Annotated in this window: 51 protein-coding genes and 1 riboswitch (1 of these 52 running past the window's edge); of the genes, 10 read left to right on the top strand and 41 right to left on the bottom strand. The window is 52.6% G+C overall.

Features of this window, described 5'->3' with window-relative positions; translation table 11 throughout:
- The 4 genes from PKO01S_RS15335 to PKO01S_RS15350 all read right to left on the bottom strand — a co-directional run.
- A partial coding sequence (locus tag PKO01S_RS15335; protein WP_218031485.1) for a hypothetical protein occupies positions 1-271 on the bottom strand: 271 nt, incomplete at its 3' end.
- Positions 272-744: 473 nt separating this feature from the next.
- Positions 745-2,085 (bottom strand): ABC transporter substrate-binding protein, encoded by a 1,341-nt coding sequence (locus PKO01S_RS15340; protein ID WP_127532321.1) that lies wholly within the window; start codon positions 2,083-2,085, stop codon positions 745-747.
- Between the two features lie 151 nt (positions 2,086-2,236).
- The gene (locus PKO01S_RS15345; protein WP_127532322.1) at positions 2,237-3,070 is read right to left on the bottom strand and encodes a carbohydrate ABC transporter permease; all 834 of its coding nucleotides are present in this window, start codon (positions 3,068-3,070) and stop codon (positions 2,237-2,239) included.
- A gap of 1 nt (position 3,071) precedes the next feature.
- Positions 3,072-3,953, bottom strand: a complete 882-nt coding sequence (locus tag PKO01S_RS15350; RefSeq protein WP_127532323.1) for a carbohydrate ABC transporter permease — start codon at positions 3,951-3,953, stop codon at positions 3,072-3,074.
- A gap of 184 nt (positions 3,954-4,137) precedes the next feature.
- Here PKO01S_RS15350 and PKO01S_RS15355 point away from each other — a divergent pair, with 184 nt between their 5' ends.
- Both PKO01S_RS15355 and PKO01S_RS15360 read left to right on the top strand, forming a co-directional pair.
- Positions 4,138-5,961, top strand: a complete 1,824-nt coding sequence (locus PKO01S_RS15355) for a cache domain-containing sensor histidine kinase (protein ID WP_127532324.1) — start codon at positions 4,138-4,140, stop codon at positions 5,959-5,961.
- Complete coding sequence (locus PKO01S_RS15360) at positions 5,958-7,586, top strand: response regulator (protein ID WP_127532325.1); 1,629 nt, start codon at positions 5,958-5,960, stop codon at positions 7,584-7,586. The genes PKO01S_RS15355 and PKO01S_RS15360 overlap by 4 nt, the downstream gene beginning before the upstream one ends.
- A gap of 274 nt (positions 7,587-7,860) precedes the next feature.
- On the opposite strand, the gene PKO01S_RS15365 is transcribed toward PKO01S_RS15360, so the two are convergent.
- Together PKO01S_RS15365 and trmL are read right to left on the bottom strand one after the other, a co-directional pair.
- Positions 7,861-8,109 (bottom strand): AbrB/MazE/SpoVT family DNA-binding domain-containing protein, encoded by a 249-nt coding sequence (locus PKO01S_RS15365; RefSeq protein ID WP_127532326.1) that lies wholly within the window; start codon positions 8,107-8,109, stop codon positions 7,861-7,863.
- A 123-nt stretch (positions 8,110-8,232) separates the two neighbouring features.
- A complete protein-coding gene (gene trmL, locus PKO01S_RS15370; RefSeq protein ID WP_127532327.1) occupies positions 8,233-8,700 on the bottom strand; it encodes a tRNA (uridine(34)/cytosine(34)/5-carboxymethylaminomethyluridine(34)-2'-O)-methyltransferase TrmL in 468 nt (155 codons plus the stop codon).
- 196 nt (positions 8,701-8,896) lie between these two features.
- Between trmL and PKO01S_RS15375 the strand changes: the two genes are divergently transcribed.
- Positions 8,897-9,625: a response regulator transcription factor gene (locus tag PKO01S_RS15375; protein WP_127532328.1), complete on the top strand. Its 729-nt coding sequence runs from the start codon at positions 8,897-8,899 to the stop codon at positions 9,623-9,625.
- 109 nt (positions 9,626-9,734) lie between these two features.
- Here the strand turns inward: PKO01S_RS15375 and serC are convergent, their stop codons facing one another.
- The 12 genes from serC to liaF form a co-directional block, all read right to left on the bottom strand.
- On the bottom strand, positions 9,735-10,823 hold the full coding sequence (serC, locus tag PKO01S_RS15380; protein ID WP_127532329.1) for a 3-phosphoserine/phosphohydroxythreonine transaminase: 1,089 nt from the start codon (positions 10,821-10,823) through the stop codon (positions 9,735-9,737).
- Positions 10,824-11,347: 524 nt separating this feature from the next.
- Complete coding sequence (gene glnA / locus PKO01S_RS15385; RefSeq protein ID WP_127532330.1) at positions 11,348-12,772, bottom strand: type I glutamate--ammonia ligase; 1,425 nt, start codon at positions 12,770-12,772, stop codon at positions 11,348-11,350.
- A 257-nt stretch (positions 12,773-13,029) separates the two neighbouring features.
- A complete protein-coding gene (aroF, locus tag PKO01S_RS15390) occupies positions 13,030-14,091 on the bottom strand; it encodes a 3-deoxy-7-phosphoheptulonate synthase (RefSeq protein WP_127532331.1) in 1,062 nt (353 codons plus the stop codon).
- Between the two features lie 393 nt (positions 14,092-14,484).
- Positions 14,485-15,039 carry a DUF2062 domain-containing protein gene (locus PKO01S_RS15395; protein WP_127532332.1) on the bottom strand — a complete coding sequence of 185 codons (555 nt, stop codon included), beginning with the start codon at positions 15,037-15,039 and terminating at the stop codon, positions 14,485-14,487.
- Positions 15,040-15,041: 2 nt separating this feature from the next.
- On the bottom strand, positions 15,042-15,995 hold the full coding sequence (locus PKO01S_RS15400) for a 4-hydroxy-3-methylbut-2-enyl diphosphate reductase (RefSeq protein ID WP_127532333.1): 954 nt from the start codon (positions 15,993-15,995) through the stop codon (positions 15,042-15,044).
- Positions 15,996-16,047: 52 nt separating this feature from the next.
- Positions 16,048-17,535 (bottom strand): sensor histidine kinase, encoded by a 1,488-nt coding sequence (locus PKO01S_RS15405; protein ID WP_127532334.1) that lies wholly within the window; start codon positions 17,533-17,535, stop codon positions 16,048-16,050.
- A 4-nt stretch (positions 17,536-17,539) separates the two neighbouring features.
- On the bottom strand, positions 17,540-18,226 hold the full coding sequence (locus PKO01S_RS15410; RefSeq protein ID WP_127532335.1) for a response regulator transcription factor: 687 nt from the start codon (positions 18,224-18,226) through the stop codon (positions 17,540-17,542).
- Positions 18,227-18,292: 66 nt separating this feature from the next.
- Entirely contained in the window at positions 18,293-20,023 is a 1,731-nt protein-coding gene (locus PKO01S_RS15415; protein WP_127532336.1) for a S1C family serine protease, read from the bottom strand.
- A 205-nt stretch (positions 20,024-20,228) separates the two neighbouring features.
- Complete coding sequence (locus PKO01S_RS15420) at positions 20,229-20,642, bottom strand: YugN family protein (RefSeq protein WP_127532337.1); 414 nt, start codon at positions 20,640-20,642, stop codon at positions 20,229-20,231.
- Positions 20,643-20,746: 104 nt separating this feature from the next.
- Positions 20,747-21,412: a response regulator gene (locus tag PKO01S_RS15425; protein ID WP_127532338.1), complete on the bottom strand. Its 666-nt coding sequence runs from the start codon at positions 21,410-21,412 to the stop codon at positions 20,747-20,749.
- A gap of 9 nt (positions 21,413-21,421) precedes the next feature.
- Complete coding sequence (locus PKO01S_RS15430) at positions 21,422-22,456, bottom strand: sensor histidine kinase (RefSeq protein WP_127532339.1); 1,035 nt, start codon at positions 22,454-22,456, stop codon at positions 21,422-21,424.
- Between the two features lie 7 nt (positions 22,457-22,463).
- The gene (liaF, locus tag PKO01S_RS15435) at positions 22,464-23,513 is read right to left on the bottom strand and encodes a cell wall-active antibiotics response protein LiaF (RefSeq protein WP_246070588.1); all 1,050 of its coding nucleotides are present in this window, start codon (positions 23,511-23,513) and stop codon (positions 22,464-22,466) included.
- A 251-nt stretch (positions 23,514-23,764) separates the two neighbouring features.
- Here liaF and PKO01S_RS15440 point away from each other — a divergent pair, with 251 nt between their 5' ends.
- On the top strand, positions 23,765-25,054 hold the full coding sequence (locus PKO01S_RS15440; protein WP_127532340.1) for an ammonium transporter: 1,290 nt from the start codon (positions 23,765-23,767) through the stop codon (positions 25,052-25,054).
- A gap of 202 nt (positions 25,055-25,256) precedes the next feature.
- Here the strand turns inward: PKO01S_RS15440 and PKO01S_RS15445 are convergent, their stop codons facing one another.
- From PKO01S_RS15445 to uraD, 3 genes are all read right to left on the bottom strand, one after another.
- Positions 25,257-25,631: a hypothetical protein gene (locus tag PKO01S_RS15445; RefSeq protein WP_246070589.1), complete on the bottom strand. Its 375-nt coding sequence runs from the start codon at positions 25,629-25,631 to the stop codon at positions 25,257-25,259.
- 118 nt (positions 25,632-25,749) lie between these two features.
- The gene (locus tag PKO01S_RS15450) at positions 25,750-27,162 is read right to left on the bottom strand and encodes a methyl-accepting chemotaxis protein (protein WP_127532341.1); all 1,413 of its coding nucleotides are present in this window, start codon (positions 27,160-27,162) and stop codon (positions 25,750-25,752) included.
- 57 nt (positions 27,163-27,219) lie between these two features.
- Positions 27,220-27,720 (bottom strand): 2-oxo-4-hydroxy-4-carboxy-5-ureidoimidazoline decarboxylase, encoded by a 501-nt coding sequence (gene uraD / locus PKO01S_RS15455; RefSeq protein ID WP_127532342.1) that lies wholly within the window; start codon positions 27,718-27,720, stop codon positions 27,220-27,222.
- Between the two features lie 303 nt (positions 27,721-28,023).
- On the opposite strand from uraD, the gene PKO01S_RS15460 reads away from it, so the two are divergent.
- Complete coding sequence (locus PKO01S_RS15460) at positions 28,024-28,464, top strand: Lrp/AsnC family transcriptional regulator (RefSeq protein WP_127532343.1); 441 nt, start codon at positions 28,024-28,026, stop codon at positions 28,462-28,464.
- 113 nt (positions 28,465-28,577) lie between these two features.
- Here PKO01S_RS15460 and PKO01S_RS15465 read toward each other — a convergent pair whose 3' ends face one another.
- The 3 genes from PKO01S_RS15465 to ytxC form a co-directional block, all read right to left on the bottom strand.
- A complete protein-coding gene (locus tag PKO01S_RS15465; RefSeq protein ID WP_127532344.1) occupies positions 28,578-29,132 on the bottom strand; it encodes a 3D domain-containing protein in 555 nt (184 codons plus the stop codon).
- 157 nt (positions 29,133-29,289) lie between these two features.
- On the bottom strand, positions 29,290-31,227 hold the full coding sequence (gene thrS / locus PKO01S_RS15470; RefSeq protein WP_127532345.1) for a threonine--tRNA ligase: 1,938 nt from the start codon (positions 31,225-31,227) through the stop codon (positions 29,290-29,292).
- 491 nt (positions 31,228-31,718) lie between these two features.
- Entirely contained in the window at positions 31,719-32,633 is a 915-nt protein-coding gene (ytxC, locus tag PKO01S_RS15475) for a putative sporulation protein YtxC (protein ID WP_127532346.1), read from the bottom strand.
- A gap of 155 nt (positions 32,634-32,788) precedes the next feature.
- On the opposite strand from ytxC, the gene PKO01S_RS15480 reads away from it, so the two are divergent.
- Positions 32,789-33,895, top strand: coding sequence for a GGDEF domain-containing protein (locus PKO01S_RS15480; RefSeq protein ID WP_164779626.1), 1,107 nt, complete (start codon positions 32,789-32,791; stop codon positions 33,893-33,895).
- Positions 33,896-34,030: 135 nt separating this feature from the next.
- Here PKO01S_RS15480 and PKO01S_RS15485 read toward each other — a convergent pair whose 3' ends face one another.
- The 6 genes from PKO01S_RS15485 to metA all read right to left on the bottom strand — a co-directional run bounded on the left by PKO01S_RS15485 (position 34,031) and on the right by metA (position 39,573).
- Positions 34,031-34,366, bottom strand: coding sequence for a VOC family protein (locus PKO01S_RS15485; RefSeq protein WP_307719833.1), 336 nt, complete (start codon positions 34,364-34,366; stop codon positions 34,031-34,033).
- A gap of 3 nt (positions 34,367-34,369) precedes the next feature.
- Positions 34,370-34,726, bottom strand: a complete 357-nt coding sequence (locus PKO01S_RS15490) for a hypothetical protein (RefSeq protein WP_127532348.1) — start codon at positions 34,724-34,726, stop codon at positions 34,370-34,372.
- A 220-nt stretch (positions 34,727-34,946) separates the two neighbouring features.
- Positions 34,947-36,083, bottom strand: a complete 1,137-nt coding sequence (gene mqnC / locus PKO01S_RS15495; protein WP_127532349.1) for a cyclic dehypoxanthinyl futalosine synthase — start codon at positions 36,081-36,083, stop codon at positions 34,947-34,949.
- Positions 36,084-36,255: 172 nt separating this feature from the next.
- Positions 36,256-37,446 carry a MalY/PatB family protein gene (locus PKO01S_RS15500; protein ID WP_127532350.1) on the bottom strand — a complete coding sequence of 397 codons (1,191 nt, stop codon included), beginning with the start codon at positions 37,444-37,446 and terminating at the stop codon, positions 36,256-36,258.
- Between the two features lie 4 nt (positions 37,447-37,450).
- On the bottom strand, positions 37,451-38,611 hold the full coding sequence (locus PKO01S_RS15505) for a PLP-dependent transferase (protein ID WP_127532351.1): 1,161 nt from the start codon (positions 38,609-38,611) through the stop codon (positions 37,451-37,453).
- Between the two features lie 44 nt (positions 38,612-38,655).
- Positions 38,656-39,573: a homoserine O-acetyltransferase MetA gene (gene metA, locus PKO01S_RS15510; protein ID WP_127532352.1), complete on the bottom strand. Its 918-nt coding sequence runs from the start codon at positions 39,571-39,573 to the stop codon at positions 38,656-38,658.
- Positions 39,574-39,709: 136 nt separating this feature from the next.
- Positions 39,710-39,823: riboswitch (SAM riboswitch) on the bottom strand.
- Positions 39,824-40,380: 557 nt separating this feature from the next.
- Between metA and corA the strand changes: the two genes are divergently transcribed.
- A complete protein-coding gene (gene corA / locus PKO01S_RS15515) occupies positions 40,381-41,316 on the top strand; it encodes a magnesium/cobalt transporter CorA (protein WP_127532353.1) in 936 nt (311 codons plus the stop codon).
- A gap of 67 nt (positions 41,317-41,383) precedes the next feature.
- On the opposite strand, the gene PKO01S_RS15520 is transcribed toward corA, so the two are convergent.
- Positions 41,384-42,664, bottom strand: a complete 1,281-nt coding sequence (locus PKO01S_RS15520; protein ID WP_127532354.1) for an MFS transporter — start codon at positions 42,662-42,664, stop codon at positions 41,384-41,386.
- 182 nt (positions 42,665-42,846) lie between these two features.
- On the opposite strand from PKO01S_RS15520, the gene PKO01S_RS15525 reads away from it, so the two are divergent.
- From PKO01S_RS15525 to PKO01S_RS15535, 3 genes are all read left to right on the top strand, one after another.
- Positions 42,847-43,749: a LysR family transcriptional regulator gene (locus PKO01S_RS15525; RefSeq protein ID WP_127532355.1), complete on the top strand. Its 903-nt coding sequence runs from the start codon at positions 42,847-42,849 to the stop codon at positions 43,747-43,749.
- 33 nt (positions 43,750-43,782) lie between these two features.
- Entirely contained in the window at positions 43,783-44,592 is an 810-nt protein-coding gene (locus tag PKO01S_RS15530; RefSeq protein ID WP_127532356.1) for a histidinol-phosphatase, read from the top strand.
- 172 nt (positions 44,593-44,764) lie between these two features.
- A complete protein-coding gene (locus tag PKO01S_RS15535; RefSeq protein ID WP_127532357.1) occupies positions 44,765-45,640 on the top strand; it encodes a DMT family transporter in 876 nt (291 codons plus the stop codon).
- 23 nt (positions 45,641-45,663) lie between these two features.
- Here the strand turns inward: PKO01S_RS15535 and PKO01S_RS15540 are convergent, their stop codons facing one another.
- The 10 genes from PKO01S_RS15540 to PKO01S_RS15585 form a co-directional block, all read right to left on the bottom strand.
- Complete coding sequence (locus PKO01S_RS15540; protein WP_164779627.1) at positions 45,664-46,614, bottom strand: ABC transporter permease; 951 nt, start codon at positions 46,612-46,614, stop codon at positions 45,664-45,666.
- Between the two features lie 7 nt (positions 46,615-46,621).
- Entirely contained in the window at positions 46,622-47,548 is a 927-nt protein-coding gene (locus PKO01S_RS15545; RefSeq protein ID WP_164779628.1) for an ABC transporter ATP-binding protein, read from the bottom strand.
- Positions 47,549-47,557: 9 nt separating this feature from the next.
- Positions 47,558-47,851 (bottom strand): hypothetical protein, encoded by a 294-nt coding sequence (locus tag PKO01S_RS15550; protein ID WP_127532360.1) that lies wholly within the window; start codon positions 47,849-47,851, stop codon positions 47,558-47,560.
- Between the two features lies 1 nt (position 47,852).
- Positions 47,853-48,083 carry a helix-turn-helix transcriptional regulator gene (locus PKO01S_RS15555; RefSeq protein WP_127532361.1) on the bottom strand — a complete coding sequence of 77 codons (231 nt, stop codon included), beginning with the start codon at positions 48,081-48,083 and terminating at the stop codon, positions 47,853-47,855.
- Between the two features lie 129 nt (positions 48,084-48,212).
- Complete coding sequence (locus PKO01S_RS15560; RefSeq protein WP_127532362.1) at positions 48,213-51,350, bottom strand: type 2 lanthipeptide synthetase LanM family protein; 3,138 nt, start codon at positions 51,348-51,350, stop codon at positions 48,213-48,215.
- Between the two features lie 74 nt (positions 51,351-51,424).
- A complete protein-coding gene (locus tag PKO01S_RS15565; protein ID WP_127532363.1) occupies positions 51,425-51,670 on the bottom strand; it encodes a plantaricin C family lantibiotic in 246 nt (81 codons plus the stop codon).
- Positions 51,630-53,816 carry a peptidase domain-containing ABC transporter gene (locus PKO01S_RS15570; protein WP_127532364.1) on the bottom strand — a complete coding sequence of 729 codons (2,187 nt, stop codon included), beginning with the start codon at positions 53,814-53,816 and terminating at the stop codon, positions 51,630-51,632. Before PKO01S_RS15570 ends, PKO01S_RS15565 begins: the two co-directional genes overlap by 41 nt.
- Positions 53,809-56,940: a type 2 lanthipeptide synthetase LanM gene (gene lanM, locus PKO01S_RS15575; protein WP_127532365.1), complete on the bottom strand. Its 3,132-nt coding sequence runs from the start codon at positions 56,938-56,940 to the stop codon at positions 53,809-53,811. The genes PKO01S_RS15570 and lanM overlap by 8 nt, the downstream gene beginning before the upstream one ends.
- Before the next feature lie 26 nt (positions 56,941-56,966).
- Entirely contained in the window at positions 56,967-57,149 is a 183-nt protein-coding gene (locus PKO01S_RS15580; RefSeq protein ID WP_127532366.1) for a class II lanthipeptide, LchA2/BrtA2 family, read from the bottom strand.
- A gap of 207 nt (positions 57,150-57,356) precedes the next feature.
- A protein-coding gene (locus PKO01S_RS15585; RefSeq protein ID WP_127532367.1) for a response regulator transcription factor crosses the window boundary here: on the bottom strand, positions 57,357-57,671 show its 3' portion. It continues 306 nt past the right edge of the window; the window shows 315 of its 621 coding nt (coding positions 307-621); its start codon lies off the right edge, out of view — the gene reads right to left on this strand; the stop codon is at positions 57,357-57,359.

Raw genomic sequence — 57,671 nt, forward strand, 5'->3', positions numbered from 1 at the left:
ACAGAGAAACGGATGGAGTGATGTTTAACACTTTATCTTTGGCAAAAGTCAATGATGATTTGGGACTTAAGTTTACTTTCTGCCTTTTAGTCGTATTCCCGTTCGCATCGTATGTGTACTTCATATATGTTCCGTCGGGATTCTTCATGTACTGCAGTTTTCCGTCATCTGTGTAGATGTATGTAAAACTAGCTGCATTAACTACACTTGATAAAAGAAGCATGAAACAAGATAAAATAGTTGCAAAAAAAGCTATACGTTTTGTAATCACTTGAGTATTCCTTTCTTTATTCATTTAGTAATATGATTTATTGATATAATACTCGAAACCCGAACCAACCACCCCTGACTTTTCCTATATTGGAAGACCAATCACAATTATATGATGATAGAGTGGATATTTCTAGATGATCATTAACTTTTTTACAATTTTACTTAACTCATTCAGAAACGTTGTCGGAACCAAACAAAAGAAAGGGTATCCCGCAACAAAAAACAGCCTATGCCGAGACTGCTGCAAAAGTCGTGAGCACTTTTGCAGCAACCTCTAAGCCGGCTGCTTAATGTAATCTATTGAAACGTGACCAGAGAGAAAAGATTTCATGACGAAGAAAGTCGTTTTCATGTAGTGATCCATAGCGATGGCTATACGAGCAGCTTCGTGCGTGCCAACAAAAACGCGGCCGGCTCGATTGTTCTTCACAATCAAGCCGGCCGCGCTATGTCTATCCGTCAGATATTCGCTTATTTCTTCGCAAGATCTTTCCAGCTCTTATCGACTTGCTCGAATAAGCCCTTCTGATCCAGCTTCTTCGCAATGTAGGCTTGCATCGCCGAGCCGAGCTCCTGTGTCACGCCTTCCGGATACATGAACCAGTTCCAGCTCTTCGTCTTGCCTTCCTTGCTGTAAGCAATAACGTCGTTCGCGATGTCTCCAAGAATGGCAGGATCACTGACTTCAACCGATTTGAACGCCGGGATGAACTTGAACTCCTCAACCATATACTTTTTGCCGATATCGGACGTTGCCATCCAGTTCAGGAATTCCTTCGCTTCCGCTTTTACTTTCGAGTTCTTGTTCACGACCCAGTTGTTCGGTACGCCGACATACAGGTTGTCGTTCGCCGCCGCATCGTCGCTGATCGGCATAGGCAGTACGCCGAGGTTCAAATCTGGGTTAACGCCGTCGATTTGCACTTGCGTCCAGTTGCCCTGCTGCATCATTGCCGCTTGGCCGCTTGCGAACATCGTCACTTGCGTGTTGTAGTCCGTCGTCAACGGATTGTCGTTGCTGTACTGAAGCGTCAGATCAAGCAGCTTCGTCCAGTTCTCGAACGTTTTGTTGCCTACGAGCGTGCCCGTTCCTGCATTCATCGCCTCGACGAACGCTTTCGGATCGTCTTGGTTCGCTACAGCGACGTTGAAATTATGAATGCCGAGAATCCACCATTCCTGATAGCCGTTCGCGAACGGCGTAATGCCTGCGTCCTTCAGCTTCTTCGCCGCATCAGCCAGCTCCGTGTACGTCTTCGGCAGCGTCGTAATGCCCGCCTTCGCGAACAAATCTTTGTTATAGACGAAGCCGTAGCCTTCGATGTTCATCGGCATGCCATAAATCTTGCCGTCCTTCGTCATCGGCACTTTCGCCACATCAAGCGCATCGGCTACCCACGGCTGGTCGGACAAGTCCTCCAGACGATTAAGCCACGTTTCCATCTCATTGAATCCGCCGTTGTTGAAAATATCCGGTTCTTCGCCGGAAGCGAATTTAGCCTTCAAAGCTGCGCCGTAGTCCGCGCCTCCGCCGACCGTCTCGATCTCGAGCTTCACGTTCGGATGCGATTTCTCGTATTCCGCTTTCAGCTTGTCAAGCGCTTCTGCAATCTCAACTTTGAACTGGAACATGCGGATCGTAACCGGCGCGCCCGTCTTCGCCGTGTCGTCCGTCTTCTGCTCCGTCTGCGTGTCCGTCCCGTTGGACGTATCTGTGCTGGTGTTGTTATTATCGGACTTCTTGTCGCTGCCGCATGCGGCCAGCATTGCAACCATAACGATCGACATCAGGATCAATAACGATTTTTTCATAGTATGGACCCTCCCAAGTGTTGGTCAACCAGCGCCTTGCCTGAACAACTTCAGTATATCGGAACGATTTAACCGCTTACACCGACCACATTGAACAAAAAGGTGGAGTTTGTTGACATCCGTTCAAACGATTGCACGAATCTCCTCTTCCTTACCCTTTCACAGAGCCTGCCGTAATTCCTTCAATAATATGCTTCTGCAGGAACAGGAAGAAAACGACGATCGGCAGTACGCCCATCACGAGCGCAGCCAGCGCAAGATCCCATTGCTTCGTATATTGGCCGAAGAACGAGAACGTCGACAGCGGAATCGTGCGCAGTCCCGGACGGCCGAGCATAAGCTGCGGCAGCAGGAAGTCATTCCATATCCAGAGACTGTTCAAAATAACTATCGTCATCGTCATCGGCTTCAGAAGCGGGAACACGATGCGCCAGAACACGCCGTACGGCGAGCAGCCGTCGACGACCGCCGCTTCCTCGACCTCAGCCGGGATCGACTTCACGAACCCATGGTACAAGAAGATCGTCAGCGATGAGCCGAAGCCGATATAGCACAGCCATAGGCCCGGCATGTTGTTCACGAGATGGAACCAGCTTCCGACCTTCATGAGCGGAATCATGATCGATTGGAACGGAATGACCATCGCCGCTACGAACAGCGTGAACAGCAAGTTGTTGTACATACTAGGCTTGCGCACCATCCGGTAGGCAGCCATTGAACCGAACAACGTCAGTCCCGCGATGCTCGTGACCGTAATGAGCAGCGAGTTGCGGAAAGCATGCAAGAAATTCATCACATCGAACGCCTTCGTATAATTATGCCATCGAAGCGCCTTCGGAAGCGAGGACGCATCGAGCAAAATATCGGCATAAGGCTTGAATGAATTCGCGAGCAAGAAATAAAACGGGACAAGGAACAGCAGCGCGAGCAGTACGGCAGCGGCTTCCGCGCTTAGCGAGCGCAGCCGGATCGATCGGGTTTTCATGTTAGGCTTCCACCTCCCGTTTCTTCGTCAGCCGGACTTGAATCGTCGTAATGGCGGCTACGATCAGGAAGAAGATGAACGCCTTCGCTGTGCCAAGCCCATACCGGTTGTTCTGGAACGCCTCTGCATAGATGTTCAGCGCAACCGACTGCGTCGAGTTGAACGGCCCGCCCTTCGTCAGCGACAGAATGACGTCGAACGCTTTGAACGACCAAGACAACGCGAGGAACAAACAGATTGTAACGGCCGGCATGATAAGCGGAAAAATAATATGACGCAGCCGTTGCACCGCTGTCGCTCCGTCTATCGCTGCCGCCTCGTTCAATTCCTTCGGCACGTTAATCAAGGCTGCGATGTAGATGACCATCAAATAACCGGCGCCGCTCCACATCGTCACGATAACGATCGCCCAGAATGACGTCTGCTCGTCACCGAGCCACGGAAGCTTGAATAGATGCCAATCTGTCGCCTTGCCGATCGCGGCAAAGCCTTTGACGAAGATGAATTGCCAGATGAAGCCGAGCAGCAATCCCCCAATGACATTCGGCAGGAAGAAGATCGTGCGCAGCGCTCCCCGCATCCGGATCGGCTGCGTGAGCAGCAGCGCGAGCAGGAAAGCGAGCACGTTTGTCAGTACAACGGCAACTGCCGTCAGTTTAGCCGTGAACAGAAACGACTGGCGGAAGCCTTCGTCCTGGGCCGCCGATTTGAAATTGTCGAACCCGACGAATGAAACCGTATCGGCTACCCCGTTCCAATCGGTAAACGAGTAATACATCCCCATGACGAACGGAAGCAGCACGATGATCGCGAAGGCGACCGTAGCCGGGCCTGTAAATATGATCTGCTGCATCCATCCGGCATTTATCCATTTTCTCGTCATGGCACAATGCCCCCTTCTGAATTCGTAACCTAAGTATACGAACCGCGGCGCATGCTGCACACCGACGAGCGTGACCGGAAAGGTGGAACATATTGATCTATGGAAAGGCTTTCACTATAATAACCAGTATTCCATTCATTCCGTCCGAGAATTCGGATATGCCGGCAGGGAGGATTGTTAAAACATGAAGTTCCATGCGCTAAGGCGCAGTCTTCGCGCCAAGCTAGTCATCTTCCTGCTGCTCGCGATTATCATTCCGATGGCCGCCTCGATCATGATTACGAATACGCGCACCTCCGTCATCGTGACCGACGATAAGGTGAATACGGCGTCAAACTTGCTCTATCAGGGCAAGACGAACCTCGAGCATTACCTCCGGACGGTCACGCAAGCTTCCCTGCTCGTTTACAATGGGACAAGCTACGGCGGAGATACGCTGTACCGGATTCTAGAGCAAGGCCGTCAGGATTACTTATCCGAACAGGAAATTTATAAAAGCTTGCAGTCGATCGCGCTCGCCGTTAAGGAAGTCCATCAAGTGTACTTATATGCGTCGAAGGTCAAGCGCGGCTATATCGTAGTTGGCGGCAACACGAAGAAAGCCGATCAGCCATATCCCGCGAACGCGGATAAGCTCAGCCATGTCGAAGTTGCGGCGATCTACGAGCCGACGCATGTGAGCGGCAGCTACAACATTAATACGCCGCCCTACTCCCCGTCCCAGAAGGTCGTTTCCATTCACCGCAATGTCATTCGCATTCCGGCTGACGAGCAGATCGGCTCACTCTCGATCGATATCGATACGACCGTCATCGATGCGATATGCGACAATCTGTACGACCGGAACAAGGAACAACTGTACTTATTATCGGACCAAGGGACCGTCATCTATGGCCCGAACGCTGATGAAATCGGCAAACATTGGCAGGACAAAGAGGGATTGACCGTCGTATCCCAGTCCAGCAAAGGCGGCTACTCGATGTCGGATAACGCTTCATTCCGCGGCGTATATGTGTACGACAAGCTCATCGACGGCAACTTGAATTGGACCATTGTTACGAAAATTCCGGAGTCGACGCTGCAAGCGGGAACCCGCCAAGTTACGCTAGTTAACACGGTCGTCCTTATCCTCTCGTCGATCATTGTAGCGGCGATTGCTGTGTATGTCTCGTTCTGGATTACGTCTCCAATCCGGAAGCTTACAGGTTATGCGAACCGCATACAATCTGGTGAGCTCGATATCGACATCCGGCTGAACCGGACCGACGAGATCGGTGCGCTAGCGCGCCGCTTCCGGCTTATGATGGAGACGATCAACAACCTCGTCCTGCGGGAATATAAGCTCGAAATCGCGAACAAGACGAACGAGCTGAAGGCGCTGCAGGCGCAAGTTCAGCCGCATTTTCTATACAATGCGCTGCAGATGATCGGTACATCCGCTCTGCAGAGCGGCGCGCCGGGCGTCTATCAGCTTGTTATGCTGCTAGGCAAGCTGATGCGGTATTCGATGAGCGGCTCCGACAAGCCCGTTATGCTGATAGAGGAGATCGATCATACGACCGCTTACTTGGAGCTGCAGAAGCACCGGTTCGGCGACAAGCTCGATTACCGGATCGATGTCGCGCCGGATACGGCAAGACTGCCCGTTCCGCGCATGATTTTACAGCCGCTCGCAGAAAATGTGTTTAAGCACGCTTTCGATCCTGCCGGCGGCGATCTCCGCGTCGCCATTCGTACGGTTCGCTCTGATGACGAGCTGCTGTTCATCAGCATCGAGAACGACGGACCGCCGATCGATCCGGACCGGCTTGAGCGGCTGCGCGAGCTGATCGCACAGAAGCCGGACTTTAGCGAACAAGAGCATATCGGCCTCGTGAACGTATTGTCCCGGCTGCGGCTCAACTGCGGCGAACGCGCCGGCTTGACGCTGAATGGCGGCACGAATGGCGGGCTTCTCGTAACGCTCATCGTGCCGATCGAACAGGAAGAAAGAGAGGTGCTGTCATGATCGTTCTTATCGTCGACGACGAGCAGCATGCGCGGGAAGCCGCCAAGCTGCTCGTCCCATGGGAGCGCTTCGGCGTCTCCGAACTGCTGGAAGCCGAGAACGGCGAAGAAGCGAAAGCGATCATTCAGCAGAAGCATCCTTCCATTATCGTAACCGACATGCATATGCCCGTATCGGACGGCATGAAACTGATCGAGTGGGTAAGCAGCTGCGAGCCTTCGGCCAAGCTCATTGTTATCAGCGGCTATAACGACTTCAGCTACGTCCGTCACACGCTGCGGCACGGCGGGATCGATTACTTGTTGAAGCCGATCGATCCGGCACAGCTGCTCGATGCTGTGAAGCGCGCGCTCGACCTGCTCTCGGAGGAGCAGCAGGAGAAACAGCGGCAGATCGAGCAGGGCATCACGATGAATCAGTACAAGCCGGTTTATCGCGACCACTTGTTAAGCCAGCTCATCCAATCGCGCCTGACCGATGCCGATCCGCTCATTCGCCAGCTTCGGGAGCAGTTCCCTAAGCTGGCCGGTGCAGCCGAATGCCGCGCTGCCTTGTTCCCGCTGCATTCGCTTATGAACAAGCTGCTTCAGCGGTTCAGCGGCGACCGGGATCTGGCTGTCTATGCGATCCAGAACGTGCTGAACGATCTCGTCATGCATGATTGGAACGAAGGATGCGCATTCCGATTTCCGAACGATCCTGAACAATTAGCCGTCCTTCTATGGGAAGGCGATGACCGCATGGCTCAACATCGAATTGGTCAGCTCATCCAGGCGCTGCATTCGACCTTCAATTTGCCGTTCTACGCGGCAGTCAGCAACGCGAAGCCATTCCCTGACGGCGCTTGCGATGCGTTCGAATCCGCACGCCGCGCCTTGATGCAGCGGAATCTGCTCCGCGCGGGCGAATCTTCCGTCTTGACGGAGAGCAGCGCTGCCGCTGTACAGGCCGACCTGTCGCCGCTGCCGGATTTGACTGCCCTTGCAGAGCCAATCCGGCTCGCTATGCTAGCGCGGGACGAACTGACGCTCCGCAAGAGCATAACCTCTTGGTTCCATGCCGCCGGTACAATGGCATCCATAACGCCGGCTCATATTGAACGATGGCAGAAGCAGCTGGACATTGCAGCTGTCCAGTGGCAGCACCGCTTCAGCCCGGAAGGCGATACAGGCGAGCCAGCGCCGCATCTGGCGATGCCCTTCCTGTTCGAGGAAGACGGTACGCTCTCGCTCCATCGGACACAAGAGAAGTGGATCGCGCTTCTTCTGGAGGAAGCCGAACGGTTCGCCCGCCTCATACGGCAGGAGCGCAACATCATTCGTGAAATGACCGATTATATCGACCGCCACTTGCAGGATGACTTGTCCCTTCAGCAATTGGCCAGCCGGTTCTTCCTTAGCCGGGAATATGTGTCCCGCAAGTTCCGTCAAGAGACCGGTGTTACGCTATCCGAGTATGTCGAACGGCTGCGTATGGAGAAAGCAACTCTGCTTCTCGCGAACCGAGCTTACAAAATTGCAGAGATCGCAGCAATGACCGGTTACGCGGACGAGAAGTATTTCAGCAAAGTATTCAAGAAGCATTCCGGAATGTCGCCGCAGCAGCACCGGAAGAACGAAACCTAACGGAAGAAAACGTAACAACTTGTTCACAATTAATATCGTTTTCTTTTGCCAGCCAGTTGGGTATAATTAACCTATCATTGGAGGTGTGCGTGATGACGCTTAACTTTCTGATCGTTCTTCTCGTCATGGTTCTGTTTGTGACTGCCATCTTTACGGCATCCTACAACGACGACAAGACGAAAGGTCTGTAATTCGATTTCATTGAATTTGCAGCTGGTTACAAAAAAAGCTCCCCGCCGTTGGCGGGAAGCTTTTTTTGTTTCAATGAAATCGATTAACGGCGAAGCTGACCCATGTCGGTCATGCATTCTCCGCATACATAACGTTCTTTGAAGTCGTTAACTTCTTCCATCGATCCGCAGAATACGCATCTTGGACGATACCGTTCCAGAATGATATGGTCACCCTGCACCAAAATTTCTACAGGATCTCCCTCGTTCATTTGATACCGTTTGCGCAACGATTTAGGCAATACGATGCGCCCCAGTTGGTCTACTTTACGTACTACACCTGCCGGTTTCATCCTTATTCACTCCTTGTGTCTTGATTCGCAGCCAGTTATGAGAAACCTATGCACTATAGACTTTCGATGGTTAGTGAACTTTTCCTTCCCAGATCTAGTTTTTCTTAAGATTCTGCAATAAAGTTAGTCGAATAAACCAGGGAAGTCGTTCTGACGCAGCGCTTCATAGACGACAATCGCGGCCGAATTCGCCAAATTCAGCGAGCGGACTTTATCGGTCATCGGCATCCGAATCAGCGTATCGGGATGCTCGTCCAGCAGCTCCTGCGGAAGTCCCTTCGTCTCCTTGCCGAATACGAACAGATCGCCGTCGCGGTATGCCATGTCGCTGTATCGCTTATCCGCACGTGTGCTAGCGAAGAAGAAGCGGTTGTCCTTGAAGCGCTCCTTCACCTCAGCGAAGCTGTCGTAATACGTCAAATTAACCGCATACCAATAATCCAATCCTGCACGTTTCAGCGTAGCATCGTCGGTACGAAAGCCAAGCGGACGAACAAGGTGCAAATGGGTGCCGGTAGCTGCACATGTTCTTGCAATATTGCCGGTGTTCGCCGGAATTTCCGGTTCGACCAATACGATATGAAATGGCATGTCGTAATCGTTCCTTTCGATCTGATCTTGTTTTTACAATCAAACACGAACTTTATATATTTTACATCCGGTTAACGTTACCATAATCTTGCGCACATGCTGACGCGCCATAATGAACCCACAACAACATCCACCAGGTGCAAATGCGCGACTTGCGAAAATACAATATTACGGGAACGAAGGAGTATAGACGAGGATGAAGAAAAAAATATTAATCGTTGATGATGAGCCTTCAATCTCGATGCTCATCGAATTCAATTTGAAGCTAGCGGGCTACGAGGTCCGCTGTGTGCATGACGGAGAAGCCGTATTCGAGCTGCTCAAGCCTTTTCGTCCCGATCTGATCGTTCTCGATCTCATGCTTCCGAAGATGGACGGCATCCAAGTATGCCGCGAGCTTCGCCGGCAGAACAATGCTGTTCCCATCATCATGCTGACCGCTCTACAAGATGTGACGGACAAAATCGCCGGACTCGACAACGGCGCTGACGATTATATGACGAAGCCTTTCAGCCCGCAGGAGCTTATCTCCCGCATCCAGGCGATATTCCGGCGGCTGTCATCGCTGCCTAGCTCAGGCGAGGTTACCGTCTTCGAATTCGGCCGGCTGTCCGTTTATCCCGAGCAGCGCGAGGTACATGTCGACGGCAGACCGATCGAGCTGACGCCGAAGGAATTCGAGCTTCTCCATTTCCTTTGCCGCCACCGCGGCAAAGTGTTGAGCCGTCAGCAGCTGCTGCATGGCGTGTGGGATTACCATTTTCTCGGCGATACGCGGATCGTTGATGTTCACGTCAGCCATTTGCGCGACAAAATCGAGAGAAATGCTCGTACGCCGGAATATATCATTACGGTACGCAACGTTGGCTATAAGCTGTCCGGGCCGCCGCAAACGGTCGAGCCGTCCTCTATGGCAGGCATTTAGGCCTGCTAGGCAAACACGGAGCCAGCAAGACAGAAGACCGCCCACTTCTTCCGGACTGGAAGAAGTGGGCGGTTATTGTCGTCTTCAGCCGTATTCAGGCTGCTGTTGATTAACCGTGGCGTTTCTGGAACTCAGCCATAAATTGCGCAAGCGCTTGGCAGCTCTCGAGCGGCACTGCGTTGTACGTCGAAGCGCGAAGCCCGCCAACGCTCCGGTGGCCTTTCAGGCCGACGAAGCCTGCTGCTTCCGATTCCTTCACGAACAGCTTCTCGAGCTCTTCCGAATGAATGCGGAACGTAATGTTCATAAGCGAACGGCTTGCCGGATCAGCAAATCCGCGGTAGAAGCCGCCGCTGTTATCGATTGTGTCATAGATGAGCTTCGTTTTGTCGCGGTTGAATTGCTCCATACCCGCTACGCCGCCCTTTTCTTTCAGCCATTTCAGGACGAGCGTTACCATATATACCGAGAACGATGGCGGCGTGTTATACAGCGAATCGTTCTTCGCATGCGTATCGTAGCGCAGCATCGTAGGGATCGTCTTCGGACTATTAGCTGCCAGATCGTCGCGAATAATAACGATCGTAACACCCGATGGACCCAGGTTTTTCTGTGCGCCAGCGTAAATCATGCCAAACTTCGACACGTCTACTGGACGGCATAGGATGTCGCTCGACATATCGGCGATCAGCGGCACGCCAGCCGTGTCCGGATAAGCTTGGAATTGCGTACCTTCAATCGTTTCATTCGACGTAATGTGGAGATATGCCGCATTGTCCGGCAGTGCGATCGACGACAAGTCCGGAATGCGGTTGAACTTGAATTCCTCCGACGATGCTGCAATTGCTGCTTCGCCGAACAGCTTTGCTTCTTTGTATGCTTTGTCAGCCCAGCTGCCCGTCATCACATAAGAGCCGGTCTTGCCTGGTTGAAGCAGGTTCATTGGAATCGAAGCGAATTGCGTGCTTGCGCCGCCTTGCAGCAGCAGCACTTGATAATTGTCCGGAATGCCGAACAATTCGCGCAGCAGATCCCGTGCTTCGTTGTTTACTTGCTCGTACAGCGCGCTGCGGTGAGACATCTCCATAATCGACATGCCTGCCCCGTGATAGTCCACGAATTGCTCCTGCGCCTGCTGCAGTACCTCAAGCGGCAGCGCTGCCGGTCCGGCGTTAAAGTTATATGCCCGTTTCGTCACCGTATACACCCCTGTCTTCGATTTCAGAAAAGAAAAGTCTCCCAATCTTATTACAATTAGAGGCGAGTCCATTCCGATCAACTATGGCTATGATAGCAAGTTTACGCCGCTTCATCAAGTGTCTAAAAGTCGAACAAAAAATATTATTTAGTAAAAATCATTCGGATTTAGCACTTTTGCCTCGTTTTTTGCCGTACATTCATAAAACTTGGTCTCCACACATTTTTTTTGTCAAATGTATGCTCGAAAAGTATCGAAAAACCGGGCTCAAAATGATCCGCTTGTACCTGCGTAGAGACACCGTACAATCCCTATCCGTGTCTAATCCTAACGAATGCTCGCGTCGTTATTTTGCACTGAAAGACGATTTTTCAAATCGAACGAACGAAAGAAACGTTATTCCTCGATTTGCCACAGCCTTTGGATGGTCCAATAGGATGCAGCAGCATTATGTTTTCGACAAGATCCGCGCAAAATAAAAGCGGACCCGCGCGGGTCCGCCTAAATTTATGAATGCATGAATCTTAGCAGTCGAAGTAGAGGCCGTACTCGTAAGGATGGATACGGATCGCTACTGCTTTTGCTTCGTTGCGTTTTACTTGTACGTAGTTGTCGATGAATTCTTTCGTGAAGACATCGCCTGCCGTCAAGAACTCATAGTCTGCTTCCAGAGCGTTGAGCGCTTCGTCGAGCGTACCTGGTACGCTGCGGATTTCGCGTTTTTCTTCATCGGACAGCTCGTAGATATTTTTGTCGAAAGGACCATAGCCCAGTGCGACTGGATCGATTTTGCGTTGGATGCCGTCCAGACCTGCAAGCAGCATTGCTGCGAATGCAAGGTAAGGGTTAGCCGTGGAGTCCGGCGTACGGAACTCAATACGGCAGCCTTTAGGCGTAACTGCTGCGATCGGAATACGAACCGCTGCAGAACGGTTGCCTTTCGAGAATACGAGGTTAACTGGTGCTTCATAACCTGGCACGAGACGCTTGAACGAGTTCGTCGACGGGTTCGTCAGTGCGATCAGCGCTGGCGCGTGGTGCAGGATACCGCCCATGAAGTGCATAGCGATCGGGCTCAGGTTAGCATATGCGCCTTTCTCATAGAACAGCGGGGAATCGCCATTGAAGATCGACATATGCACGTGCATGCCGCTGCCGTTGTCGCCGAAGAGTGGTTTCGGCATGAACGTTGCAACTTTGCCGTATTGGCGAGCTACATTGTGCACGATATATTTGTATTTCATCAGGTTGTCAGCTGTTTTCGTCAGCGTGTCGAAGCGGAAGTTGATCTCTGCTTGACCTGCCGTTGCAACTTCATGGTGATGGCGCTCAACGCGGAGGCCCGTTTCTTGCATAACGCGAACCATTTCGCTGCGGATATCTTGTTGTGCGTCAACTGGAGCTACTGGAACATAGCCGCCTTTAACGCCAACTTTGAAACCAAGGTTGCCGCCTTCTTCTTTACGGCCCGTGTTCCAAGCTGCCTCATCGGAGTCAACTTCGAAGAACGATTTGTTCATGCTGCTTTCGTAGCGAACGTCGTCGAAGATGAAGAATTCGGATTCTGGTGCGAAGAATGCCGTCGTGCCGATACCCGTCGTTTGGAGGTACTCTTCTGCTTTGTGAGCAATCGAGCGTGGGTCACGGTCGTAACGATCGCCCTCAGGCGTATGGATGTTGCTCATAATGTTAAGTGTAGGATGATCAGTGAAAGGATCGATGAATACCGATTCAGTGTCTGGCATCATAACCATGTCGGAGTTTTCGATGCCGCGGAAGCCGACGATCGACGAACCGTCGAATGCTACGCCGTTAACGAAAGTATCAGCGTCTACCTCTGTCGCTGGCAGCGTGATGTGGTGCGCACGGCCTGCAAGGTCAACGAAGCGGAAGTCGACGAATTGGATGTTGTTTTCTTTAATCGTGTTCAATACGTTTTGAACTGACATGTTAAAATCCTCCCATTTCCGAACATTTAGGTTGGTTTGAACTTGAATCGTTCAAGTTTCCTTGTTTCTATGTGGCTATTATAAGACTCGATGATTTACATGGTCAATAGTTATGTAAGGTATTTTTTTAAGTCATGTGAGGTATTCTCACAGCTTTAGAAAAACTTTCACAATTTCCGGTGTCGATTCGAAACTTAAAAAACCGTGAAGCCCTTGATTAGCAAGGGTTCACGGTTTGTGTGTCTCTACTAGAGAGTTTATTTGGTCCAGGAAACAAATGCTTCTGCCGGCTGCTTAGGCGTATCGAATCGCTTGCCTACGAGCGGCGCAAGCTTCTCCAAATCCTTCAAAAGGTTTGCGAATTGATCTGGGAAAAGCGATTGCACGCCATCACCTGTCATCGAATTGTCCGGATCCGTATGCATTTCGATAATAAGCCCGTTCGCGCCTGCAGCAACCGAAGCTTTGGACATCGGCTCTACCAATTCGCGCCGTCCCGTTCCGTGGCTAGGGTCCGAGATGACCGGAAGATGGCTTAGCGACTGCAATACCGGAATAGCTGACAAGTCGAGCGTGTTGCGCGTGTACGTCTCGAACGTTCGGATTCCACGCTCGCAGAGCATAACGTTCGGATTGCCTCCGGCAAGGATGTACTCCGCAGCGTTCAAGAGTTCGTCGTACGTTGCGCTGAATCCGCGCTTGAGGAGCACCGGCTTGTCGATCGTGCCGAGTTTGCGAAGCAAGTCGAAGTTCTGCATGTTACGCGTACCGACTTGGAGAATGTCAGCGTATTCCGCACAGACATCTACATATTCCGGCGTCATGACTTCTGTAATCGTCAGCAGACCATGCTTTTGACCCGCTTCAGCCATCATAACGAGACCTTCAACGCCAACCCCTTGGAAGCTGTATGGACCTGTGCGCGGCTTGAAGGCGCCGCCTCGAAGCACTTGCCCGCCTGCTTCCTTCACAAGACGTGCGATTTCATCGATCTGTGCCGGCGTTTCCACTGCGCACGGACCGCCCATAATGACGAGATGCTCGCCGCCGATTTTGACGCCTTTCACCTCGATGATCGTGTCGTTCGGATGGAACTCGCGGCTGGCGAGTTTGTAGGACTTCGAAATTTTAATCACATTGTCGACGTCCTTCAGTTGACGAAGATGCTCTGCGAGCGTCGGCTCCGCCTTGCCGATAATGCCGATGACCGTACGGTCCGTACCGCGCGATACATGCGCCTGCACGCCCGCTCTCTCAATTTGGGACACAATTTCCGCAATACGCTCTTCCGTAATGTTGGATTTCGTAATAACGATCATATCGATCTCTCCTTCAATTTATCATTTATGGATTGGATGATTTCGTATAAGTACAAAAGATCTTTGCGTTCGGACGGCGCAAGCAGCCGTTCTTTCATTTTACAGTTTCACACTTCAACGCTTGTTCGCTTTTAAGCTTTTATGCTTTGTGGCTTTTATGCTTTTAACTGCTAAAGTGAATATACCTCATGCTGCCTCTTCCGTCAATAGGATTTATTCATTTAACATGAGCACTTGTCTCGTTTGGCTCCCTGTCGATGAATGAGCCTGCCCCGCGCAACTTGGGAAATCCAGAAAAATGTTATGAATGCTTCCATCGAAGGATCGTACGGAATTAGGGGTTATAAAAAAAAAAGCCTCCACCCTTCATTCCATGAAGGGTGGAGGCTGCTGTCACTCGGGTAAGGGGTTCGCAGAGGGCGTATCGTTACGCTTTGATTTTCTTTTCTTCTTCCTTCGCTCGGCGAAGAACGCAATGCCTTGCTTCACAGGGAAGTAGAACAATATGCCGAGCAGAATGCCATTAATTAATCCGCCGACAATCAGCTTCAGGTTATACCCGATAAACTTGTTGATGAAATGCGGCAGGAACGAAATGTTCACCTGAAGATGGTCCGGCAATATCCATCCCCCCACGATTCCGCTAAGAAACGCGATAGGGATAAATATAATTTTACCGAATACGAATCCGATCAACGCCCCCGCCATGCTTGCACTCATCATGTAGACAAGCGGGAACATAAGCAGAAACGCAAGACCGAACGTCGGCAACGTAATCATCTCGATCGCAATCCCGATCGAGAATCCAAGCGCTACCTTAGAGGGGCCTCCCGGAGCTCGCATAAGCATAATAAATTTGTGCTTGAACCAGCGCTTCAATCGTAACAGCTTACTTCCTCGAACGCGAGCAGCGCTCCCCGACTGCCGCACGCGTCCTTTACCAGCCATCACTACGCACCTGCCGATTTCGTACGAATCGTCGGCAGCAGCTTATTCATATTAATGGTACGCCGTTTCTCCCACGTAGATGGATCATTCGTATCGAATTGCTCAAGGAAAGCAATGACTTCTTTCGTAATCGGCGTCGGCGTAGACGCACCTGACGTTACCGCGACGCGTTCCAGGCCCTTCAGCCAATCGATGTCGACCTCGCTCAGATCGGCCACGCGATAGGCTTTCACTCCGGCAATTTCCTCCGACACCTGCGCCAGACGGTTCGAGTTATTACTGCGCGGATCGCCTACGACAATGACAAGCTGCGCCTGATCCGCTTGATCGGCAACCGCTTCTTGACGCACTTGCGTCGCTAGACAAATTTCGTTATGAATTTCGGCATGCGGGTATTTCTCCAGCAGCTTCGAGATCAGAATTCGAATATCCCATTGCGACATCGTCGTCTGATTCGTAATAAGGAGACGCTCGCTGCTCAAGTTTAGCTGCTCGATATCTTGTTCACGCTCGATCAGATGGACGCTTTCCGGCGCAATGCCGATCGCTCCCTCCGGCTCGGGGTGGCCTTGCTTACCGATATAAATAATTTCGTATCCTTCTGCCGTCTTGGTACGAATCAAATCATGCGTCTTCGTGACGTCTGGACAGGTCGCATCAACAACGGTCAAACCCTTGTCTACAGCGCGTTGTCTCACTTCCGGCGATACGCCGTGAGCGGTGAAAATAACCGTGCCTTTATCAATTTGTTCCAAAATTTCAAGCCGGTTAGGACCGTCAAGCGTAATAATGCCTTCATGCTTGAAAGCTTCCGTCACGTGAGCATTGTGAACGATCATGCCTAATATGTGAACCGGTCTTGGAAGATCCAGGTTGCGAGCAGTCTGCAGCGCAAGCACCATTGCATCTACGACGCCGTAACAATAGCCACGTGGAGAGATTTTGACGACTTCCATGACTAAACACCTACTTTCTGCCGATGCCAACTTCCTCGGCCTTACAATCCATTCACTCCATTATACCCGATTCGGAGTGCCGAGAAAAGCTGACGGGCAGCCAGACGGTGAAAGTGCTTCCTGCTCCCTCCCGTGTCGTCACTTCTACAAAACCGTTATGTTCGTCAATTATCCATTTTGCTATCGATAATCCAAGCCCGGTTCCGCTCGTCTTGCCGCGCGATTCATCCGCCCGGTAGAAGCGGTCGAAGATGCTCGGCACTTCCTCGCGCTTCATGCCGATGCCGGTATCTTTGATCATGATGCCGACCCGGTCCTCACCCTTGATGACGCTAAGATCAACCGTGCCGCTTGGCGTATACTTGAATGCGTTCTCGATAAATATGAACAGCAGCTGCCGCAAATAATCGGGGTTCCCGTATACGGTGACTCCTTCCAGAATACCGTAATCGTGAGTGACCCACTCCGCCTTCCGCGGCAAATGCTGAGCCCGGCGGCAGACGTCTTCCACGATGGACAGCATCTCCACTTCCGACTTCTCCATGACGAAGCCGGCGTCCGCCCTCGCGAGCGACAACAAATCGTTCACGAGCCGGCTCATCCGAATCGCCTCGTCTGCGATGTCTTGCATCGCTTCTTGCGACATCGCAATCCGCTCGGCTTCCAGCTCCGACACTACCGGCTCTGAACCGCTGCCGTCACCTAGCGCAGGACGGGACATCCGCTGCAGCAGCTCGATATTGCCGCGAATCGTCGTCAGCGGTGTCCGCAGCTCATGCGATGCGTCGGATACGAACCGGCGCTGCGAGTTGTAGGCCTCGTCCAGCTCGTTATAGGCCGTCTCTAATTTAGAGAGCATACCGTTAAGAGTATCCGTCAGCGTGCCGATCTCGTCGTTCGTCTGCAATCTCGGAATCCGGTGGCTAAGATCCGAACCCGTCTCGATCTGACGGGAGGCGCTAATGACGTTCTCGATCGGGCGAAGCGCCTTCCGGGCAAGCAGCAATCCAGTCGCAGCAGCGATCAACACAGCGGCCAGCGAGCTTATAATGAGAATCGTACGAAGATCATACAAATATTCCGCCTGGCTTCCTGTATAAGCACCGATTTGGACAATATAGACCACATTCTGATCCAGTCCAACCAGTTTAATTTCACATAGCATGAACGGATTTCCGCTTGTTTTTACTGTACGGTAGTGAATCGGGTCCGGCGTGTCCCAGTCCGCAGGCTTAGGAAATTGCAAATTATTTTGCAGCATATTGGAAGACTTGTCTTGGATATTGTTATACTGCACATTGAACAGCTGCACATACAGCTCGCTCTGTAGAGTGGAATTCGTCAGCCGGTCGGGCCGGATACTGCCGCTCCAGTCGCCGCGGCTTTCCTGCAGCAGTTGCTTGGCGCTTTCTCCTAGCTGAGCTTTCACTTCGTTATTGGAATTAAAATACACATAGAAGTACAAAGCGCTTCCGAACAGCAGCAGAATGACTGCGAGCAGCCCGGAAAACCATAACGTAAGACGCAGCCGTATCGACATGATGTCAGCCTTCCCCTCTTAGTACGTAGCCGGTGCCCCGTACGGTCTGAATAAGCCGCTTCGCCGTTCCGTCCTCCGTCTTCTGCCTCAGCATGGCAATATATACTTCAAGCACATTCGATTCGCCGCTGTAATCGTAGCCCCATATTTTGTCCATAATCGAATCTCGAGTCAGCACTCTGCGCGGATTCTGCATGAACAGATGAAGCAGATCGAATTCCTTCGCTGTTAGATCGATCCGGCGTCCGCCTCGAATCGCTTCACGCGAATCGAGATCGAGCGTAAGATCCTCGAATTGTAGACGGCCATCCGTCTCCTGCTTGTCGGTCTTGCGCCGAAGCAACGCACGAACGCGGGCAAGCAGCTCCTCTAATGCAAAAGGCTTAACGAGGTAATCGTCCGCCCCTAGATCGAGCCCTTTCACACGGTCCTGGATTTCATCCTTCGCCGTCAGCATCAGAATCGGTACGCCGCTGCCCGCTTCCCGGACACGCCGGCACACTTCCCAGCCATCCATATTCGGCATCATAACATCCAAGATGAGCAGATCCGGATCGGACTGCTGCATGAGCCGGAGCCCCTCCTGGCCGTCATTGGCCGTTGTCACCTCATAGCCGTCGAATGCCAAGCTCCGCCGAAGCATCGAAGTAATTTTATCATCGTCATCAACTACAAATATACGCTGTCTCATCCGCCGAACGCCCTTTCTACGTGAAGAAACGCAGGCGGTTGTTCGCCGGCCTGCGCTTCGTTATGTTTATTGTTCGATATTAAATTGATTTTTGTCGCCGATCGATACAGGCACATCAATCTGCTTGCCGTTGCGAATCACGTTAAGCGTAATTTGTTCCCCGACCTTATGCTCTTGAATCGCAGCTTTCAGTTTGTCGGATGTGCCGTATTTCGTGCCGTTAACACCTGTAATAACATCGTATTGGCGTACGTCTGCATTGTAGGCCGGCGATTTGTAGTATACACCTGTTACAAGCACACCTTCCGTCGTTTCCAATCCGAGCTGCTTCGAATATTGCTCATTCAAATCCTGAAGGTCGACACCGATGAACGGAGCCGGCGCTTTCGGAATTTCTTTATTGTTCTTCAAGCTGTCGAGAACTTCTTGGATCGTGCTCGTCGGAATCGCGAATCCAATCCCCTGCGCCTGCGAGCTGACTGCCGTGTTGATGCCCACAACCTCGCCTTGCAGGTTCAACAGCGGTCCACCGGAGTTGCCCGGATTGATCGAAGCGTCTGTCTGCAACAAATGTTTGTATTCGCGCGTGCCGTCTTCATCCGGAATGTCGATCGGACGTTCCTTCGCACTGAGCACGCCGATCGTAACGGTATGATCGAAGCCGTAAGGGTTGCCGATCGCGACGACCCAATCGCCGATGTTGATGCTGTCCGAAGAGCCGAGCGCAAGCGTCGGGAACGGTTTCTCGCCTTCAACCTTCAGTACAGCCAAGTCGAGATCGAAGCTCGAGCCAAGCAGCTTCGCCTTGAACGGCTTATCGTAACCCTGCACCGTTACTTCGATTTCATCGGAGCTTGCAACGACGTGCTGGTTCGTCAAAATATATCCGGTCTCATCGAAGAAGAACCCCGTACCAATGCCTTGCGGCGTCAGTTCACTTTGTCCTTGTTGTTGCTGCTGGTCTTGTTTACCATTGCCCGAATTGTCGTCTCCGAAGAACTGACGGAAGAACGGATCATCGAACAGCCCGCCCGAGCCTTGCTGCCGCTGCTGTTGTTTAACGAAAGTTTCGATCTTCACGACCGCTGGACTTGCTTGCTCGAAGATTTTCGCGATATTGTTCGGCCGGACAACGTCCGCCGCATTGGATACGCCCGCGCCGCCAACGCTAGCCGATACCGCGGTGCCCGTCTGATTCGTGCTAGAAGCGACCGCCGCTTTCTTAGTAAACCAGTTATTCGTATCCGCCGCGTAGCTGAGAGCGCCGACTACGATGATGCCTGCCATGAAAGCGGCGAACATGCCTTTCCAAGAAGAACGACGCTTCTCTGACATCTGCCAGCCGCCGCCTCGCGAATTGCTCGAAGCCGCTGCTACCGGCATGAACGGCCGGTTGTGCATCGGGATCACATTGCCCTGTTCTTGCTGATCGTGTCCATAAGCTTGCTCCGGATAACCATCGTGTTGCGTTCTGGATTCTCCCTGCGGAGCGCGGGCTGCTTCCGGCCAATCATTCTTATGATCGCGTCCGTCTGCGGCATTCGCATCAGAGCGGTCATTCTGTTCCGGCTGCTGGCGGAAGCTATTATTATACCGTCCATCCTGTGCACCTGGTTTGAAAGGCCCGTAAGAATAATAGTAGGAAGATTTATTGGAAGTCTGATCGTCTTGAGCGCCATCGTCATGCTGTGCATGACTGTCCGATTCCGAATGGTTATTCTCGTTCTGTTCGCTCGATCCGCCCGTCTTGTCGTCGAAAAAATCGTCATAAGGACCTTTTTTATTTTGATCGTCCATCTGTACGTCCCTCCATAAATTTAAATCTGCCGTTTCGTTATTTCTATCATGCACATTCTACCTTAAAACAAACTTAAAAAGAATTAAAACGATAATGAAATATAGACAAAAATATAAATAAAAAACCTCTTGCCGCGCTCCGGCGTACACCGGAACTATCAGCAAGAGGTTATTAAAGTAGAGAAGACAAGCCGTCCTCTCCTGATTATACGAGTAGTTGCCGTTCCGCTGCGGCTAGTGCTTGCTTCGCTTTATCGATCCAGACGGACTCTACCTTCGCATCCGGATCTATCGGCGACTGAAACTGATCGAACACGCTTCCAACGAGTCTGACAGAAGCCTCCGCATCATTGCCTTCGTTATATAAATGCTTCAGTACGAACGGGGTGCCGAACTTGATCGAAGCGTTATTATCGGCTCTATCGACGTCGATCGAACCCGTCACCACTTCAAATGGAAGCCGTAACCATACTTTGCGGGCATCATCAAGAAATCGGTCAAACGTGCCGCGGTCGTAGTCCCAATTGCCGCCGAGCGCGAATTGCTCCTGTTCGAGCTTCTCTCTTGCTTCGGCGAACTCACATTCTGTAAATTCGATATCGGATGGAAGCGGAATCATGCTCTCGTCCCCTTTCGGCGCGGCGAACTGCTCGCCGCCGTAATCTCAGTCGCCTTAGGGTGTCCAGCTGAACCGCCTCTTATGCCAATCCGATCCGTATCCGCCTATTGTTGAGGCTTTACCCAGCCTTTGCGGTGAGCATGAACCGCCAGCTGCGTCCGGTCTTCCAACTCGCATTTCATCAGCAGATTGCTGACATGCGTCTTCACCGTCTTAATACTAATATGAAGCTCTTCGGCAATCTCTTTGTTCGACATGCCGTCGGCAATGAGCAGCATGACTTCTTTTTCCCGTTCCGTGAGCCCTTCGTCCGCTCCTTGAGCCGAACGTTGGCGCAAGCCGCGGGTTAAGGCCTGCGACACATCGCCTGTCATAACCGGCATCCCTTTGACTGCTCCTGTCAGAGCATAGATCAGCTCTTCAGCCGATACGGTTTTGAGCACATAGCTGACAGCGCCGGCCTCGACCGCTGCAAGCACTTTCTCGTCCTCTAAGAAACTGGTCAGCATCACAATCTTCAGATCGGGATAACGTTCAATCAGCGCGGCCGTCGTCTGAATGCCGTCCATGACCGGCATCATCAAGTCCATCAGCACCAGATCGGGCCGCGTCTCCATCCGTTCAATGATTTGCAGCGCCTCGCTGCCGTTGCCCGCTTCAGCAACGACCTCGAACTTCGGCTCCAGCATTAAGTATGTCTTCAGCCCTGCCCGGACCATATCATGATCGTCGACAATCATAACGGTATGTTTGGAATTCGAGTTCCCCATAATATCGTTCTAACCTCGCTTGTCCGTATATTTCGGAATCGTGACCCGAATGCGTGTTCCGCCGCCGGGCTTGCTGAATAGAATCGCGTCTCCGCTCAGCTTCTGTGCTCTTTCCCGCATCGTGGACAACCCGTAAGAGCCTTCACGCACTTCGTTCGGCCGGAAGCCGACCCCGTCGTCCGACAATGTCATCAATATTTGATTCTCCGTCTCCGACAATGCAAGCACGGCGCGCTGTGCCTGCGCATGCTTCACAATGTTCGCCATCGCTTCTTGAATAATAAGAAACAGCTGATGCTCCTTCGCCTCGGACAGCGGCTCCTGAACACGCCAATCCAGCTCGCCCTGCAGACGGTTCTGCCTGCAATAATCGGGAAACCACTTGTCCAGCGCCTGCTGCAAAGACCTGCCCTCCAGCTCCATCGGCCGCAGCTGTGCGATAAAACCGCGCATCTGCTTCTGCGCGAGCGTCGATACTTCGATCAGCTGCTTCATGACTTCCGATGCATGCGCGGGATTCACTTCCAGCAGCTTCGGCAGCGATGATGCCGACATATGAATCGCGAACAACTGCTGGCTGACCGTATCATGCAAATCGCGCGCGAGCCGCTTCCTCTCCTCGAGTACAGCTGCCTCATTAGAGGCCATCTCCCGCATAACCTGCTCTTCGCCTGCCGCCTGCGCCACTTTCAGACGTTCTTCTACCGCAGCGGCCATTTCATTAAATTCCGTATGAACCGCCTCGAACGAACGAGCGCCGTTCGATTGAAGTCGAACGGCCCAATTCCCGTTATTCGCTTGCTTAAGCGCAATATGGAACGCATCGATACGGCGCTGTATCGTCTGGGCGGTCCAGTAACCGAGCACTGCACTGACCAGCAGTATCGCACCGATCACCAGCAATCCGAATTCAAATACGTGAGCAGCGCCCGCGTACATCAGCCACTCGCGCAGAGCGTACACGCTTCCGGCAGACAACAGACCGGAGACAGAGAACATCATAATGATTTCAAGCTTGCCGCTCCGCAACAACCGAACCATCATAATCCGATCACCCTACCTTTGTTACCCGCACATCTCCAATGAACGTGCTGCACACCAATTTGATTTTCTTCTCTGTTTCCTTATAGAAAGGCGTTTGAAAATCCATGCTGCGGAACACCCGGCTATCGCGCATATCCAGCACACGGGCGTCACCGATGAACGCGCTCGAAACGACATGGATGCCGACCTCATAATCATTCGGGAGATAAATTTTCACATCGCCGATAAACGACGATATCGTAATTTTGGTCTCTCCGGATGGAATATAAGCCTTCGTTAAATCGAGTACCGTATCACCGATAAAATGTGAAATGTTGAGCGGCTTCAGCTCCCAATGGTCTTGGCCGATATGAATGTCCCCGATAAAACCGGAACGGTTCTGCGCATTCGGATTGTTATCCCACCACTCCACCCGCTCCCACGGATTATGATGCTTGCGGTGCTCCTGGCGGCGCATCTCCCGCATCTGCTCGCGCATCGAGCGGTTCATCTCACGAAAGTGTTGTTTATGCTGTTTGCTCAAATCCGGGCGGTACGCGGCATTCCCGTTGTCCGCTTGATCAGGAGCCGGCGGCGCAGGCGGAACCTGGCCTTCCTCGAATCCGGCCGTCGTCGGATCCGGATGAAGCGGCGGTGCCGGCGGCACATAGCCTCCAGGCTTATAGGCTTGCCAGTCGTTATGTCTATCGTTATGTCCGTCGTAATGCCGCTTGCCCTGCCATTTAGGCTTGAAGATCATATTCAGACCGAACAATATTAGGACGACAGGCGCTGCGAACCGGAATATGTCCCCTACCGACCATTCGAACCATTCTAAGTTGCGGCCGAGAAAAATGAATCCGATCGAGATGACGATGCCGCCCCACCAAGCACCGCCGCCATCGCGGGAGAACAACAAACTGTTCAGCCCGGCGAATATCATGAATACCGGCCAGAATGTGGAGACAATATCGCCTATATCGAACTCGACAAACCCGAACTGCTTCAGCAGAAAGCTCCCGCCGAGCACAACAATGAACATCCCCCAAAAGATTCGGCTTGCATAATGTCTATTCATCGTCTTCAGCTCCTAATTGTACCTGTTTACATGATCATTATATCGAAAGAATCGTCTTCTTTTAACCGCCGATTGATTGAATCCGCTATCGGTCTTGAGACCGAGCCTGCTTTTTTTTGTGAAACTATTTTCAATGTAACATAATATGACGCAACCACGTTGACATAGTTGACTTTACGAATCTATAATGAATTCTGGCTAGCAATTACAGTATGAAATCTAACGCACTTCACGGAAGATAGGGTGATCATTTGGACTTATTAACACTTTCTAAAGGCTTGGACACGATTTGGATTGTATTGACCGCCGCTATGATACTGCTGATGGAAGGCGGATTCGCCCTGCTCGAAGCCGGATTCGTCCGTCAGAAGAACGCTGTCAGCATTATTATGAAAGTATTCGTGGACATTACGTTCGGAGCTCTTATCTTCTATATGTTCGGTTTTGCTCTCATGTACGGCCAAGACATCGGCGGATTTATCGGCATGTCAGGCTTCTTCGACCACAACAGCGTCGACCATATCACCCTTAATGTTTCAATGGATACGTATTGGCTGTTCCAATGCGCCTTTGTTATCGCCGTCATTTCTATCGTATCAGGAGCGGTAGCGGAACGAATCAACTTCCGGGCCTACATTTTGTTTACGATTGCGATGACCGGAATTATCTATCCGATCGCCGGGCACTGGGTATGGAGTGTCGGGGGATGGCTTGGCAAGCTCGGCATGATTGATTTCGCCGGCTCCGCCGTTATTCACGGCCTGGGCGGATTCTCCGCATTGGCCGCCGCAATATTCATTGGTCCGCGCATCGGCAAGTTCACTGCGAACGGCAAAGCGAATATCGTGCCGCCGTCCAATCTTCCGCTCGCTTCCGTCGGCGCCTTTATCTTATGGTTCGGCTGGTTCGGCTTCAACTCTGGCAGTACGCTTAGCGCGACGAACAGCTCCATCGGTCACATTGCCGTTACGACGATGTTGTCGGCCGCAGCCGGCGGAGCGTCGAACATCTTGTTCACGATGCTCCGGTACAAAAAAGCCGATCCGCCGATGGTCATTAACGGCTCGCTGGCAGGTCTCGTCGGTATTACAGCCGGCTGCGCTTACGTATCGAACGGCATCGCTATCCTCATCGGCACTGTATGCGGCATCGCGATGCTGCTTGTATCCGAATGGTTGGAAGCCAAGCAAATCGACGATCCGGTCGGCGCATTCGCCGTTCATGGCGTCAGCGGCAGCATCGGAACGCTGGCACTCGGATTGTTCGCAGAGAAGCAGCTTACCGAACAAGTTGGACAAGGCTACTATGGACTGTTTAACGGCGGAGGCTGGGAGCTGTTAGGCGTGCAAGCCCTTGGATTACTGACGATCTGCGCATGGGGCTTCGGCGTCACATGGCTGACGCTTAAGCTCATTAACCGGTTCGTACGCGTTCGGGTAAGCCGCGACGAGGAGCTCGTCGGCCTCGATGTCGGCAGCCATGGCGTACCGGCATACAGCCAAGAACATGGTTTTCTCGATATCGACAAGCTGAAAGCATAAGGAACACAACAAGGAGCCGCCTTCAAAGTCATTTCCCCAATGACTTCGAGGACGGCTCCTTTTTAATTATCAAATTAAATGCTCAATCGCCAACAAAGGTTGCACAAACGACAAAAAAACGGATAGCAGCGCATACGCTCTGCAGATCCGTTTATACGTTTATACCAGTCTATTATAAAGTACTATGAACAGGGTTGCTCAGCTAAACAAAAGAAACAAGCTCCGTCAGTTTATCAGAAGAAGACGTCTTGCTGTCGCGCAATTGGCGGGCACGCTCAATCTCTTGTCTCAGCATGCGTGCACGCTCCATCGGCTGCTTCACATAATGAATATATTCGACAGCAACATGATGAGCTGGCTTACGGCCGGACAGCATCTTGCGGATGACGGACATCGATTGATAGGCGCGCTCTTCCATCAGCCTGCGTTTCTCATATCGGTCGACCATTTGTTCGATCTCAGCAATCTCCGCTTCCTTACGGGCGATGAAGGCGTCCAAGAACGGTAAGACATCCGCAGGCTTGCGAGGCAACGCCCACTCGTGCGCCGCACTATTCATCTCGATCGGATCAGTCACGTCAAATCACCTAACTTTTTCATGTAATATAACATTACATTTAATCAATAAACTCATTTTAACCGAACGATTACAATTTGAGAACCCCTTTTTTGCAGTTCTCTCGTAACTTTTTATGTCATGAATCAGTCGATACTAAACGAATATCCGCCCCGAGCACACCGATCGGCTGACCCCCGGCTCCAAGGACCGGAACCGCGATCGTAATACAAGGACGCTTCGTAATAGCCGAGACGTATACTTCCGACTTGAACGGCTTGCCCTCCATTGCGCGTTTCCACCAATCGCGTCCTTTCGCGTTCAACAATCCGGCTTCCGGCATGGAGAATACGAATGTTCCATCATCGCGGTTCGACCAAATCGCTTCGATGCCTTCCTTCGCGCTAAACATGCGCGTCAGCTTGCGTTCATGCTCGGTCTCACCCATTGAGCGAAGCTCCTCATGAGCCGCCTGCTCTTGCAGCCATGCCAGCAACCCTTCCACATCAGCATCAGCCGTCCTTGCTTCGCTGCGGTGTCCGATCTGTTCCAGCGTCTCGGCAAGCTCGCCCGACGTCCTGCTCAAATTGCGGCTAATCTTACCCAGCTTCGCAATCTGATCCCGCTGCCGTTGCGAAACGGCAACGTTCTCGTCCACGCTAATCATCGTCTCGTTGACCGAATCGACTACTTCCTTCAGCATTTGCGACAGTTCGCCCATGTGGCCCGCCTGAACCGTATTCGCCTGATCGGTCTGACCGACTAGCCGGTCCACTTCGGATATCCGCTCTACAATTTCGTCCATCCGCGCTTTGCTGCGCCGCATCTCGGCTACGCCGCTAATGACCGCCCGGCGCTCATTCTCGACCGACATCACGACCTTCTGAATGCCGTTCTCAATCTGATCCACAATGCCAGAAGAACGGCGAACCGCCTCGTGGCTTTGCTCCGCCAGCTTGCGGATTTCTTGCGCAACGACCGAGAAGCCCCGGCCGAACTCACCGGCGTGCGCCGCCTCTATCGATGCGTTCAAAGCAAGCAGCGACGTCTGGGTTACGATCTCTTGTATGAACGAGTTAATCTCGTAAATACTCGACATTTGTTCAATCAACGACTTGAACTGCGTTTCCATCGACTGATTGTGACTGCTCAAATCATTCATCACTTTATCCGTCGTGTCGAGCGAGAGACACACGTCCATCACGACCGACTTCGTATCCTTGCTCTCGCCGCTCAGCCTAGTAGAAGCAGTGCTGATCTCTTCAGCTGAAGCTGCAACTTGCTGCAGAACCGAGAATGCCTCATCGATTCGTTCGACTGCTAACCGGCTTCGGCCTAGCATCTGATCTTCCTGCTTCGTTACATGATCCGCCACTTCCGTCAACCGGCTGATCGACTGATTCACCTCATCGACGGCCGCATTCAACCGATTCGAAATCACTTCAGACTCGTTGAACAACCTGCCGAGCAACTGCTTCTCCGACGATACAGACTGCTCAGCATGCTGTTTCATTTCATCCCGCTTCCATAGCCTAAACAAATTTCCCGCCATCTGAACCGCTCCCGCTCCCATGATGAACAATCCGGTTATTGCCCTTGCCCTTGCCCCTTAATGCCCCACTCTCTCCAACAATCTGAACTTCGTTATTCGGCCGATTTCCGAGAGCGCCGCCTGCAGTTCCTCATCACGCCCATTCTCCGAACGGCGCTGCATCGCTTCGGTAATCTCCGCCTTGTTCTTTCCTTTCACCGCCATAATGAATGGAAATCCGAACCGGTCCGTATATTGCTTGTTAAGCTCGGACAGCTGTATATATTCATCTTCCGACAAGCTGTCCAGCCCCGCTCCACGCTGCTCGGATACCGACGCATCCGTCATCGCGAGCCGAGTGCCCAGATCGGGATGGCTGCGCAGCAGCGACACCTTCTCCTCCTCGTTCAAGTTGCGAATGACGTCAACAAGCTCGTCATGCAATTGATCTCCGTCACGGTATGGCAGCTTGGCATAAACGCGTTCCATAACCCAAGGGGAGTGCTCCACAACCCAACCGACTGCCTCCATAAATGAATGCCGGTCCATCAGATTCAGCTGCTCAATCGTAAATTTCATCGTGAGTCTCCATTTCGAATGTCAATTATTATTACAATTTTATGCAACCGTTATCTAGATAAGGAGATAATTCAATTACACATGTAAACTTATCTGCCGATTGAAAACACGCTTACATTTGTTGTTTTCCGACAGGAATTTCATGTGAAAAACATGTATAACCCTATATATACCGCAATTCTTGCTGAAATAAAAGAGAATTTTTCCCCATACCGAAAATGCATATTCAAGAAAGATCTATTTCCAAACCATCGTTTTTATGTTATGTTTTATTACATAAGGAAAGAGAGAGGTGGACTGCTTATGGTACTTCCGCACTTGGACGATATCGATCAACGGATCGTCGAATTGCTGCTGAATAACGGGCGGCTGCCCTATGCAAAGATAGGCGAGTCGCTTAACCTGTCCAGAGTCGCGATCCAGAAACGGGTGGAATCACTTGTCGAGGACGGGATCATCGAGCATTTTACGATACGTGTCAATGTTGCGAAGATGGGCAAGTCGATATCGGCTTCCTTCGAAGTCGTCGTCGAACCGCGATTCGTCGAGCAGGTCGGCCATCAGCTTGCGGAAGAGCCAGGCGTCATCAGCGTCTATCAAATGACCGGTCCGAGCACATTGCATATGCATGCCCAATTGAAAGACGAGGACGAACTCGAAAAATTTCTCTATGACAAAATATATACGCTGCAAGGCGTCATCAGTGTCGATACCCGGCTCGTAATCAAAAGCTTCAAGCCCTAATAACGGACTTCGAACGCAAACCGTAAACCGAATGATTGAGCGCCATAGAAAAGCCCCTGTTCCGCAAGCCGGCACAGGGGCTTCGTTCGTATGATTGGCGGCAGCTCAGCCGTTTAAGATTCAAGATAAGTTTGCGGAATCGAACGATTGACCGCAAGCGCTTCGTCTACGGAGTTAAGCCAAGCTTGTGTCAGCTTGCCGTTCCCTTTCTTAAGCACACGCACCTGAACCGTTCGTTTGCCCCACTGCTCATACACCTGCTTAATCGTATCGAAATATAGATCGATTCGTTTTCCCTTGATGGCAGAGCCTGTGTCGGCTACCACTCCGTAACCGTAGTTCGGAATATAAAGCAGTGTCCCGATTGGAAACACCTTCGGATCGGCGGCGATTGTTGAGATTTTGCCCCGCCGAACTTTTACACCGGAGTACGTAATGCCGTACTGCGGATGACCCGGACGCTTGCCGGTCGATTCGACGCCCGCCGTATAGCCGGTCGCCACGACCTCAATCGTCGTGTAGCCGCTGCCTTCTTTCTTACCGGCCGCGACTGCCGCTGCAGCCTTCGCACTGTCCCTCCCTTCAATACCGATTCCGCTTAATAATACGGTCAACCCAACACTGGCAAGGATAGCGCGGCGCTGCAGCCGTGCGAAGCTTGATAACATTCGTTACCTCCTCCTTACTACGAGGTTACCCCGACATCAGGCGTATTATGCAAAATAAAAAAGCCGGCTCGACTATCCGTTGAAAGCCAACGGAACAGTGAACCGGCTTCATTATTTTAAGCGCATTGCTTGCTATCATCTATCGTCTTACACGTTATTAAACCGTCTTAGCCGCGATTTCTCCAGCCAACGCCGCAATCAGCTCTTCAACCGACTTCGCGCCGATATCGCCTTCGCCGCGCTTACGCACCGATACCGTGCCGGCTTGCGCCTCGTTATCGCCTACGATGAGCATGTACGGCATTTTCTCCAGCTGCGCTTCACGGATCTTGTAGCCGAGCTTCTCGTTGCGGAGATCGGATTCAGCACGGATACCAGCTGCCAACAGCTTCTCTTCAACTTCGCGGGCATAACCGTCATATGCGGACGATACCGGAATGATGCGGGCATGCGTCGGCGACAGCCAGAGCGGCAGTGCGCCAGCGAAGTTCTCGATCAGGTAGGCCGTCATACGCTCCATCGTACTGATGATGCCGCGGTGAATAACGACTGGACGATGCTTCTTGCCGTCGTCGCCCGTATATTCAAGTTCGAACCGCTCAGGAAGCAGGAAGTCGAGCTGCGCCGTCGAGAGCGTTTCTTCTTTGCCGAGCGCCGTCTTGATCTGAACGTCCAGCTTCGGACCGTAGAACGCCGCTTCGCCTTCCGCCTCGAAGAACGGCAGTTCAAGCTCCTCAACAACCTCACGCAGCATACGCTGCGACATTTCCCACATATTGTCGTCCGGGAAGTACTTCTCCGTATCCTTAGGATCGCGGTACGACAGACGGAACCGGTATTCCTTAATGCCGAAGTCGGCATAGACTTGACGAATCAGGTTGATAACGCGTGCGAACTCTTCCTTGATCTGATCCGGACGGCAGAAGATATGAGCGTCGTTCAGCGTCATCGCGCGAACGCGGTGCAGGCCCGTCAGTGCGCCGGACATTTCGTAACGGTGCATCGTGCCAAGCTCCGCTACGCGGATCGGCAGATCGCGGTAGCTGCGCATGTCGCTTTTGTACACCATCATATGGTGAGGGCAGTTCATCGGACGAAGAACGAGTTCCTCGTTATCGAGCGCCATCAGCGGGAACATATCTTCCGAATAGTGTTCCCAGTGACCGGAAATTTTGTACAGTTCCACGTTCGCCAATACAGGCGTATAAACGTGAGAGTAGCCCAGACGCTCCTCGAGATCGACGATATAACGCTCCATCGTACGGCGAACGCGTGCGCCGTTCGGCAGCCAGAGCGGCAAGCCTTGGCCTACTTCACGGGAGAACGTAAACATTTTGAGTTCTTTGCCAAGCTTGCGGTGGTCACGCTTCTTCGCTTCCTCAAGGAAGTGGAGATGCTCGTCCAGCTGCGCTTGTTTCGGGAACGCCGTGCCATAGATGCGCTGCAGCATTTTATTCTTGGAATCGCCGCGCCAGTAAGCGCCTGCGATGCTAAGCAGCTTAAACGCTTTAATACGGCCCGTTGATGGAAGGTGAGGACCGCGGCACAGGTCGAAAAATTCGCCTTGATCATAAATCGTCAGTTGAACATCTTCCGGCAGGTCGCGAATAAGTTCCAGCTTCAGTGGGTCCCCTAGCTCGGTGAACGTCTTGATCGCCTCATCGCGGCTTACAACGCGGCGGCGGATCGGGAGATCCTCCTTCACGATCTTCGCCATTTCTTTCTCGATCTTCACCAGATCTTCCGGCGTGAGCGATTGCTCCAGATCGATGTCGTAGTAGAAGCCGTCTTCGATAACCGGACCGATGCCAAGCTTAACTGCCGCATTGCCGTACAAACGCTTGATCGCCTGCGCCATCAAGTGAGCCGTACTGTGACGGTATACTTCCAGGCCGTCAGCAGAGTCCAGCGTTACGATTTCTACTTTCGCATCGGATTCCAATGCCGTATAGATGTCGACGACTTTACCGTCGATTTTGCCTGCGATTGCATTCTTCTGCAGCCCTTTGCTGATAGAGCCCGCAACGTCGTCAATCGTTGCTCCTGCTTCGTATTCCCGGACAGCGCCGTCCGGCAGCGTTACTTTAATCGCCATTGTATATTCTCCTTTGGGTCCGTGCCAGCAAGCAGTTGCGGCGGCTGGCACTGTATGAATTAAGCATATTTACGGGCTTCGTACCTTCCGTGCTGCTCTTGAGCTTGTGCACGAGAACAACAAAAAAAGCACGCATCCCGCAAAGGGACGAGTGCTTTATGCTCGTGGTTCCACCCTCATTCGAACGCTTACGGCCTTCTTACAATCCATTAGATGGATACGGCACGCGCGAACCTCATGAAATCCGGTAACGGGGATGATCCGTTACGGCTTACTGCCGGACGTCCAGGCAAATTGCCATTCGTTCGGGTTCAACCGCAAAGCTAGGAAGGGGTATATTCACCGCCGCATCGGAAGAAGCTTGCAGCCTAGGCTTCTCTCTCTGGTCCGTGCTGTTACCGGCGAATCGTTATCTTCGTCAACGCTGTTCATACATGTTCAACAGTTGTATGTTTTATTATACATTCGGCGCACGTTGACGGTCAATACCGTTAAATTCGGTTCTCGAACGACGAGTGGCAAGAGCTGCATCCGACACACACCGATACACGAAGTCCGAATATCGACTCGATCGTTCGGATAATTTGCAGTTCGGGCTGTCTCGTATGGATAACAATTTGCTTTGGCGATATGGTAACCAGCGTGCTGATGACCATGTCCTCCACGTTCATTTCATACTCGACCATTTCGGCAACGATACGGTCGACCGGCTTATGTTCCAGCGGCTGCAGGCGCTCGTCGCATACAGCGAACTCATGACCGGATTTGTGAAGCAGATGGACAAGCGGAAGCTTCGGCTCCTGCAGATCGACAAAATACCTGAGCAGCGAAATAAACTCTTGGTATTGTTTGTCCATGACAAACTCATCGATCGCATACTCCGCCGCATCGCGCAGCTCGTTCCAATACGACTGCAACCGGAAGGTGACGAAACCGGTCAAATGGATTTGCGTATTGTCCTGCAAGTAAGCTTCCAGCTCGTCCGCTACCTTCTGTTTTCTTCTCCTGCGGTCGGCTTCGCTGAAAGCGTCTCTCTCCGGCGGATCGGCCTCCACGGAACCGAGCATCTCCGAGCAGAACCGGACAATCGTATCCACTTCATCCTGGCGCTCTATCCGATACTGCTTGCGAATGATCGAAGACAGCAGCGGCTGCTCCAGCTCAGCAATGATAAACTCTGCCAGCGCGTTCGCCGTTGATTTGTACAAGGGAGGGCCGTGCTGCGTCAGACGAAACTCCGGCATTTTGTCAATCCAACCGATGATCCGTTCCGTTCCCGAACTCCATTCAAGCCGCGGTACGGCAGGAAAGTTATGTAGCTCCGAGTATTCAAGAAGCAGCAAGTCGTGCAATTTGTGCCGCTGACTTTGTTCAGCGTCGTGTAAGGATATGGAAAAAAGCTCCATGCGCTCACCCCTTTCCTTCTTTAAAAGTATATGCTGCGAGCCCGCGTATATACGATGAACAGACTGGAGGCGCTGGAAATGGTGTTTAAACCTTGGTGGAAACGTGGTATATTGAACGGACTAGTCCTGTTGGAATCATGGTGGTGACAGCTCGAATGAATTACGAATGGTTGCAGTCGAAGCATTCCCGCTGGAATCGGCTGCTGCTTATTGGCTGCTGGGTGACGCTTGTTTTGTCGGTTGCTGTCCGATTGGCTTGGTTGCCGCAGTCCGGTTCAGATCATTGGATGCGTTATATTATTGTGCCGACGGCAGTGCAGCTCTTCATCCTTATCGCATCCGAAATCTTTCGTGTGTTTGCAGCTAAACGGATACTCGATTACGGCATTATCTTAAGCATGACTTTATTCGGAGCCGTATACGCTTACGTTAGCGAGCTCCCTTCCATTAGCCTGTTGTTGCTAATACCGATCCTCGCTTCCACATACTACTGCAGCTCCAGCAAGCTAACGTTCGCCGCCGGATTGTCGCTCGTCTCCATGGTGCTGCTGAACTGGAACTCCAATTATGACATCGGCCGCCCGGAAGCGGCTGGCATGACGGTCATCGTACTCATTTGCTCCTATCTCGCATTGCACATCACGAAGCTTGGACAGTCCGCGGTACAGAAGACTTATGAAACCGAACGGATGTACAAGGAACTGCTCGCGAAGACCGCATTGATGGAGAAGCTGGTGAAGACCGATGCGCTTACCGAACTATACAATCACATAACGTTTCATGAATATTTGGACCATCTTGTCATTCATCACGAATCAAGCGGTATGCCGCTTCATCTCGCACTGCTTGATATCGACAATTTTAAGCAAATCAACGATTTGTACGGTCATCGCGCCGGTGATGCCATCTTACGCCGGGTTTCCGAGCTTATTCGAAACGAAGTGCGCGGCGAAGACATCGCTGCAAGATACGGCGGCGAGGAATTTGCCATTCTTCTGTCCGATACGCCGCTGGAGCAGACGTACGAGATGATGGAGCGCATTCGTGTCAAAGTAGCTTCCGAAACTTACGAGCTGCTTGACGGCAAGAAAGTGACGCTGAGTATTGGCATCGCCCGTTACCATGCGTGGGAAGGCAAAGAATCCTTCTTCACCCGGAGTGACGCAGCGCTCTACATGGCAAAAAACTCTGGCAAAAACCGGATCGTATGCGCAGACGACGGCAGCGAAGGCTATCCGCGGTCGAGGACGACCAGCGCTTGACGGCCGGCAGGCTTTCTGCAGATAACAGTAAAAAGGAGCTGTTCCCTATCGGAACGGCTCCTTTTTTCACCTGTTACTTTCGTAACTCCAAGCTTCTTCCGTGGTTCTTCTCCCACTCTTCCCACGATACAACACCTAATTGCGGCTGCGGTTATGAACGTTCAGGCCTCTTTCTTTGAGCCAGGGGACGATGCATTTCATGTTCTCAATCGTCGTATCAAAAGCATAATGCTGGCGAAAAACTCGGGAAGGCTCTTTCTCCCACAGTCCCAACATCGCTTTCCCGCGTTCTCCTAGCCAATAGAATCGACACCGCCTTGAATCTTCGTATGCCAACGTAAGCCCCAAAGTACGCTCATAGAACTCGGCGGATCTCTCTAATTGAGATACGTTAATATGCGTTTCGAATAGACCTCTGATCATAGCGCTCACCTCGGTATAGCTTTCATATATCGGCGCACCATCATCCATGCCTTATTTCGCTACCCGTCCATTGCCCGCGACAGGTTCATAAATCGATTTCAGAAATGACGCTACGATGCAGAGTAAGGATACCAAGTACAGATTCCACACCGTCGGGATGCTCGCCAGACCCAAATATAGGCTATAAGGCAGCAACCAAATAATAGCGGCCAACAATAATCCTCTATGCTTTATCAAGCATGCGCCTGCTGCAAGCACAGACGGAACAATCAGCATAACGATAACAATCGTGATCGAGCTTGCCGATAATTTCACATGTGAATACGGATTGAAGCAAACCAATACAACCGAGAGCGTAATCAAGAGCGCCGCACCAAATATACCTATCCATTGGGAAGTTGTTCTCACACTTTCCGCCCCCTTAAACCATGTTCATACTAATCGAAGTGAATCCCGGCATCTCCTTACATTCCAGAAGATACCACAAGTCCCATTATAGCCCGTTTCACTTGCAAAGGATATACCCAGAATCGATATAATCAACTGATAATTCCACCTCGTCTGCATCGGCCTCTGCCTATTTCCCGCACAAAAAAGACCATCCTCTTCATCGAGGATGGCCGATCGATTAGTTCTGCATAATAAAATCTTTGCCTGCAACTTCGTTCTCTTCATACACTTTCATGATCTCGTACTTCGTGTTGCGCTGAGCCGGGATCTTGCCAGCTTCGCGAATGAGGCGCAGCGTCAGGTCGATATTGACCTTGTGCGTCGTGCCCGCTGCGGAGACGACATTCTCCTCCATCATCGTGCTGCCGAAGTCGTTGCATCCGTACTGAAGCGACAGCTTGCCGTATTCCGGTCCCATCGTGACCCAAGACGATTGCAAATTGTCGATGTTATCGAGGAAAATGCGGCTGACCGCCACCATCTTCAAATATTCTTCCGGTTTGGATTTCTCGACACGCATGTTCGTGTTGTCCGGCTGCAGCGGCCACGAGATGAACGCGAGGAATCCTTTAGAATCGTAGTTGTTCGCAAGACACTCGTCCTGAGCATCGCGGACGCGGAGCAGATGAAGCGCGCGCTCCTCCATCGTCTCGCCGAAGCCATACACCATCGTCGCCGTCGTGTTCATGCCGTGCTTATGAGCTGATTTCATGACGTCCATCCAGTCCGTCCACGAGCCCTTCAGCTTGCTCACCTTGCGGCGCGTGCGGTCGTCAAGAATTTCGGCGCCGCCGCCCGGAAGCGAATCTAGACCCGCTTCGTGAATTTGGCGAACGACCTCGTCGAGCGACAAGCCTTCCGACACTTCTTTCATTTTCATAATCTCAGCCGGCGAGAATGAGTGCATCGTGATGCTCGGGAACCTTCTCTTAATCTCGGCAAGCAGGTTCGTATAATAGGAGAACGGTAGATCCGGGTTCGTTCCGCCCTGCATAAGAATTTCGGTACCGCCAACGTCGACGGTCTCTTGAATCTTCTGGAAAATCGTCTCGTCCGGAAGCACATAACCTTCCTTCGAGCCTGGCGCGCGATAGAATGCGCAGAACCGGCAATAAACGTCGCAAATATTCGTATAGTTGACATTCCGTCCGACGACGAACGTCGTAATCGGCTCGGGATGTTTGCGGAGCATAATCTGGTTGGCCACCTGTCCCATCTTCTCGATCTGATCCGATTCAAGAAGCACAACGCATTCCTCCAGGCTGATCCGCTCGCCGCGAAGCGCCTTATCCAATACGGAATCTACCGTAAGCATATATGAGTCCCTCCTCTAGGTATGGCGGAAGAGTGGTGAATCGTTTCACGTTCCGCCGTATTGGCCGTTCCGGTCAATGAATGCAATCATCTTATCCTAACACAAAAAGACCGCGTCAGTCACTCGACAGAAATGTGACTGACGCGGCAAAACGAACCAATGCGGCCTTATTCTACACGACTGCCGCTTGTACGGCTTCCGCGAAACGGTCCAGCGCCTGCACCAAGATCGAGCGCGGGCATGCAAGGTTAACACGCAAGTAGCCTGCTCCCTGCTTGCCGAAGACAGAGCCCTCGCTGAATGCGACGCCAGCTTGCTCGAACATTAGCTTCTTGAGAACAGCAGGATTGTCCGAGATCTCGCGGCAGTCGAGCCATACCATGTACGTGCCTTCCGGCTTCATTGCCGTAATCTGCGGCATCCGGGTACGGACGAACTCCAGCAAGTAATCGCGGTTGCCTTGCAAATAGTCGATTAGCTGCTCCAGCCACTCGTCGCCGTACGTATAGGCGCTCTCGACAGCCGTCAGGCCGAAGAAGCTTTCCATATGGATCGACAGCGTCTTGAGCAAATAATTGTATTTACGGCGAATTTCATCGTTCGGAATGATAACCGTCGCCGCTTGCAAACCAGCTAAGTTGAACGTCTTGCTCGTCGCAATACATGTAATCGACTGCTGCTCGAACGCTTCGGAGATCGAACCGAACGCCGTATGCTTATGCTCGCGATATACAAGATCGTGATGAATTTCGTCTGCCACGATAAGAATGTTATGCTTCACGCAGATGTCGCCGATCCGCTGCAGTTCTTCGCGCGTCCAGACGCGGCCGCCCGGATTGTGCGGCGAGCAGAGCAGAAGCAGCTTCGCACCGTCTGCCGCTTGACGCTCCAGCAGATCGAAGTCGATCGTATAACGGCCGTCTTCCAGGACGAGCGCATTGTCGACGACGACACGGCCGTTCATTTTGATCACGTCATAGAACGGATAGTAGACCGGTGATTGCAGAATGACGCTGTCTCCCGGGTTCGTGAATGCTTGTACAATGATGCTAAGTGCCGGTACAACGCCTGGACTCGACGTAATCCATTCATGCTTGATCTGCCAATTATGGCGGCGCTTCAGCCAGCCTTCAACTGCTTTATGATAGCCTTCTGTACGGATCGTGTAGCCGTAGATGCCTTCGTTCGCACGCGCTTTAATCGCTTCGACGACTTCACGCGGCGGCTCGAAATCCATATCTGCTACCCACAGCGGCAGCAGATCAGCCCTTCCGAACAGCTTCTCCGATTGATCCCACTTATAGGATGCCGTACCGAACCGGTCAATAATCTTATCGAAATCGTATTTCACTTGGCCGCTCATCCGATTACGCCTCCTCGATCTCGCGTTTCGCCGCCGCGAGTGCTTGATCCAGGTCCGCAATCAAATCGTCGACATGCTCGATGCCGACCGAGAAACGCAGCAGCTTATCGTCCACGCCGACCTTCTGGCGAATCTCGAGCGGAATGTCTGCGTGCGTCTGTACAGCCGGATACGTCATCAGCGACTCGACGCCGCCGAGACTTTCAGCGAACGCGATCAGCTTAATATGACGAAGAATCGGCTCTATGTAGCGTGCATCCTTCACTTTGAACGAGAAAATACCCGTATTGCCGGACGATTGGCGGCTCTGCACTTCATAACCTGGATGCGAAGGCAGCGCCGGATAGAACACTTCCTCAATCGACTCATGCTCGAGCAAATATTCCGCGATGCGTGTCGCATTGTATTGATGGCGCTCCATCCGCAGCGCGAGCGTCTTCATGCCGCGCATCAGCAGCCAGGAATCTTGCGCTCCAAGCACTGCGCCGATCGAGTTGTGCAGGAATCCGATTTGCTCCGACAACTCCTTGCCCTTCGACACGATCAAGCCGGCAAGCACGTCGTTATGGCCCCCGAGATATTTGGTCGCACTATGCACAACGATATCGGCGCCCAGCTCGATTGGACGCTGGAAGAACGGTGTCAGCAGCGTATTGTCGACGATCGTCAGCAAGCCTTTGGACTTCGCCCACGCGCTTACGCGTTCGATGTCCGTAATCATCATGAGCGGGTTGGTCGGCGTCTCGATCAGAATCGCTTTCGTATTCGGCGTACACAGCTCACTCATCGCATCGATGTCGTTCGTATCCACGTACGAAGCCGTCACGCCGAACCGGGTCATAATTTTCTCAAGCAGACGGTACGTGCCGCCGTACAGGTCGAGCGAGACGATCAGATGGTCGCCCTGGCTGAACAGCGAGAGTACGACATGCAGCGCAGCCATACCGGAGCTGCATGCGAAACCAGCATCGCCGGACTCCAACTGTGCAGCCGCATCTTCCAGGACGGAACGCGTCGGGTTCTTCGTCCGCGTATAGTCGAAGCCCGTGCTCTCGCCAAGCTTCGGATGGCGGAACGCCGTTGCATTATAGACAGGGAAGCTGACTGCACCGGTCTTCGGTTCTTGAATGGATCCAATCTGGGCTAGACGACTTTCGATTTTCATGAACGAATTCTCCTTATCGAATAACGAATTATTGTAAGCGGCAATTAAATATAAGCACCCATGTCGTAAGGCGTCTCCTGATACACATAATAGTTCAGCCAGTTCGAGAACAGCAGGTTCGCATGCGCACGCCAGGACGATCTCGGCTGCTTCGACGGGTCATCGTTCGGGAAGTAGTTGACCGGCACCGCGATGTCGAGTCCTTTGGATACGTCACGGTCATATTCCCACTTCAGTGTCAGCGGGTCGTATTCGGAATGACCGGAGACGAAAATTTGCTTGCGGTCCTTGCTCGCAACAATGTAGATGCCGGACTCCTCCGACTCCGACAAAATTTCGAGCTCCTCGACCTTCTCGATGTCTTCCCGGCGCACTTCCGTATGCCGCGATTGCGGCACGAAGAACCATTCGTCGAAGCCGCGCAGCAGGGGCACGTTCTGCTTCTCAGTTGTATGCGGAAATACACCGAATATTTTGTTGTCCGTATCATGCTTCGGCACCCCATAGTGGTGGTACAAGCCCGCCTGCGAAGCCCAACAAATATGAAGCGTCGATGTGACGCGGCGCTTCGACCATTCCATAATGCGTTGAAGCTCTTCCCAATAGTTGACATCTTCGAACGGCATATGTTCAACCGGCGCACCGGTAATAATCAATCCGTCATACCATTGGTCCTGAATTTCGTCGAATGTCTTATAGAACATCTCGAGATGTTCCGCGGACGTATTCTTGGACACATGCGTAGCTGGATGCAGCAGCACCACTTCGATCTGCAGCGGCGTGTTGCCAATCAGTCTTAGCAACTGCGTCTCCGTCGTTTCTTTGGTCGGCATCAGGTTCAGAATCGCGATCCGAAGCGGACGGATATCTTGATGGTAGGCCGTGCTTTCATCCATAACGAAAATGTTCTCGCCCGCCAAAATTTCTCTTGCCGGTAAATTATCCGGTACTTTGATCGGCATAATCGATCACTCCTTCTGTCTTGCTTACATTCTTATTCCGTCTTCTCCGTTGACCGACAGTTGGCGTATAGCGGTTATTATACGACAAAAGACCCGCTCGCCAAATGAGAGGGGTCTTATGATATCCATAATGACTCTCTCATCTCTCAGACCCGAATGCTCCCATTCGAATCCGCAAGAATTAGCACCGTGCTTTACGCCGGTTGCCGGGCTTCATCGGGCTAGTCCCTCCGCCTGCTCTTGATAAGAAAGATCCATATTCAGTTGTAACTTGATTAAAAATTGATTCTGATCGTACAAATACGATTCAGTAATATGTCTATACTATAGAGTATTCCTCCATGAGCGTCAAGCTGGATTTCACCTATAATACAAGCCCTCAGCGGATCGTGCGAGCCGCTTGAACGGGATGCACGCAAGCCGCATATAATGCGTATTACCGTTGTTAGCAGCAGTGCTGCAAGCGGAGCTTGCACACCTGCGTAAATTTTCTTGTACGGTATACAATGCAGGAGTATACTAGACAAGAATTATGCAGTCTTTACATGAATTCTGCATTCATTTAACAAGGGGGGAAACAGCATGGAAGGCGATGGGTCTAGTCCACAGACGTATGACTTGCACATTAGCGATCCGACGGTCGAACAGCTCCATATTTCTGCCTGCCATGCAGCGCGCCTTACATTCTGCCGGTAACATCCGGTACTATGTCATGCCCGCTAACGTTTCTTGGCAAGGCGGCAATGCGGTCCTCCGTTCGTCATGACCGTCCGGTATCGGATGATAGGACGAAAGGAGTGAGCGGCAATGAAAATCCGCCGCGTCAACAACGGCATTTTTACCCCGATTGAAGATATTAATGAAGCGCTTGCCGCACCGGCAACCGGCTTCTATTGGATCGACGCTGATCTGGAGGATCTAGCCCAGCTGCAACCGTTGTTCGGCTTGCATGATCTGGCCGTTGAGGACTGCCTCAGCGAAGAAGAGCAGCGGCCGAAGATCGAAATTCACGACGGCCATTATTTTATCGTTATTAACAGCATTCGATTCGATGACGAAGAGATCTTCATGCGCGCGTTGAACATTTTTCTCGGACGCCATTTCATTATAACGGTCACGAAGCAGAAGATTAACGAACTCCGCCTGTTGAAGCCGATTCTGTGGGAGGAAGAAGTTAATTCGCCCGACCGCTTCCTGTACCATCTCGTCGACCTCGTCGTCGACAATTATTTCTTCGTCGGCGACCGGATCGAAGTACGGATCGACAACCTCGAGGAAGACATTTTGATGCATACGAAGAAAGCGCATCTGAACGAAATTATCGGTCTCCGAAGCGAAATCTTATGGCTGAAGAAAGTGCTCGGTCCGCAGCGCGAGGTCATCGCGACGCTGAACAAGAAAGACTTGAAGCTGATCGACGATCAGCTCCAGAAGTATTTCAGCGATATCTACGAGAACGCCGTGAAGATTTCCGAGACATTCGATACGTACCGCGATCTGATGAGCAACTTGCGAGAAGCCTACCAGTCCAGCTTGTCTAACCGGGCGAACGAAATCATGCGCGTCTTTACCGCATTGACGACGATCTTCATGCCCTTGACGTTTATTACCGGCGTATATGGGATGAATTTCGATTTTATACCGGGCTTGCATATCCACAACGGATCGTACATTCTGCTCGGCTTCATGATGCTGCTTGGCCTCGGGATGTTCTACTTGTTCCGCAAGAAAGATTGGCTGTGAGCGAAGTACGACATAAGTAAAGGCGGAGAGTATCCGGCATATTGCCGGGCTCTCCGCCTTTATTTGGTTAAGCTGCATTCTCTTCGGCAAGCGCTTCGCGTTTGCCCTTGTCAATGTTAACGTACCGAAGCAGCACGATTCCGATGACGAAGAAGGCGATCAGCGACAAAATGCCGATTCGGCTCGAGTCTGTATTGCCGGCTACGACCGCGAACACGAACGGCCCGACAACGGACGAAAATTTGCTCGATATAGTCAGGAAGCCGAAGAACTCGGCCGACCGGACCGGCGGCACCAGATCGGCATAAAGCGACCGGGCGAGCGCCTGGCTGCCTCCTTGCACGAGTCCGACCATCGTCGCGAGAATATAAAAGTGCAGCGCATTTTCCATAAAAAAACCGAGCGTCACAATGACGATGTAGAGCATAAGCGAGAGGTAAAGCCCTTTCTTCGCGCCAAGCTTGCGGGCAAACCGGCCGAACAGCAGCGAGCTCGGGAATCCGACGAACTGCGTAATGAGCAGCGCCGTAATAAGAGCATTCATCTCGATGCCGATGCTGCTGCCGTAAACAGTCGCCATCACGATAACGGTATTGATGCCATCATTGAAGAACCAGTATGAGACCATATATTTCAGCAATTCGGGATACTGCCGGATGGATCGGAACGTCTTGCCTAACCGCTCGAATGCGGTCGATACCGCCTGCTTCACCGTCGAGGCAGCCGCTTCCCGCCTGCTCTCCTTCACATGACGGACGATCGGGATAGCGAACAGAATCCACCACAGGCCGACCGTCAGGAAGACGATTCGCGTCGCGCTCTCGCTGCTGGATAATCCGAGCCATTCCCACTTCTGTATCATCACAACGTTAATGGCAAGCAATACACCGCCGCCAAGATACCCCCATGCATAGCCTTTCGAACTGACTTGATCCCGCTGGTCCGCAGGCGAGACATCGATAAGCAGCGCGTCATAGAACGTATTGCCCGCCGCGAAACCAATCATCCCGATAATGATGAGCACGGAAGCAAGAAGCCAGTCTCCTTCGCCGACAAGTACGCAGAGCAGACTCGCGATTGAGCCGAGAATGGCGAAAAAGCTTAAAAACTTTATTTTCGAACCGGTATGATCGGCAATGGCTCCGAGCACCGGCGACAGAACGGCGACGATAAGCGCCGCGATGCTCTGGGTGTTCGCCCAATATACGGTTGGCAGATTGCCCCCGAGCCCTTTGCCTGCCACTTTCTCATAGTACACCGGCATCACTGCAGCAATCATCGTCGTGACGAAAGCCGAGTTCGCCCAATCATACATGAGCCACCCTCGAATTGCCTTGTTGTTGTTCAAGACAGCCCGACCCCCTCGTTATTAGCATCCAAGATGCTTGCCGGACAACATTTCGACATTTACCAGCGGACTCCTTCTAAATCTTATGTAAAGATTGTTTACATTTTGCCACGGCGGTTTATTTCATTTATAATAAAAATAACAAGTGATAAATAACTCTTATCGAGACAAGGAGACTGTTCATGAACATCAATCAACTTGAAACGCTCCTTACGATATCGAGAACGATGAGTTTCCGCAAAGCGGGCGAAATGCTGAATTTGACGCAGCCGGCCGTATCCGCGCAAATCAAAAGTCTCGAGGACGAATTCAAAACGGTATTGATCGACCGCAACCAGCCGGTAACGTTAACGGACCGCGGTCAAGTGTTTCTCGAGCATGCGGAGCGCATACTAACCATTGTTGAGGAATTAAAGCAGAAGCTGTCCGATCTGAACCAGGTGCCTCAAGGCCATATTATTATCGGCACGACCAGCACGATCGCGATTCAAATTTTGCCTCGCGTCCTCACCTATATACAGAACCAGTTCCCGATGATCAAAACGACGATTCACTCCATGCCCTCCACGCAAATTATGCCGGCCGTCGAACAAGGAATGCTGGATATCGGCATTACCTATCTCAATGATCGCAATCCGCACATGGAAGCGTCCACCTTGTACTACGATACGTATGAGCTTGTCGTAGCGCCCGCTCATCCAATGAGCAACCTTAAGCATACGACCGTCGAAGCGTTGAAAGACATTCCGATGATTATGTTGTCGCCCGATACTTTCGGCAGAAGGTTCGTTGACCAGATTTTTCAGAAATACAGTATTCAGCCGAACATCGTCATGGAACTGTCAAGCAGCGAGGAAGTGAAGCGGATGGTCGAGCTGAATCTCGGAGCGGCCGTCGTATCGAAGCTGTCGATCACGAACGAGCTGAAGCAAGGCACACTTCGGATGATTAAGGTCAATGAACTGGAGCTGACGCATCCGGTTGGCGTCGTCTACCGGAGCGGTCGTTATTTAAATTCCGCGATTACGCAGTTTCTAAGCGACCTGAAGGGCATGCCGGAAACGCAGTTCATTAGCACCGAGTAACTCGAGCAACGGAACGGAACAGGAGGTCCCAGGATGAAATTCGATTTGCATACCCACCACTTCCGCTGCGGCCATGCGGACGGAACGATCGAGGATTATATTAAAGCCGGCATCGAAGCAGGCTTGAAGGCGATCGGGATCTCCGATCATTCGCCTTATTTCGGCCATGAGGACGAGCAGCCGTTCCCGAAGATCGCGATGGCGCGCAGTGAGCTTAAAGCTTACGTCGATGAGGTGCTGCGCCTGAAAGCCAAGTACGAAGGGCGCATCGATGTTCTTCTCGGCATGGAATCAGACTACTTCCCAAACCATATCGAGACGTACCGGAAGGCGTTCGAGCCTTATCCGTTCGACTATCTGATCGGTTCGGTCCATCAGACTCGCGGCGTCAGCATTTTTAACCGTAACCGTTGGAAAGGGCTGAACGATCAGCGGCGGATCGAAGAGAAGGCGCATTATTACGAATTGATCGCCGAATCCGCTCGGACCGGCTTGTTCCACATCCTCGGCCATATCGATGCGATGAAAGGCTATCACCCCTCTTTCTCCGATATCCCTGCCATGGATGCCGTCGACAATACGCTGCGCATTATCGGTGAATGCGGCGTCGCGATCGAAATCAATACGTCGGGCAAAACAAAAGAAGTCGGCGGCTGGTATCCGTCCGATGAAATTTTGGAGAGGGCGCTGCATTGGGGCGTTCAAGTGACGTTCGGCTCGGATGCGCATACCCCTTCCCGCGTAGGCGACGAGTGGGAACTTGTCCGCAAGCGGCTGAAGGAAATCGGCTTTACGCAGTGGGTTTATTTCAAAGAGAAGCAGCGGGTCGACGTTGCTCTCTAAGCGATAGCGGACAAAAAAAGGAGCCTTCCCGAGGGAAGGCTCTAAAAGTTATATTAAAAAGGGGGTCTTGCTTATTATAATAGCCCACCTATGTAATGAGACGATAACAGGAACATTACAAGTGTGTTACAGATGCACAATTGTATTGGATTAAGAAAGGCTTGATTACGCGATGTGGCTGTTGACTGCAATCGGAAGCGCCGTCTTGTTCGGGCTTGCCGGTTGGTGGATGAAAGTAAGTCAAATGAAAGGCGGCTCCTCGAACGGGCTATTGTTCGGCTTGTACGTATCCGGCACGCTCGGCTTCGGCGTACACAGCGCCGTGGAGGGAACGCTCTCCGGCATCGCCGACTGGCGGCTGCTGGCAGCCGGTCTTGTCATCGGCGCAGGCTCCGCCTGGGGAAATGCCTTATTCATGAAATCGCTGGAATACGGTCCGGCAAGTCTCACCTCTCCGCTGACGAATATGAATATTGCACTCGTCGTCGGTATGGGCATCGTCGTCTACGACGAACCGGTATCTGCGGCAGAATGGACCGGCATCGCTCTCCTGCTGCTGTCGGTCGTCTTCGTCTCAATACGCGGCAAAGAACCGCTGACGGTGACGCAGCGGCGATGGTTCGTTCTTGTTATAGCCGCTATCTTCCTGTTCGCATTCCGCAACGGCGGCCTCAAAGTAACCGAGCAGTTGGAGCTTGCTAGCGCCCCTGTCCTTCTGGTCGGCTATGCGCTGTCGCTGCTCTGGTTCCGCCAGCTCGACGCCGCTGACCGCAACCGCATCGTCCCGGCCTCATCACCTGACCCAGCCGTCGCTAGCCGGCGCGGCTTCCGCTGGGGATTGCTTGCCGGGCTGTTCTCGTACGCCGGCTTGCAGCTGTATGCCGTCGCGCTCGAGACCGGCAAGGCAAGCATTGCGGCGCCGGTCTTCGCGACGAACAGTCTCGTCGTCGCGCTCGGCTCGATCGTTCTGTACCGGGAGCGGCTGACGAAGCTGCAGTGGACGGCTTTTGCGCTGACACTGGCCGGCCTTATCGTAATTAGAATGTAAAGCTTGCACCAGGGACGTACCGCTTAACTAAGCGGTACATCCCTGCCGTTTATCGAGCGGTAGGAGATGAGCCAAAACACGGCCAAGTAAGCAGCGGTAACAGCAGCAGAAAAAGCCAGCGTCATGCCCTTAATAAGCGGAGCGCCTTCGAAATACACGTTAAAGTCGGTGTTGGCGAACAGCACGTAGCGCGTCACCTCAAGCTTCGTCGCGAGCAGCCGCGTAGCCATGCCCGCCGAGAAATAAATAAACAACGACACCGCGATCGAAATAGCCGAATGCTTGACGAGCGCCGATATCGTATAGGCGAGCGCCGCCATAATGGACAGCTCCAGCCCCGCCAATGCCCAGTACCGGAGCGTCGATTGAACAAGCGATTGCTCCACGACCGTACCGTCGCTGACGATAAGCCGGACATCTGACCCTCCGAAGCCGAACAGCACGTAGCCGATGAGAAGGGAGACCAGAAGCAGGAAGGCGGTTGCTGTGACCGTCAGCAGCGGAATCATGGCGAATTTGGCATGGAGGAAGGAAGCTCTTGAGGTCGGTTTCAGAAATAACGCTTTGATTGTCCCTTGCTGGTATTCGGCAGCCAGCGTATAAGCGCCGAAGGAAATAATGTAAAGTCCGATCAGCGACAGCAGCAGCTGATTGCTCCGGACAAAATGCCAGGCGCTGCGTTCGTTCTCGGGCTTCAAATGGTGTTCGAGCCTGTACTCATGAATAAGAATATCCTCCTGATTCACTTCGTACATCAACGTGCCGGGACGCAGCTCCTCTTGTGTTGTCTTCAAACTGTCGAGCTGCCGCTGCACTTGTGCCTCCCAGTTGTCCGAAGACGCCGTCTCCGGCTTGACCCCGTATTTCTGATAAGCCCCATTCGCGACAGACAGTGCGAACAATACAGCCATCAGCACGTAGAACAAACGCTGGCGGTGCAACTTCATCCATTCCCCGAATAATACGATCATCATACACATCCTATCCGCTTTGTTTATTTCTCGTCATACGCAAATATTCACTCTCCAGATCGAACGCTTTCTCTCGAATCGATTTCACTGGCAATCCGCCAAGCAACGCAAGCAGTGCCGGATAATGCTCCCGCTCCATCAGGAACGTCAAGACGTTCTCCCCTTGGCGGGTCACGTCGTGAATATAAGATTGCGCGGTCAGCAGCGCATATGCTTGATCACGCTGTTCGAACTCTACTGCGAAGGACAGCACCGCATCTCTGTGGACCTGAGCCGACGGAGTGCCGATCAAGCTCAGCTTCTTGTCGTGCAGCAAGCCGAACCGGTCGCATATTTGCTCCACTTCGCTCAACTGATGACTCGATATAACGACGGCAAGCCCTTTCTCCTTCGCAATGCGCCCGATCAACTGGCGGAAGTCGATAACGCCGCCGGGGTCCAGCCCATTGAGCGGCTCATCTAGAATTAGAAGCGACGGCTCGTTAAGCAGACACTGAGCGATTGCAAGCCGCTGCCGCATGCCAAGCGAATATTGGCCGATGCGTTTATAGACGTAATCAGACATGCCCATCAGCTCGATGACATCGTCCAGTTGCTGCTTCTTGCCGTGCCGCCCGTAGAGACCGCACAAATAGTTTAATTGGTCGATGCCGCGAAAATATTTGTACAAGGCCGGTCCTTCAATAATGGCTCCAAGCTCGCGAAGCGCTTCCTTGCGCCGCTTCTCCAGCGAAAAGCCGCCGATCGATACGGAGCCTGCCGTCGGCCGGATCAAGCTGGCAATCATTCCGAGCGTCGTCGTCTTGCCCGCCCCGTTCTCCCCGATCAGCCCGAATATCTCACCCTTCATGAGCGTGAACGAAACGTCCTCGACGATCATCCGCCCTTGTCTTTGCTTCGTCAGTCCCTTCACCTGCAATGCCGGAGCATGACTCATTCTCATCACCTACATTTTCCAATTATAATAAACCGCTGACGCAACGAACGTTAGATGGGCCATCAGAAGCACGACCATAACCGCTTCCTTAAAGTGCTCGTCAAGCGAATCGATTCCGGAATATTTCGCCACGATGAACAGGATGGCAAGTGCAATCAGCATCACATAATAGGCCATCTGATAAGCGCTTTTCAGAATCGTACTCGTACGCTCATCCTTCCCCCTTGGGAAAATAAAAGCAAAATATAAAGCCGACAGACCGAACACAAGAAGCGCAAGCGGCGTCAAATAAGTCATAAACACGTCAATTCCCCCCCTTCTCCAGTTGATCCGAATGAAACTGGAACACCTCGTTAATATCCGCGTCGAACAGCTCGGCGACCCGGAATGCCAGCATCAAGGACGGATTGTACTTGTTCGCTTCCAGCGACACGACGGTTTGTCTGCTCACCCCCAGCAGCTCGGCCAACTGCTTCTGCGACCATTTGCGGCTAGCCCTCAGCACATGGATCCTATTTTCCAGCCACTGCTCCACTATATCCCTCCCTCCTCAAGAGGATTGTAATATATTTATGACAAAAAGTAAAATATATATTACACAAATAGACCTTTCCACTCATCCGTGGAAAGGTCTCACCTTGTTCCCTCCGCTTCCGACAGCTGTCTAGCGAAGCTCAAGCGTCAATAAGGACGGCACGCGGTCGCGATCGTGAATACGCAGCAGACCGTAACCGATGCTGGCCAGACCGTTCATAACGCCGACCGCATTCACGTCCGCCTTGATCGCGCAGGACGGCTTGAACAGACTCTCAAGGAGCGAACGCTCATATGCAGCCGCCTGAGTCTGAAGCCCAGGATCGCCTGCCTCAGCCGCTTGATTCAAAATGTCCGCATTTCCCATCGCGCCATGACAGAAGGAGAAATTGCCGCCCATCTCCGCTGCAAGCGTCGCCTTCACGGCAGCCGCAACATCCGCTTCCAGCCCTTCGAATTGCGGACAGCGATGCGCCGCAGCAAGGCGGGACAGGAGAATGCCCGGGGCGCCGTGGCACCATGCCAATGAATGCTGGTCCAAGTGATCGCTGAACCAATTGCCGACCTCCGCATCGAATTTCGTATTCTCGTAAGCGACGGCCTCCTTTATGAGCGCGGCAATCTCATCCTGCCGTTGGGAGTAAGGCATGAAGCAACATAACGCATATATTATACCGGCGTTGCCGTGCGAGAAGCCGATGTACGGTTTGCTGTCTTCCCCGCCCGGACTCCATGCGATACCGGTCGGCTGCGACTTCGCATGGGCAGCCAAATGACCGACGACGAGGTCTCCGATTCGCCGCAGCTCGGTATCGCGCTCATAGTCCATGACACGCGCAAGCACCGTCAGTGCCCCTGCGCTGCCGCCGATCATGTCGAACAGCTTGTCTCCCTGCACCAGACGGGGAAGCTCTCGAAGCAAGCGGACTCCCGTGCTTCTTCGCCCCGGATCGTCCAATATGCGTCCGAGCTGATAGAAGGAATACGCCATTCCCCCTAGTCCAAGAAACGCTCCGATATTAATATTGTCCGGTTCGATGAACTGATCCAGCACGAGCTCGATCGGCCGAATAGCCGCCTCGCATGCATGGCGGTACTTCTCTCGGCCCGTCGTCTGCCATAGATAAGCGAAGAATAAGGCAATGCCCGGATTGCCGTCGTACAGCCCCGGCCCCGTTATCGAGAATTGCCACATCGTTTCGCTGCCGCCCTTGGTCACCATGCTTGTCCAGCAATACTCTTCTCCTTGCGGGCCGTCGTGCTTTACGGCCGAGCGAATCAGCACGTCGGCAATCAGCTCCGCCCTGCCCACCAGATCGACCTCGCCGCCATCCGGCGCCGCCCAGCCTTCCAGATCGGCCATCTTAATATCCTCCTCGGCGTACATCGCCGAAATGGTCGAGCGAATAATGGTCAACTGGTTCGCCAGATCCGACTCCGAATAATGCTCAAGCTTGGACAGGCTGCGCTGCAGACCGTCGACCTTGTAGAAGTCGCTGATCCTCTGCTGACGCGAATTCCAGAGGTCGCGGCTGGAAGGTGTCGTATAGAAATATGGAATATCTCCGCCAAGCATATCCTCAATCTCCGATACGGCCGCCCGGCTGACGACATCCGATACGCCAGTCACCCGGTTGAGCAGCAGCTCCCGGTCCAGTTGATTGCGCATAAAGTCGGGGTGGTAGCTTAAGTGCAGCAGTCTTGCATATTTCATTGTACTGGACAATATTTTACGGATCTCGCATTGCGCGAACGTTGTCAGCTTCTCTTTGGTTTCATTGGCATGCTGCATAAAGAACGTGTACACCGCTTCGAAGCCCCGGCATATGGAGTCCAAATAGTCGACGATATTAGCTGATTCGTCGTCGCTGCCGATCGGATTGTTATGTCCCGGCGATACGATGCCGAACTGCTTGGCGAACCTCATCTCGTCGGTGTATGCTCCTTCGACGGTGCTGATTTTGAACGGGCTGATCTGCTCCTCGCGCCCTCCGATTCCGCTAATGTCGAACGGTTGCCGCTTATCTACGGCCACCGGAATTACGCCCGTCGACAGTACCGAATCACGAATGAGCATGAGCGCCTTATTGATGGCTCCACTGTCCGTCAGATCGTGATCGATGCCCAGCGGATGATGGAACAACGACTCCAGATCGATCAGCACCGGTTGATCGCCGCAGGCGATAATATTCTCATAATGAAAGTCCGTCGCGTTCATCGTATGCAGTACGGCAAGCAGCTTGCCTAACCGATAATAGAACCGCTCCGCTTGGCTATCCGTCCCGCTTTGTTCGTGCGCCACGAATTCCATCCAGCCATATCCGTCCCGATTGACGGCGGATACCGTAAGAAGAGGCGCCTGATCGTCCATTCTGTCGTTCATCCACGCCAGCAAGTTCTGGAACGTCTCGTCAATTTTCATATCTCTGGGCTTATAGACGATTCTGCTGCCGCAGCCATACCGAATAATGACGACAGTTCGCCCCTGCTTGTGCGAATCGCCTTGGCCGAGCTCCAGACGCTCGATAACCCGCTCTTCTATTCCGAACTGCTCGGAGAGCAAGGCCCAATCGGCGAAGGAGCGGGATACCGCTTCCAGAATGGAACGCTTGACGTCGCGCGTCTTCTCAGCCAGCAGCCGGAACAGGACCGGATATTCCTGCAGCAGCGCTAGGCGATACGACTCCCGGTTCAAATATTGCTCGACGTAGCTCGAATAACGCTCTTCCGGCGTGCCGCCTGCGAGACTGCCTTCCGTCCGAAGGTAATTGATCTCCAGCATCAGCGTCTTATGCGCAATCGCATATAATTGGTCCAAGTAATATTTGACAATATCGTTCTTGGCGTCCAGGCGAATCTCATGCCGATAGCCGGGCAGCAAATCGTAGAACATCTGGTAATAAAACTCCCGAAGGAACGGCTCAAAGAACGTATAGAACGGAAACGTGCGCAAGGCGATCGTCTCGTAATCGTCCCCCGCTTCCGTTCTCGCTTCCCCCTGCCCCAAATATATGTTCTCTATGTAATCAACCCATTCGGAGCTTGCCCCGAAGTCCTCCGGCTCGTCACGGTCGAAGTGACTGCCGACGAATGCAACGTCTACCTTATACCGCTGCTCTAGCAGGCTGGCGAACTCCGATTGATGTTGCAGGCCGAGCAGCCCCTTCCAATAGGGCAGAGCCATCGTCAGATCCGCTTCTTCCGCAGCGGAAGGGCCGCTTTTGCGCTCACTAATGTTCAGCGCCCGATAAGCATAGGCTGTTGTCATCACACGATCTCCTCTCGCACGACGAAGAGATAAGCTCTTCGCTTATCTCTTCGTCCAATCGCAGAATAAATGAATTATTTGCAAGATTTCTGGCACTCTACCGTCAACGTGCACACGTGGCCGTTGTTGCCGATGAAGTAGCTAGCCGCTGCGCAAGCAAGCGACGTCAGAATCGTCTCTGCCCAGCGAACTTCCGCTGCACCCGTCGCTGCGCCGCCGACGCTCAGAAGCTCGTCAGCGTTCAGCTCAGCGATAGGGTTCTCGATCGGCAGCGCTGCGTTATGAGCTCTGTCGTAAGGATTTTTCCAACCTTTGTTCATTATTTTCACCTCCTTTCATGCCGCTTCGATCGATATACGCCTCAATCAGCAGTTGATAGTAATCGCTTGACTGCAACAGCTGAGCATGCGTCCCGCATGCCGCCACCTGCCCGCGTTCCATCACGACGATTTGATCCGCGTCCATGACGGTAGACAAGCGGTGGGCGATAATGATGCGCGTGCAAGCCAGGTTGGACAAATATTGCTCGATCCGCTGCTCGTTAATGCTGTCCAGCGCATTGGTCGCTTCGTCGAACACGATAATTTTGGGTGAGTGGACCAGACATCTGGCGATCGCAACCCGCTGCCGCTGACCGCCAGACAAGTTGCTGGCCGCCTCAGACAGCACCGTATCGTATTTCATCGGCATCGCTTCGATCTCTTCATGGATTTGAGCTGCTTGGGCCGCCCGAACGACCTCCTCCAACCCGACCTCCGGATAATTGCCCTTGATGTTCTCCAGTATCGATTGATTAAACAAGTAAGGCTGTTGGTTGACGATGCCCATCTGCCGGCGGATATGCGGCTTGTCGAGCTCGGCCAGATCGTGATCGTCATACATGACGTTGCCTGCGCTTGGCTCATACAAGCCGACAAGCAAATTCGCAAGCGTGCTCTTGCCAGAGCCGGAGGCGCCAATGACAGCAACCTTCTGGCCCGCCTCGATGTTCAGGCTGATATCTTTGAGCACCGGGTCGGCATATTTCGTATAAGCGTAAGACACGCCGTCCAACCGGACATTCCCTTCGAGTTGGTGCTGAAGGTATGTCTTGTTCGGGTCCGATTCAACCGGAGTATCCATCACGTCCTGCACTCGACGCAAATAGACTTTCAACTGAAAGAACGTCTCGAACGACAGAATGAGCGAGTTCGCCGTCGCGATAAAATAAGCGGCGATCGACTGGAAGGCGATAAGCTCGCCGATCGTCATCTGCCCGCTGCTGACCCTCGTCGCCCCGATCCAGATGATGAACATCGGAATGTAGAACGTCAGCGAGCCGGAGAAGCCGTTGAGCAGGCCGAACAGCCTCTCCCGCCGCATGAACGTCTGCACGTACTGCGAATACAAGCGGTGCCAACGTGCCGATACGTTCTTCTCCGCGCCGGAGATTTTAATGTTCAGCATCCCTTGCACCGATTCGTTCTGCAGCGAGAACAGCTTCGTATCTTTCGCCAGCTCATCCCTGTTCGCCTCGTGCAAGAATGGCCGAATCGCATAAATCCCCAGATACAGCACGCCGACGAACAGGAAGATGAATAACGACAAGTACATCGATTTGGAAATCATATACCCGACGATGACGACCAGCAGGATGCAGTCCAGAAAGCTCTTCATCACCTGGTTCGCAACGATCATGCGGATTGACCGCAGGTTGGAGAACCGGTACATCAAGTCGCCCGAGCTTCGGACCTGGAAGAAGCTGTACGGGATCGCCAGCATCCTTCCGAAGAATCCGCCCGACAGCTCGAAGTCGACGTTGCGGAATACGCGAATCATCGTCTCGTTCATCAGAAGACTGAAGGCGAAGTAGAGCACCAGCGCAAGCAGCAGGCTTTGAATATAGAGCGCCGTCGAGCTGCCGCTCTGCTTGACCAACAGATCGTCGATCATATGCTGGATAAATATCGGCGAGATCAGTGCGAACGCCTGCAACGAAATGTTGGAGGCCAGCATAAAAACCAGCATCCGCGGCTTCTTGAACAGCAGCTTCAAATAGGGCTTCCACAGGCTCTTCGGCCTCTGCTTCACGAAGCTCTCGCCCGGCTCCGCCCACAGCACGTAGCGGGAGAACTTCGCCGAGAATTCCTCCTCGCTCAGCTTGGCTCTGCCGTTAGCCGGATCGAGGATATAATAGCGGCCGTTCTTAATCCGTTCCAGCACGATAAAATGCTTCTGCTCCCAGTAGCAAATGAGCGGTCCGTCCAGCTGCGACAATCGTTCCATTTTAAAGCATTTGACCTTAAAGCCAAGCTCCTCGGACAACCGCTTCAGCTCGAACAGCGTATTGCCGTCCCGCCCGCTGCCAATCCGGTCGCGCAGCTCGAACAGCGACAAATGCTTGCCGTAATATCCGCTGATCATCGCGACGCATGCAAGGCCGCATTCGGTCTGACTCATCTGTTCAATAAACGGGACTTTACGCATCGATGACGGCGACTCCCTTCCCGGATGGAAACCCTAGCGTCAGCAAGGACGGAATGCTGCGGTTATGAAGTCGCAGCAGCGTCCAGCCGACCCCCGTTACTCCTAACATCAAACCTGCAAGACTTCTCGCCTTCATTCCTTCGAGCTTGCTTCGAATATCCGCCCGCTGAAGCGACTGTTCGACGCATCGTTCGATGGCGGGCTTGAATTCGCGCCCCCATTCGGCTATCGAGATATCGAGCAAGATATTGAGATTGCCGAACAATCCATGACAGAGCGATAAGCGGGGCAAGCTGCCAGTCGCTTTCATTACGGCGTCCATAACGCCCGTCAACTGCGCCGGCTTTAAGCCTGAATCTTGCGCCAGCACTCGTCCGAGCAGCACGCCTGGAGCGCCGTGGCACCAGTAGTTGGAGGCGAATGGACTTGCGGCATGCTCTCTGAGGTCTCGCCAGTTGCAGTGCGCCTCGTCGAAGTTCGACGCTTCGAATTCGGCAAGCTTGTCCCTCAGCCCGCGGCCTTCCCGCCATCCGCATTGCTTCTCCAGCTTGTCGAGTGCATAGATCAGTCCGGACGATCCGTGAGCGAAGCCCGTCCATGCGGTCGGCGCTGACTTCAGCCGATCGAGCATACGCCGACCGTAGAGCACCGCCGTATCGTAAGCCGCCTGTTCACGGGTCAGCGTCCATATATTCGTGCACAGAGTCGCGATACCGGCATAACCGTCCAAATAATCGACAATCGGCTCGGTTTCCTTGTATCCGTTCCCCTGCGTAATTTCAATTCCGGATTGCGGAGCGCTGCGGATCGAATCCAGCAGCTCCATTGCAAATTGCCTTGCATCGGGAAACTCGAACAGCTCGTTCAAGTAGATGCCGGCATATACGACCGACCCCATACCGTTAAAGACAGAAGGAGACATATCGCCTTTTATTCGTGCGAATACCGACGTGACGAATCGGAAGCTCTTAACCGCAATGTCACGATATTTCTGTTCTTTCGTTTGCTCGTACATTTGGCCCAGAAAGACCGTCATTCCCATAATCCCGCTGTACAGCGAGAAATCCAAAGCCTGCCACATACATCGTTCATCTTGATTGCGTACTCCAATCCAGCTTGCATATTGATCGTCCTCGATCGCCTGCTCTGTCAAATAATCCGCAATACGCCGCGCCTCAGACATCGGATCGAACAAATGCCCTTCCTCTTCACTCTTGCTCCCTGGCAGCGCCTCGACCGCAGCGGCTTCCATTTCCCGAATCTCGTTATAATGCAGCGACGCCGACATCAATCTCATTTGGAAAGCCTTGTCTTCTTCTCCGAGACGGTCGATCTGCCCGCGAATGATGTCAAGACTCGACTGCGTAAAAACACCGTCTATTACAGCTCCGCGACAGTCCGTTACGGACGTGCCGTCCAGACCGAACGTAAAGTAAGGAATGTCGTTGTTCAGCAAATCTTGAATTTCGCTCCATACGACGCGCTCGAACGACGGCTCCGCTTTCGTAATGTTCCAAAGCATCTCCAGCAGCAACTCGCGTTTCAATCCGTCTCCCATATTGTCCGGATGTACGGATGCGGTCAGGAAACGTCCATAAAGATAGGTCGGGCGCAGCAGCGCTCTGCATCGAACATGAGTGAACAGCGACGACACGACATCGAACAAACGCTCTTGCTCCTGGATGTAGATGCGGTAAACATTCTCAAATCCCCGCATAATATCTCCGACATATTGCACCGGATTAATGATTTCTCCGTTCAATTGAACCAGATGGCGGTCGTGGGAAGTAACGAACGGAATTTGCTCATAACGCAGCGGTCCGCCTTCTTCGCTCTTGAGCGCCCACCCCGTCATATTGCCGGATACCTGATCGGGCTTGCCGGCAATTCCGCTAATATCGAAATCGAACCTCATATTAAACAGCTGGCCGGTCGGATACAGCCCCGATGTCAGTACGGTGCGCTGAATCTCCGATGCCGGAAAAGGCACTACGCCGGTCTTGAAGATCGAATTGGAAATAACGGTCTCCATATCGATGACAAAAGGCATTTCCCCGCTGGCCACGATGTTCTCATAATGCATATCCGTCGACTGAAACAGATGAAAAATGCCGCTCAGCACTCCCATCCGGTAATAATAACGTGCGACCTGCTCCTCGTTCGCACAAGTCTGATGCCCAATATATTGCTGCCATCCGTAATGTCCCCGGTCAATCGTCCTCGCGGCAAGCGGACCGTCCTCCAATCCGCTGCGCTCCAGGAAGTCGAGCCATTGCGCGAATGCCATATCGGTCTGCAGCGACCTGGGCTTGTAGACAACCGTCGTACCGTTATCAAAATGCAGCAGCGTTACCGTCCGACCGTCTTGATGCGAATCTCCCGCGCTCATGGCAATGCGCTGCAGCACGGCTGGCATACCGCCTAACAAGGTATCCTGAAGCTGGGCATAATCTTCCTCCAGCCTGCCGAACAATTCCATACCGTTGCGCACCGCTCTTGCCGCTTGCTCCGCCATCATACGTGCTAATACCGGATACTGCCGCAGAATACGTGTCCAGGCCTCCGCATCGTCAGCCCATTCGCCGATGTAAGCCTCTAACGTCAATTCCGGCTTCGACTCCCGGCACAGATGAAAGTCGTATACGACAACTTTATCGCTTAGCATCCGCAAGTCGCTCATCCAATTCTGCATCGCATGATGGATCACTTCATCCCCCATGATGGGCTTCATGCGCTCCAGAAGACCGCCGCTCCACATCATCTGTTCGATATAGTGCAAGAACGGGGCGGTGAATAAAGCGATTCCAAGCTGCAGGTTGCTTCGCATCCAATAAGGCGTCGGCCAAAGCTTCAGAACATCCTCAAGCGTCTGCTCCCACTGCATATCGGTAACGGAGGGGATACCGCCGCTTTGCAGCATGCTGACGAAGGCTGCTTTATCGGTCCCTCTCATCTGCAGCCGGCTGCCGAACACTTCGGGCGAAGAGCCTGAACGGGCTAACCACGGAGCGAGTGCCTCCGTTTCGGACAGGGCGGCGGCACCTTGCCGCTGCGTCTTGCTAGTCCCTCTCTCCGACATGTAAGCAGCCTTCGCATAGGGACGATAAGTATCCACCGTCGTCACGATATCCCCACCTTCATTCGCTTAAATTAGCATTTCGTCGAACATGCCGTCGTCGGGCACGATCTGCTGGAATCTTGAATCGTATAGATGATTACTGGCGGGATAATCGCGCACGGCCACGAACTGCGCTGTTCAACTTCAGCAGCGCCGGACAGTTCCATCAATTCGGACTCGTTCACTTCGCCGATCATATCGATTGCTCGCATCATTATTCACCTCCTTTCATTGTTGGCGATGCATTCCAGTATTGCTTCGATCTCTTGTCATCATCTTATCAAGCAATCGGACTGCCGAATATCGTGGCAATCCACACACTTCCATGTGGTTTCCCACATTTCACACTCCCTGCGGAAGATCGAATGAATAAAAGCCTGCGGGGAGCGCTTCCGATCGGAAACGCTCCCCGCAGGCTTGGATCACACAGGAGTCTGCCAATATTTCGCCACCGCTTCTACCCGGTTTCTTACGCCCAGCTTGCGGTAAATTTTGCTCAAATACGTCTCGATTGTCCGCACGCTAAGGTGCATGCTCTTGGCAATTTCCTTATTCGTGCTGCCGCCCGCCACCTGCTCCATCACGGTACGCTCCGAATGCGTCAGATTCGGTTGCACATCCGAAGACGCATTGCGCAGCTCGACCAGCTCCGCCATACGCGTAGGGAGGATGGAGAAGCCGCATAGCTCTCCCTCCATTGCGACCATGAGCTGCCGCTGGGTGGAATAAGCGGGAAG

Source organism: Paenibacillus kobensis NBRC 15729, from assembly GCF_004000825.1.
Classification (GTDB): Bacteria; Bacillota; Bacilli; order Paenibacillales; family Paenibacillaceae; genus Paenibacillus_T; species Paenibacillus_T kobensis.

Bases quoted from the DNA above. Each gene is read 5' to 3' on its own strand.
- PKO01S_RS15340 (WP_127532321.1), bottom strand. From the start codon at position 2,085: ATGAAAAAATCGTTATTGATCCTGATGTCGATCGTTATGGTTGCAATG.
- PKO01S_RS15345 (WP_127532322.1), bottom strand. From the start codon at position 3,070: ATGAAAACCCGATCGATCCGGCTGCGCTCGCTAAGCGCGGAAGCCGCT.
- PKO01S_RS15350 (WP_127532323.1), bottom strand. From the start codon at position 3,953: ATGACGAGAAAATGGATAAATGCCGGATGGATGCAGCAGATCATATTT.
- PKO01S_RS15355 (WP_127532324.1), top strand. From the start codon at position 4,138: ATGAAGTTCCATGCGCTAAGGCGCAGTCTTCGCGCCAAGCTAGTCATC.
- PKO01S_RS15360 (WP_127532325.1), top strand. From the start codon at position 5,958: ATGATCGTTCTTATCGTCGACGACGAGCAGCATGCGCGGGAAGCCGCC.
- PKO01S_RS15365 (WP_127532326.1), bottom strand. From the start codon at position 8,109: ATGAAACCGGCAGGTGTAGTACGTAAAGTAGACCAACTGGGGCGCATC.
- trmL (WP_127532327.1), bottom strand. From the start codon at position 8,700: ATGCCATTTCATATCGTATTGGTCGAACCGGAAATTCCGGCGAACACC.
- PKO01S_RS15375 (WP_127532328.1), top strand. From the start codon at position 8,897: ATGAAGAAAAAAATATTAATCGTTGATGATGAGCCTTCAATCTCGATG.
- glnA (WP_127532330.1), bottom strand. From the start codon at position 12,772: ATGTCAGTTCAAAACGTATTGAACACGATTAAAGAAAACAACATCCAA.
- aroF (WP_127532331.1), bottom strand. From the start codon at position 14,091: ATGATCGTTATTACGAAATCCAACATTACGGAAGAGCGTATTGCGGAA.
- PKO01S_RS15395 (WP_127532332.1), bottom strand. From the start codon at position 15,039: ATGGCTGGTAAAGGACGCGTGCGGCAGTCGGGGAGCGCTGCTCGCGTT.
- PKO01S_RS15400 (WP_127532333.1), bottom strand. From the start codon at position 15,995: ATGGAAGTCGTCAAAATCTCTCCACGTGGCTATTGTTACGGCGTCGTA.
- PKO01S_RS15405 (WP_127532334.1), bottom strand. From the start codon at position 17,535: ATGTCGATACGGCTGCGTCTTACGTTATGGTTTTCCGGGCTGCTCGCA.
- PKO01S_RS15410 (WP_127532335.1), bottom strand. From the start codon at position 18,226: ATGAGACAGCGTATATTTGTAGTTGATGACGATGATAAAATTACTTCG.
- PKO01S_RS15415 (WP_127532336.1), bottom strand. From the start codon at position 20,023: ATGGACGATCAAAATAAAAAAGGTCCTTATGACGATTTTTTCGACGAC.
- PKO01S_RS15420 (WP_127532337.1), bottom strand. From the start codon at position 20,642: ATGATTCCGCTTCCATCCGATATCGAATTTACAGAATGTGAGTTCGCC.
- PKO01S_RS15425 (WP_127532338.1), bottom strand. From the start codon at position 21,412: ATGGGGAACTCGAATTCCAAACATACCGTTATGATTGTCGACGATCAT.
- PKO01S_RS15430 (WP_127532339.1), bottom strand. From the start codon at position 22,456: ATGATGGTTCGGTTGTTGCGGAGCGGCAAGCTTGAAATCATTATGATG.
- liaF (WP_246070588.1), bottom strand. From the start codon at position 23,513: ATGAATAGACATTATGCAAGCCGAATCTTTTGGGGGATGTTCATTGTT.
- PKO01S_RS15450 (WP_127532341.1), bottom strand. From the start codon at position 27,162: ATGGCGGGAAATTTGTTTAGGCTATGGAAGCGGGATGAAATGAAACAG.
- uraD (WP_127532342.1), bottom strand. From the start codon at position 27,720: ATGAAATTTACGATTGAGCAGCTGAATCTGATGGACCGGCATTCATTT.
- PKO01S_RS15460 (WP_127532343.1), top strand. From the start codon at position 28,024: ATGGTACTTCCGCACTTGGACGATATCGATCAACGGATCGTCGAATTG.
- PKO01S_RS15465 (WP_127532344.1), bottom strand. From the start codon at position 29,132: ATGTTATCAAGCTTCGCACGGCTGCAGCGCCGCGCTATCCTTGCCAGT.
- thrS (WP_127532345.1), bottom strand. From the start codon at position 31,227: ATGGCGATTAAAGTAACGCTGCCGGACGGCGCTGTCCGGGAATACGAA.
- ytxC (WP_127532346.1), bottom strand. From the start codon at position 32,633: ATGGAGCTTTTTTCCATATCCTTACACGACGCTGAACAAAGTCAGCGG.
- PKO01S_RS15480 (WP_164779626.1), top strand. From the start codon at position 32,789: ATGAATTACGAATGGTTGCAGTCGAAGCATTCCCGCTGGAATCGGCTG.
- PKO01S_RS15485 (WP_307719833.1), bottom strand. From the start codon at position 34,366: ATGGATGATGGTGCGCCGATATATGAAAGCTATACCGAGGTGAGCGCT.
- mqnC (WP_127532349.1), bottom strand. From the start codon at position 36,083: ATGCTTACGGTAGATTCCGTATTGGATAAGGCGCTTCGCGGCGAGCGG.
- PKO01S_RS15500 (WP_127532350.1), bottom strand. From the start codon at position 37,446: ATGAGCGGCCAAGTGAAATACGATTTCGATAAGATTATTGACCGGTTC.
- PKO01S_RS15505 (WP_127532351.1), bottom strand. From the start codon at position 38,611: ATGAAAATCGAAAGTCGTCTAGCCCAGATTGGATCCATTCAAGAACCG.
- metA (WP_127532352.1), bottom strand. From the start codon at position 39,573: ATGCCGATCAAAGTACCGGATAATTTACCGGCAAGAGAAATTTTGGCG.
- corA (WP_127532353.1), top strand. From the start codon at position 40,381: ATGAAAATCCGCCGCGTCAACAACGGCATTTTTACCCCGATTGAAGAT.
- PKO01S_RS15525 (WP_127532355.1), top strand. From the start codon at position 42,847: ATGAACATCAATCAACTTGAAACGCTCCTTACGATATCGAGAACGATG.
- PKO01S_RS15530 (WP_127532356.1), top strand. From the start codon at position 43,783: ATGAAATTCGATTTGCATACCCACCACTTCCGCTGCGGCCATGCGGAC.
- PKO01S_RS15535 (WP_127532357.1), top strand. From the start codon at position 44,765: ATGTGGCTGTTGACTGCAATCGGAAGCGCCGTCTTGTTCGGGCTTGCC.
- PKO01S_RS15540 (WP_164779627.1), bottom strand. From the start codon at position 46,614: ATGATGATCGTATTATTCGGGGAATGGATGAAGTTGCACCGCCAGCGT.
- PKO01S_RS15545 (WP_164779628.1), bottom strand. From the start codon at position 47,548: ATGAGTCATGCTCCGGCATTGCAGGTGAAGGGACTGACGAAGCAAAGA.
- PKO01S_RS15560 (WP_127532362.1), bottom strand. From the start codon at position 51,350: ATGACAACAGCCTATGCTTATCGGGCGCTGAACATTAGTGAGCGCAAA.
- PKO01S_RS15565 (WP_127532363.1), bottom strand. From the start codon at position 51,670: ATGAACAAAGGTTGGAAAAATCCTTACGACAGAGCTCATAACGCAGCG.
- PKO01S_RS15570 (WP_127532364.1), bottom strand. From the start codon at position 53,816: ATGCGTAAAGTCCCGTTTATTGAACAGATGAGTCAGACCGAATGCGGC.
- PKO01S_RS15580 (WP_127532366.1), bottom strand. From the start codon at position 57,149: ATGATGCGAGCAATCGATATGATCGGCGAAGTGAACGAGTCCGAATTG.